Raw genomic sequence first — 48943 nt, 5'->3', positions numbered from 1 at the left:
GTAGGAGGTAAGCGTTCCGCAAGGTTGGCAACGCCATCGCGTATTTGTTCCTCTATGCCGATTTGTGTAGTTTGATTAGCGGCTGTTGTGTCACTACCACTGCTATTCCCACCAATAATATTCCCTTGGGAATCGACAGGCGTTACTCTTGGGTACGGTGTTTCGTCAAGCATATTTTCTGTTGTTTTCTGAGGCGATCCCACTGAGGTTATCTTTAATTAAAGAGTAACTTTAGAATTCCGTAAATGCCCATATTTTCAATTAAATACAGTGATCAACAAATAAGCGATCGCCTATCGCGCATTCTCACCCAAACCGGGAACCTCACCCCAGCGCTGCAAGAAATTGGCGAATATATGCTCTACGCTATCGACCAGCGCTTTGTCACCGAAACTGACCCACAAGGTAAACCCTGGAAACCGTTGACCGCATTTACCCTGCGAGAAAAACAGGCTAAGGGGAGGATATTAAAAATACTTCAAAGTACCGGTTTGATGCGATCGCGCATCAATTACCAAGTTACTGGTAATCAGTGCATTGTTGGCGTAAACGATGAGAAGGCTAGAAAACATCAATTAGGAATAGGCGTACCAAAAAGAGAATTTATAGGTGTTTCTGCTGTTGATAGAGAACAAATTATCAATATCTTAGACGATTACATACGTTCAGCGTCTGACAGTAGTTAGCAAATCCACTAGGGGAATACTCCGGCAATGGGGGCGTAGAAATGAAGGGTTTCTTGTTCTCTGGGCGCAAAATTTGTAATACCAAAAGTGGAGAGAAAGGGATCGAACCGGAATGGGCACAAAGTAACATTGTCAGTCGGTCTGTATTTCTTCTCAACTCTAATATTTTGTGGCAGCTATTTTTTGTTGCCAATACTTCAGGCGTTGTTCCGAAGATTTCCGCGATCGCACTAACTATCGCGTATTCTGTACGTTGTTTCCCTCGCTCCATTTTGGATAGGGTATCGTTGGAAATGCCAAGGTGATCGGCGAGTTCGAGTTGGGTAATGAAGGATTCCTCTCGAAGTATTTTAATATTTTCGCCAAGAACTCTGTAAATATTTAAATTTTGTAATATTGGCAGTCCGGCTAATTGGGGCATCTTTTTTGGTGAAGGAAGGGGGAAGAAGGAAGGGGGAAGAAAGTAAGAGATTTATTCTTTCTTATCCCTTCTTCCCCCTTCCTCCGAACTTCTTCCTTCAAGAATAACCCCATTCGCTGAAACAGCGAAATAACTAAAAAAACTATTATTCAAATCTAGGATTAGCAAATCGTTATTGCGATCGCATCTGTGGCTACTAGATTTGATGCTGGCGAAATTCGGAAACATGAATTCACGAAAGAGGGATACTTTCGTGCAGAAGCTGTGTTTGCCAAAGACGGCATCTTAGAATATCGCACACCAGATGGGCAAGTAAGAAGAGAGTTAAGAACTCCTGAAGCTAACAAGCAAGCCTTGACTGGGTTTGGGCTAAAACCCATATCTCTAGAGCATCCACCCGTTTTAATTGACGCTTTAAACGCTAAAGAATATTCGGTTGGATTAAGCGATTCTACGGTTTTTTATGACGAGGGTGGATTTGTTCGGGGAGTAATTACAGTTCTTGACTCGACAGCAGTTGAAAGTATCGGCAGTGGTAAAACTGTAGAAATTTCTGCTGGATATAAATGCAATATTGACTCCACACCGGGGATATGGAAGGGGGAAAGATACGATGCAATTCAAACAGACTTAGAGATTAATCATATAGCTGTCACTCAAAAAGGGAGAGCAGGCAGCGAAGTAAGAATATGTCTCGACAGTAGCGGAGATGTTGCTTGGGAAGTAGGCGAAAAGCAAGACGGAAGAAGGAAGAAGGAAGGAGGAGAAAAGATGGAATCATTCTCTTCCCTTCTTCCTCCTTCCTCCGAACTTCTTCCTTCCTTCAATAAAATAACTAAAAAAAATACTGGTATTGAGCGGAGTCGAAATATGGCGAGAGTAACTATTGACAGTGTCACTTACGATGACATCCCGGAGAATTTTGCATTTGTAGTTTCGCAGCAAGCTAAAGAACTAGAAACGGCGAAAGCTAGGGCTGATTCTCTGGAGTCTGAGAAACTTAAGGCGATCGCACAAATTACCGAACTTGAAAAAACAACAACAGAACTTGAAGAAGAACGCGATCGCACTTTAGGACGCGCTGACGGCTATGAAGAAATTGCTAATTCGGCAATACCAGTACTTGAAAAGCATGGGTATGTTTGGGACTCAGATGCAGCCGAATTTGTAGCTGACGCGGCTAAGTCTAAATCTAAGTCTAAATCTGAGCCAATGGCGAAAGATGACCCTGACGACGAGGATGGGGAAGATGAAGATGAGGATGATGATGAAGATGAGGACGAGGATGGGGAAGATGAAGATGATGACGAGGATGAAGACGAAGAAATAGCTAAAAAACCCACACCTAAAGAGAAATCAAAAAGTACTAAAAAGCCTGGAACAAAGAAAGATTCAGTAAGTAATATTCTCAGTGCTTGGAAAAAAGCTGAATCTTTAGGCATTACGGAAGACAGATTTGACTCAGAACTAGACGCTGACCAAGTGCGGCGCTTAACTCTATCAGAATTACTGCCAGATGTTGATATTTCTGGTTACTCACCAGCATGGGTGGAAGGGCTTTTTGATGGCATATACCTGGAAGCTTTGTCTGATGAGGAAGAGGAACCACATACGGACAGTTCTATAAATCTGCAAAATATGGTCAAAATTGCCCGAACACCGCGATCGGCTAGTTCACCTCAAGATGAACGCTCTCAAGCACTTTCAGAGGCTTGGAAAAAACCTCTATCCCTCAGTAGGTAAGGAAGGAGTAATGAGTAATGAGTAATGAGTAATGAGTGAAGAATCTTAACTTATTACTTGTTTCACAAATAATCATACTTTTTACTCATTACTCATTACTCATTACTCATTACTCATTACTTAAATAAAAGCCATGACTTTTGCATCTAACAGTCTTGTTTCTGGACAAACGAACTTTAACCGATATATGCCGGTGGGACTCCCCGGCATGATGTCGGGAATGGGGAGCCACCAGACATATCCACATACAAATACAGTTTCAGCCCTTGATGTTGTAACCGTCATCCCACCGGCGACGGTTGATAACAGTGCTTTATATACCTTATCGGTAAATGGCGCAACTGTTAGTTACACAACTGACTCTACTGCCACAACTGCTGAGTTAGGTGCAGGTTTATATGCAGCAATCCAGGCTGATCCAGTTGTCTATGGCTTAGTAGATGCCAGTTTAAATCTCACTAATAGCGTCATTACCCTAACCGCTCGCACTATTGATTTTTCTATATTAGCCACTACCAATGTTGCCGATAGAACTAATGATATTGCGATCGCTAAAACGACAACAAATTCCCACAATCTAATCATTCCTTTCGGTCGATTTGTTGGACGACAGTCGTTTTACCCTCGTGATCCCAGAGAAGGAACTAGCGCGGCCACATTAATAGATTTGGTTTCTGGGTATGAAGTTTTGGGTGTCACGTTATCTTCCCAAGCTACTGAAAAAGTTGGTCGATTTGGCAACGCTAAAGATGGTTACGCCTTTGGCTATGTAATGAACGTGCTGAAAAACTCTGGCACTTACAAAGGTGTTTGGGTAGAAGCTGTTGACCCTGATTTGGTGATTGGTGATTCTCCAAATATTGCTGTGTCTGTAGGGAATCAGGGCAAAATTACCAAAATTGCTAGCGGCAATCTCAGTGTCGCCAACAACGTCAAAATCATCTCTGGAACCGAGCAATCTTTCGGTAGATTTATCGTGCTTTGCGAAGTGAGGTTTTGAAGGAAGTAATGAGTAATGAGTAATGAGTAATGAGTGAAGAATCTTACTTTTTACTTATCGCTTATTCATAAATCTTACTCATTACTTCTTACTCATTACTCATTACTCATTACTTCTTACTCATTACTTGGTAATTATAATGCCTATCTCAGCCAGTATTCGATTAGATGCCCCAACGGTGGGTGCGTTTGAACGGGAATTAGAACTAAAAGAAGCTCTAGTAATGCACCGGATGTTGCCCCCTTATAAGGCAGCAGCAGGTGAGTTATTTCAAATTGAAGAATTGAATGCGCCTTGGGCGGAAACTACTTCTTTCACCATGATTGATGGAGTTGGTAGTTTTGAACTGGATAACGGTCAAACTACCAATTTACCTTCTGTAGATATGGTCGGCGAAGAATTCTCGCAACGTGCTTTTAGGTATCGTTCTGGTTACTACTTTGACGAAACTGAAGTTGAAGCAACTGTACACCGAGGATTGCCAATTGAAGAACAGAAGATTGCTTTGGTACAGCAAGCTTATATTGAAACACTTAACAAATTATTGTTATTTGGCGATCGCAAAACTGGCACTCCTGGTTTTCTTAACCATCCAGCTTGGTTACGTTCCATTGCACCTTTTAAGTTAGATGGTTCTGTTACCAACGCTAATTCAATCTTGGCTACTCTCAATGCTGGGGTGCAGGGAATCAAAAAAGCTACTAATACGGTAGTTAAACCTGATACATTGTTGCTCCCAGAAGACCGCTACGATTACTTGATGTCGCAACTACGATTGAATGATTTTCAAGAAAAAAGTGCATTGACGTTTTTCTTACAGAATAATCCCAGTATCACAAATATTGAGCCACTTCAGGAATTAGAAGATGCAGGCCCGAACGGTGAACACATTGCCATTTTCTATAAACGCGACCCTATGTGTTTTAAAGCTAGAATTACCGATGCTTTTCGTCCGCGTCCTCTGATGCAAGTAAATCCCTTTCAAGTTTACCGTGCCTACGCTTTTAAATTTAGTGGAATAGTTGTTTATGTTCGCTATTCCTGCCACATAATGATTGGAGTGTAAATTGTATGACTCAAGATTCAGATCAACTCATAATTATCAACCAAAACTGGACAAATGAAGATGGCACTCATGCTGGTGGAGTCTCAACTGGTACAGGCTTTACCATCTCATGGCAAAGAGGCCCTCTTAATGAGGCTGGGAGAAATGGCGCTTTTCTAATTGAAGTTTTAGAGTCTTGCTTTAGTCAATTAGAATATTTTCAAAAATCAGGTTATAAAAGCCAAGAAAATATTGATGCTCTTAATTATTTAGACAAATGTATTGAACATTTGAAATCACGAAGAGAACGTAGAGCATCCGAAGGAACTCTTGGAACTCATAAACCAGATCGGTAATTTTGGAGTAAATCACTCATGACTTATTTGGCAATTATTTACAACCCAGAAATGGAAAAGCGCCAACTCGGATTACCTTTCGGGATGAGGGGCGATCGCCTATTCTACTACCAAATTGATCGCCCCAAAACAAAAACACCCGAAAGGGAAAGAGTTGAGCTAGGTTCGGTGATTTTGAGAAAAGGAACAAACTTTGTTGACGCATTTGAGTGGGGTGCAGTCAACGATCACCTGAGCAATAAGCCAGACATTGCAAGGCTGACTAAATTTGGTGCGATCGCTGTTTATCCTCCTGACGATCCAGTCACCGCCGCCAAGGATACAACTGATTTTGCTGATGAATCGATTGTACAAGAGTTAGTCGAGAATATCTCTGATGTTGACTGGTTGAAACTTAGTGTCAACGTTGATAGACGTATTCCAGTGCGGAAGCTAATTGGCGATCGCCTAAAAGATATTGACCAAGCAGCATCAGCTATGCGTCAACGAATCTCTATGCCAATAGGATGAAGAGAGTAAGGAGTAAAGAGTAAAGAGTAAGGAGTTAGAAGGAAAGAATTTTAACTTATTACTTCTTGCACGATAAGCAAATAATTATACTCCGTATTTCTAACTCCTTACTCCTTACTCCTTACTCCTTACTCAACTCCTATGCTACTATCACCCACCACCGATTACTTTCTTGCTCATGGTTACAACCGATTTGCGATCGTCGAACCCTTAACTATCCAATTCTGGTTAGATACCTCTGCCTTATCTTTCGTTCCCGCATCCCTATGGGGCATACATCGAGTTACGGGTATTATGCTTTGTGCGGCTCACTTTATTGAGATGGAATGGTTGCAAACAGCCCAGACATCAGGAAGTGCAACGTCAATTGCGGCTGGTGGTGGAGGTGGAAGTTTAGCAGCCCAACAAGACGATTTTCAGCTAACTACTTGGGGGAGGAGGTTTTCATTTTTACGCAATGGGTTAATAAATGGCAGCATTTCACCACTTGCTGATGAGACGTTTGCAGGTTTACCAACTTTTGGGATTGGGTTTGTGATTTGAGTAATGAGTAAAAAGTAATGAGTAATGAGTGAAGAATTTTACTTTTTACTTATTTCCAGAACAAGCGAATAATCGTATTTCTTCCTTTTTACTCATTACTCATTACTCATTACTCATTACTCATTACTCATTACTCCTTCCTTATGAACTACATCACCCAAATGATTGCATTACGCGACTCATTGCCCTCAGTGGCCGTTGCATTCAACATTAGCAGCCTCAAAAAATTCTATATTCATCGTCGTGAGAATAACGGCACTGTAATCGAAGAAGTTATCCCCACACCAGTTATTCAAGAAGTTAGCTTACAACTCAAAACAGTTGAGGATTTAAATAGCCTCAAAGGGATGTCAAAAGTATTTGAAGTTAAAGGAATTAGCAAAAAATATCAACGAATTCAACTTGAATCTGAACTAATCGATTTTGAAATTGAGGGAGGCATTAAATGTCAGTTAATTGATATCAAAGAAAATATTATTACTTGGGATTTGAGAGTAGAACAAAAATTAGGAGAACAGCAAATCTATGGAGACTAAAGGATTCACAATTGACGATAGCCACCTAACGGGAAATATCTTTGCTGGTGTGTTGAATGAAAACGATAACGAGGCTAAAAACCTACCTAGAAATTCGCAAGGATACCAGCAATCTAAAACCCAAGTGCAGCAACAAATCAAAGCAATGCGGAGGCGCTTGCATTCCCAGAAATCATAAATGTAAGTTAAGTTCGCAGCAATTAAATAAATTTGTCGAACAAGTAGAAAATAAGATTAAAGATTTACCCAATGAAAGAGCGATCGCACTTAACCCAATTACCGGCAGAATCTTAGTTTCCAAAAGAGGTGATTCGACCAGTGTTTATTTATCCCCTAGTGATTTACAACAGATGCAAGGTGCGATCGTCACTCACAATCACCCCAATTTAGGATGGAGTAAAACCGATGCTAGAAGTAAAGGATTAAGCTTTTCATCAAGTGATGTAGAAGTAGCATGCAGAGCAAATATGGGAGAAATTAAAGCCGTATCTAGTGGATACAGGCACTCTCTGAAACCTCCCAGTACTGGATGGAATGGCGAGTATTGGCAACGCCAAGTTCAACCAACTTATAAAAAATACGAAAAACAAGTTTATAAAGAATCTGTAACCAACATCCTTTTAGGGAAAACCAGAATAGACCAAGCGGAAGCTAATTATCATCACGAAGTAATTAAACGAACGGCAAATCAATTAGGAATGACTTACTCAAGGAAGGAAATTCATGGTAACTGAGATTGAAGAAAGAAATAGTGCCATCGCGGATATTTTTGTAGAAGAATTTGACGCACCAGTCCAAGTATTAACAGCAAGTGAAGATAATCACGGAGTAATTCACGGGAACTTGATTAGCGCTGGAAATTTGTATACTTACGCCTTTGATGAAGAAAGTTTGGGTTTTGTCCATCATGAAGAGGAAACTTTACTCTTAAATGACTACGCCCAAGGATTGTTGAATGGATACGGTATAAAAACCGATAGCGTCTCCCCTTACGAATATACCTTTGGATTAATCCGAGTTGATGCCCAAGTTCGTTGTACTAAGGGTGGAACCCCTTGTGGAAAGATTTGTTTACCAAAGGGTGCTATCTGCCGCAAATATGGAGGAGGGGGAGCAACAGGGGGGAAACTTAAAAGTGGTGGTGGCGGCGCACTAGTGGGAGGTATTGTTGGAGGCGCGGCGGCTGTTGGAGGCGCGGCGGCCGTTGGTGGACTTGCTTATCTCAACCGGAAAAATCTGGCAACTGGAGGTAAAGCAGTTGGTGCTCGGCTCAATAGGGCGGCAACTGAAGGGCATGGTGAGATCAAAGCAGGTTTAGGTGCTGCTAAGGAAAGCTTGAAGACGGGTTTTAAGGCGGCTAAAGAAATGGATAAGCACCTTGGCAATGCTGAAACAAGCGTTCCTTCTGGGTCAGGTTATCAATCTAGCGCCCGAATTCAACGGAGAGGAATTGTGGGGGCGACTGCCGGGGCTAGTGTTGGGGCAGCAGTGGGCGCTGCTGCTGGAGGAGCAGAAAATGCCGCAAGGGTAGCTGGGGGTCACTTAAAGGCAGCAGGTGCAGATATAAAGGCAACTGCTAAAAATACTGCTAGTACAACTGCAAGGGCTGTAAAGGAAACGTTCTTTGGCAAGAAAGCACAAACTGCAACCAAGCCAACAAACATCGCAGAAGAAGAAGCTACACGTATTCACCCTAAACCTATTCAAGAGAAAGGAAAATCATCACGTACACCTGTCACCGTAACTCCAGTCCCTCCTGCAAGCTTACCGCCAAGCAAGAAAACCCCCGGTTTTGAGTCTGACCAAACAGTTACAAAACGTAAGAAAAAACCGAAATGAAGTCGGAAGTTGGAGGTCGGAAGTCGGAAGTAAAGAAAGAAATTCTTTTACTTTGCTTTCAGCAAAGTCCACTTCTTTAACTCTGGCGAACGACGAACGGTTAACTTCCTCTCTCTTATACTTCCGGCTTCCTAATTCCGACTTCATTAAGATATGTCATTAACCGCTTATCTAGAGTCTAAAAAATTGACCCTCGACGCTATTAAATGCAAAGAGGGTAAACCCTGTGGTAAAATCTGCATCCCTAAAAAGAGTAAATGTGCTGTTGGCTCTAGTTTAAAATCCCCAGGTGTTCAAGCTAACCACACTGGGCGCATCATTGCTGGGTTAGGAATTGGTGGCGCATTGGGAACAGCAACAGTTGCGGCGGGATTAGGTGTTTTGGGTGCAGCAAAATTACAGGACATTAGAAAAAAATATCAAGAAAATTTTGCTACTTCTGCATTACGCGCTAAAAATGAATCTAAAAATATCAAAGCACCCCATCTAGGGGCAGATACCAAAACAGCAATTTTAACTGTTGGTGGGTTTGGGACAAAAGATGCCTACTCCGAAAGTGAAGTATTGAAAAAGAATATTGAATCTTTAGGAGTAAAAGGACTTTATATTGAACCGCAATCTTATGCAGAGTTTAACGTTCCGACTCGACCAGTAGATAGGGTTACTACAAGACAATCTGCTAACGAAGCGAGAAATTTATTTATCAAAACAGTAGCAAAAACAGGTTATAACCCCACAGCTGTGAAAGTAGCAGCTAAAGTTATTGCTTATAAAAAAGCGAATCCAGATAAAGAATATCACCTAGTTGGACATTCTGGAGGAGGTTTAGTAGTTCAAGAAGCTCATGAAATCTTAGATAAAGCAGGGATTAAAATCAAAACTACTGCCATAGGTAGCCCTGATGTTGGACTAATCCCTGGAACTGGTGATTTAGTTACTACTACAAGTTCGCACGACAAGATTCTTAAATTATCTGGTGGACGGGGAGTAAATGGCAAAAGTTTTAATAATGTTCTCGACCACGGACAAAATAGTTATTTTGCTGATAATGATTTTAGGGATTTTATTAAGAACCGGATTACTCCAGAGGAAGGCAGAAGGTCGAAGGCAGATGGCAGAAGGGAAGATGAAAAAGGCAGAAGGTCGGAGGTAGAAGGCAGGAGGATAGATTCAGATTCTTCACCTTCTGCCTTCACTAAACTTGATAAAGCTATTTGTAAAGTCGGTAAAAATTGTGGAGATATCTGTATTCCGCAAAAATTTATTTGTAAAGCAGAGGGCAAAAGCGGTGGAAAGTTGCAAACAGGAAGTCCTAATCGTTTAGCTGTCACTACTGGGCTGGCAATGGGTGCAGCTATTGTGGGTATCCCTGCGGCTGCTTATGGCGTTCAAAAAGTTAGATTTCAAATGGGATTCCCTAAATCAGCCGAGTTAGCAATGCAGCAAGCTAAGACTTATCAAGCCTTAGATAAACCGTTTGCTGGATTCCGCTCAATTGATGACCAACAACTACCTGGAAGTAAAATTAAATCTGGTGTAGAAAATATTAACCTCAATAAACCAGCAAAACAGATTACCTTTTTTGTTGGAGGGATTGGGGCAATAAATGGGCTTGAAGGCGACCACATGGGACAGCAAATTAGTAAAATGTTGCCCGATCATCATGTTGTAGCTATTGAAGCTCCCGAACAAGATGTTTCTTTTTCTAAAGGTGATGTAGTCACTAGCCCTAGATTTATTAGAAAAACTGTCTCAGCTTTATTAAAAGATAACATTACTAAAGGGCGTAGTGAAATAGCCGTTAGGACTGCTGCCCGTGCTTATGCTTATCACCAAAAAAATCCTCATTTACCCATAAATTTAATTGGGCAGTCCGGCGGTGGAATGCCCATTAGAGAATCAGCAGAAATTTTAAAAAGGATGGGTGTTAAGGATGTTAGGGTTGCTGTAGCTGGAAGTCCCTATTTTGGATTAACTTCGCCAACCGGAATTAGTCTAATTGACCCGCATCATGACCCAACAGAAAAGATATATGGCAAAACAATGCCTAACAAAATACCTGTAGAAGTTACAGGGCATAGTTCATATTTTTCCGAAATTCCATATAAAGTGCCTGAAAATGGCGTTTGGAATCAACAGGTTTCCAAAAGTATTTGGAGTGATGCTGTTCCCAACAAAAGTGTTCAAAAAGTATTAGTAAGTCATTTTGATAGAGAAGGAAAAAGGATAAATTCAGACTCATCACCTCTCCTTCCTTCTAATACTTTACAGCAAATTCAAAGACAGTTTTCAATTCTACTTTCTCGAAGCTACGGAAAAGCGATCGCCAGAATAGGTGGAATTAAAATCTCCCTAGATAATACTGTCACTGGCATGGCTCAAGATAATTTAGGGAAGATATTAAACTTTACATTTAAAGATGGTAAGCTCAGTTATGAACTAAGTAAGAAGACTGCCAAATTAGATAGTTCTGAGTTGGCAAATGGACTAATTGCAAATTATCGCCTAGACAAGAGTTTTGTAAAAAAAAAGTGCGGTAAAGGTTTAGCTTGCGGTGGCAGTTGTGTTGCATCTAACGATGTTTGCCGATTGAAGATTGGACAGATTGCTAGCCCTTCAGAAATATCTAGATTAAATCAATCAATCGTTAAATTTAAACTTGAACAAAATCAAGGTGCTGTGCCAATAACAACTACTCAAACTGTTACTCAAACAACTACAACTGAAGATGTTCCAGTAAAATCTAAATACATTATTAACCCCAAAACCGGAATACCCTACACAATCCGGGAACTCAGGAAACAAGCATCAGAAAAAAGAATTTATGGCTATGGTTCAATGAATATCAAGGAGTTGCAAGGAACATTACAACTCTACGACCAAAAGCCAGAATCCCGTGACAGAATTACCCAAGGTATCACCAGACGCAAAGGATTTAGCACTAGGGCGTTAGCGGCAAGCGGATTGTCGGGAAGAGGTACACCGCTTGAACGTACTACCAAACGCAACCTAAAAAATACTGGCGACACTTGGCGAAAACTAGAAGCTTTAGCCAAGTTTGCAAGTTCCTCCCCTGTAACTTGGGGCGCGGCTGCTGTGGGCGCATTCCTCTTGGGGCAAACCATTAAAAACTATGAAACAGCCAAGCAGAGCTATCGTGAGGGCTTTACAGAGTCAGCCAGAATTGCTGAAGAAAGAGCGAGTAAACTAAACATTCAACATCCAGTGGAAAAAGACGGCGTTGCCACATTGCTCCCCAATGGTAAACCCCGAATGAGTTCCCGAATTAACCAAGATAATATTACTTTTGCCGTGGGATCAGGGGAGGGTTATGGTGCAGAGCAAATGAAAGCGATGCTGCAACAAGAAAAAGACCCCACCAACACCAAAGACTATTGGTTCACTCATAGTAATTACGTTGTCCCTTTTGACCTCAAAGAATTTGGTACACCCCGCCCAATTGGGGGAGGAGAGCCAAATATTGCCAGTACTGTTATCAACGGCGTGGGCGGAATAGTTCGTAACTTTACTCGTAAACGCAACCAAGATGCTGTGGACTTAGCGGCTCAAATCTATGCCCATGCGATCGCAGTTTCCCCGTCGGACGGTAAAACCCTAGTTAACCGCGATAAGAAAATCAACATTGTCGCCCATTGTAACGGCGGGTTAGTAACTAAGGAAGCTCTAGAGATAGTATCCAGGATGGAGTTGAAGGGTAGTCCCACTGGTAAAAAGGTATTAGAGCGGGTAAACACTGTATATTTAGGTACACCACACTTCGGTTTTGCTGAAAACGTCTCACGTCGTCAAAGAACCATTGTCAGTCCCAGAGATCCAATATCAACTTTACCCGTATTTGGAGATGGCGCAAGACAGCAGTGGATTAGTTCAGTCTCTGGAGGAAGTGCTAGTGATTACTTAAAGGATGAACGAGTCCGGGATTCAATAAGAGAAGCATTTGGGTATTACCAAGGTAGTCCAGAAGAAGTTCAACGCAGAGTTAAGAAACGGGGAGACAGTGAAGAAGGCAGAATGTCGGAGGTAAAAAGCAGGAGGATAGATTCAGATTTTCCACCTTCTGCCCTCTGCCCTCTGCCCTCTGCCTTCCTCGTAGAAAAGCAACTAGTCCATTTAGATTTTGCCAAAAGGTGTAAAACTGGAGTTCCCTGTGGTGATATCTGCCTACCACCTGGGCGTAAGTGTCGATTGAGTAAATCTAAATATGATCCTAGAAAAATATCAGCCAGATTAGGCAGAGGAAACATATCTCAAACTGTTGGCGGATTGGGACAGGATTTAGAACGCGCATACTTAAGGTCATCTCGATTAGTTAAAATTGCTCAACGGAAATCCAACAAGAAAGAGTTACCTTTAACTAACAAAGAAAAATTCAAAGAAAGATTAGTACACGAAGGAAAATTAGCTGGCGTACTTTTAGGGCAAGGTACTATTTCTAAAACCATTAAATCAGTTGATGAGAAACTAATTGACTTTTCTGATTTTGTCTCAGAAACTCCTGAAAGAGTCGCAGATGCGATCGCGCACATTAAAGAAAAGTTATCAAACTTGATTAAAAAACCAACACCCGAAACTTGAATTTATGCCAGCATCAAGTAATACAGTTCAAATCATTATTGAAGCAAAAGATGCTGCTAGCGATGTTATAAAAAGCACAGGACTAGCTTTTGAAGGGTTAAATAAATCAAGTACAAACCTTTCCAAAAGTTTATTAAATACAAGCACTTCTTTACAATCTACCGCCAATTATACTGACGCAACTAAAAATAAAATTGCCGAGTTAGTTCCCGTAGTCACTGCTTATGGTGCGGCAATGACAGCAGTACTAGCTAGTGTAGTCACTATCTTTTCAAAAGATACTACAAGCGCTGTTATTGATAAAACAGGGGTTGTCTTTGATGCTTTAGTCCAAAAAAGTAAACAGTTATCTGATGCTTTACTACTTACCGAAAACTCTCTACAATCCACTGGGAACTATGCTGAGATAGCTTCAGCAAAAATTGCTGAAATTGTTCCAATAATTGATAAGTATAAAGATACTATTATTTCTACATTAAGCAGTGTCAATGCTAGTTTCTCTCAAGGACTGAAAAGTGAGCCTATAGCTAATTTAAAGGTAGAGATTAGCAATCTTAGCAATAAAACTATAGAACTTAACCAATCATTATCAATTACGGATAAGTTTTTTGAATCAACTGGTAAATATGCTGATGCTGTCAAAAGTAAGATTGCTGAACTTAGCCCCGTAATTAATGAATATAGTGCGATCGCTAAATCAGCGCTAGCTGAAAGCCTAAAAACTGTCTCGACTCCGAATGAAATCCGTGAGATAGCCAAGTCGGTTAACACAAAAACAATTTCCAAAGGTGATTCAGAGGTAAAGACTGGCAACGTTTCTGGTAGCTTAAGCAAGGAAGCTACCACACTAAATGAAGTATTATCCAATACAAACAAAACTTTTCAATCAACTGTTAAGTATGCAGATGAGGCTAAAAATAAAATTGTTGAGATTGGCCCGTCAGCGATTACTTCTGGTGCGGCCATTGCAGTTACGACGGCTGGAGCAATCGCAGGATTCTATGGGTTAAATTCAGTTATTGGGCAAGTTAAGCAGGTTGTTGGTACTCCCATTGCCGGAAATTTAATTCAAGGGATTGGGCAACAAGCGATCGCAGCTACCAAAGAATTAGCGCCTGTCAAAGATTTAGTTACAGAAATTGGTTCGGTTGCGGGTAGCTTAGGGAGTGGCTTTACCCAAAAGTTATTTAACCTTGATACTCGGAGCATTGGCGAACAACTTAATGCGGGGATAAATTTAGGGGTTAAAAATTTAGCGGATAAAGTTCGCAATCCGTTAAAAGAAGCGTTAGGTACATTTAGTAACTTAGACGAACTTTCTCCTGAGCAATTAAAGCAACGTCGTTTAAATGCCCAGATAGCCAATGTTAGCAAAACTAGCGGATATAGTAACGCTAATGCCCCCGGAGGCGCTAAGGTCTTTGATCAGATAGACAAAACCTTAGCATTAATCTACGCCGATCGCAAAATTGGGGAAAAATTAGGGCAGAATCTTTCTACTGATTTAGTTAAAGGCTTTATTAGTAATACCCCTGCTAAGAATTTACTTTCTGCCCCTATTCAAGAGCTAATTAATGGCTCACTTACCAATGCAATTCTAAAAATTCCCCAACAAAAACTATCTGCTAGCTTTGGCAGTATCCTTGGCACAGCTAGTACAGGTGCAAATGCGATCGCATCAAAAGCTGGGGAAAGTTTAGCAAATAAAGTTTTTGGTGGATTTGAAGCTGAAGCGAAAAAAAGCGCGGGTAAAGACCTTATTGGCAATACTTTTCAAGGGGTTGGTAAAAAGTTTACAGACGAGGTTGGGATTGGCACAAAGACACCATTGCCTCTGCCTATCATTGGTAATCTTCGTGAAAATGCTGCACCACAAGTGGTTGCTGAGGCTGCAAGAGTTGCCGTTAACTTCGTCTTGCCCGAACCCTTAGCACTTGTCAATGAACTTATCGATTATGATGCAGCCGTCGAAAAACTTTTTGACACAGTTGGTATCAAGGGAGAAATACCAGGACTAAAAAAGCTTGATGCTGCTTTGGGGAAAGCGGTTTCTGCTGGATTAGGCAAGGGTATTGATAGTGGAATCTCAAATGTCCTAGCACCACTAATTGATAATGCTCTAGATTATGTTACCAAAGAATTCCGAACTGCGGGGGCAAATGCGATCGCTTCTGCTGCAAGTGCTTTCCTCCCTGAATACTTGAAAAATGTCGTCAAATCCAGTCTACTTCAAAGCGGCACTGCCGGACTGATATTTGATACCTTAATAGATAACCTCAAGCCAGAAAAACTCCTTTCTAATTTTTCCGCGCTAGATGGCGTACTTGAAAATCTTGAAACCAATGTCAACTCAGCTTTAACTCTTGTCAATAGCTTACTTGAAAGGCTTAAAACCAGTATTGCTGGTGGAATCCCTGGTATTGCCAACATAATCCCTAGCTTAAAATCTGGAATTACTGAGATTTTTGACTTTCTGACAAATGGGGTTACGCAAGTTGAATCAGTTATTCAAAAATTATTAATTTCCGTCTTTGATGGCATAGAGTTAATTAAATCTTTAATCCCTAGCTTGATTGGCGGAGTTTCTAATTCAATTGATATCATTCAATCTTCTTTGAGTAAAAGTTTTGTATTTATTGATAACTTTTTAAATGAATTAAAAGCTCCTGGCAACTTTGGGCAAGAATATACTGTACAAATAGAATTTATTCAAAAACAGTTTGTAAGCTTACAGTCTATTGCTGCCACTACTCTTTCTTTTATTCAAGAAAAAGTCCTGGTTTCTACAAATTCATTTGTTGATTTTGGTAATGCTCTCCAAAAAGCAATTGTTTCTATCTCATCATTTACTAGCAGTGTTTCTAATAATATTAAGAATCAAATTGGGCAATCTCTAACATCTGTAATTGCAGATATAGATAGAAATGCTCCCAATCTTGCCGCTACTTTTAATAATTTGATTGATGGGGCAATCGCTGGTGTTGGTGCAAACGGTCAAGGAGGTTTTGGTAAAATATTTAATGGGATGATTGATAATGCAAAAGAAACAATTGCGACTGTTACTCCTATCCTGACTGAGTTCTTTGCTTCGACTGAATCCCGCTTTGTCCAGTTTGTAGGACAAGCTAGGCAAATTCTAGGAAGTATTGCCGGAGTGCTAGCCCAATCCCTCGGTAAAGTAGTTGCATTTCTTTTGGAGGACGAAACTCAAGATTTCTTTAAGGAATTATCGCCAGAGATTAAATCAGCTATCCAAGGTATATTCGGCAATACTTTTTCAGATTTAATTGGATCTGTGGGAGCAAATGCAGCAAAGTCATTCATTGGAGGGTTTATCGGAGCGGGAATTGAAAGAATAGTCCCACTAATAAATACAGTTGATGCAGCATTGCTTACAGTTTTTGATACGTTGTCAAGTTTGCCTAGTAAAATATCCGAACCTTTGAGTCAAGCAGCTAAGATTCCTGCTTTCTTAGGCGAAATTGATCAACCATTAGTTGCGTTTGGTAAAGTTAATTCATTGATCGAGACAGTCACTGGCAGTATTGTTAGTGCTACCCAAAGTCTAGGATTGTTTGGCCAGGGGATTTCGGCATTACAATCTGCTAGCGCTGCCCCATTTGAATTCTTGATTGCCCAAACAGTAGAACTAAGAGAGCAACTACTATCAACCCAAGCATCATTGGTCGCCACATCTAACATTACAAATAATCTTACAGGCAAGCAAGCAACAGATCCAACCACAGCTATTCAGTCTTTAGAGTTACCAATTAAAAATGCGATCGCTGATCTTAGGGCTGGCTCTTTAGGATTAGCAGGTGTAACCTCTGGTGATTTAGTTCCCCTATTCCAGCAAATTGCCGGAGAAATTACAGCTATTGGTGGTAATTTAACCAATGCCAAAGATTTATCTTTAGATTTTGCTGCCGCTCTTGGTACACTAAATATCCCCCTAAGCGAGAGTAGGACCGAAATCGGATCAATACTTAATGGGACTATCAGCGTAGAAACTAAACTAGCTCAAGTATTAAATATTAGTAATGCTCAAGTAGCTAATTGGAAATCACAAGGTCGGTTGGTTACTGAGTTACAAAAAAGACTTGAACCATTCCGCGCGGGTAATGCATTAGCAGCAGATGCATTCAGTGGTGTTACCAGTAACGTAAAGGAAATCTATAAAGAAGTTGGCAGACAGTCAGGCGAAAAGTTACTCGATCCTTTACTCAAACAAATTACAGAAATTTATGACTATCTGAAAGTTAACGAAACAGAAATTATTAGTTATTTCAGCGTAATTACTGACCAAATATTGAGGATGGGGTTAGCGGTTGCTGATGCCGGCAAGATAGTTTTCTCTTCGATTGGAGGTTTTGCGGCTGAAATACCTCTGTATTTATTTACTACTTTGGCAAACGTGGTGGAAGCAGTTGGAGAAGCAATCAAATTTACCTCTGAGGTATTAAGTCCCGCTATCCACTTTATTACAGAGCTAGCCACATTTGTTCGCCCACTAGCCAGTGAATTCTTACAAATGTTTGTCTCGATGACAGTCCTTTCCAGCGCAATTAGCGTATTGGGGAGTGCCTTCGGTAGCGTAACCCGATTAGTACCAGGATTAAACAACGTCATTTATGCATTAGATATTCGCACCAATGGTGTTGCAAATCAATTTATTAATTTAACAAAAGTTTTGGGTACTGGTGGCGGCGGATTCTTAATCTTAGGTAAATACCTAAATTCTATCCCTGGGGCATCTGAAGCAGCTAGTTTAGCTTTAGGCCCATTGGGGGGAACCTTGGTTGGATTTATCCCTACTCTTGCTGATATTGGTATCCAAGTAGCCGGGCTAATCATTTTGTTTCCAGCGCTAGGAGTATTTTTAAGTGGGTTAATTTCTGCATTACCTACATTCATAACTTTTGTAGGTACACTTGCTTCTCAAAATATTTTTCTTGCACCACTTACTCCATTATTTATCAAAGCAGCCGCAGGGGCAGAATTATACGCCGATGCTAGTACACGAGGAGCAGTAATTACCGCACAGTTTTCTGGAATATTAAAAGAAGTAGGTAGGTCAATTGCGGGACAAATCCTCTCTTTTGGCATACTAGCTGGTGGTGCATATTTAGCTTTCTTAGCCTTTGACCATTTTATTCTCCAGAATCAAGCTTTCAAAGAAATTCTGGAATCAGTAGTTCAGGGATTGGGCGTTTTGGGTGAAGGCATCAAAATTGTTTTTGGAAGTATATTGGGCAATGCAATTGTTGTGGCCACAGCATTTGGGATTGCAGTTAGATTAAAACTACTCTTACCAATAACTGAATTAATCGCGTCAACCTTGGCTGGATGGGCTATAGGTGTTGCGGGGGCTATAGGCGGATTAGCAACAACCTTAAGTGCATTAGGGCTTGTAGAAATGGCTGCTTCTGCCTCAACTGCCGCCGTAGGGTTCAAAGCTTTGGGAATAGCAATGACCGAAGGGACTGTGAAAGCTGCTGGATTTCTAGCTACCAATGGAATTGTGGTGACAGAATTATTTGGAGTTACTGCTGCCACGGGTGGAGCAACTGTCGGTGTTGCTACTTTTGCCACAGCGTTATATAGCGCGATCGCACCTTTACTACTTTTACTTGCTCCCCTAGCACTATTTGGCGCACTTCTTGCCGGACTTGCCTTTGCTGCCTATACTGTAAAACTAAATGGTTCAAGGGAAGCAACCGAAATACTAACTGAACAAACCCAACGGTTATCAGAGCGATCACTAAAAGTTGCTAGTGAGCTCAAAAAAGCTGGAGATGTTCAAGCTGAAGCCAACAAACGGGCAGTACGCCTTAGTGATGAGCAATATAAAGCTAATGAAAAATTAGTCAATCAAGCCAAAGGACAGCGTGCTGATTTAGCCCAAGAAGTTGTAGAGTTGCAGAGTCAACTAAAAGATGCGGTAGGCGATGCCGAAAAAGCCAAGAGGGAACAGTTGATTGCTGATATCCAGTCAAAAATCAAACTCCTCGATTCTCTAGTTGGGAACGTCCAAATTAAGCCTGTTGACTTAATACGTTACGGATCTGCTTATGAACAATTAGCAAACCTGGCTACTGCTGCTGAACAGGCCATACTTAAATCCTCTGGCGACCCAGCTGCTTTTAAGCAAAAAGCTGAAGAACTTATTTCCAGTACCCAAAAGCAGTCGGAAGTAGGGGAAATTAGCGCCGAAGAAGCTATCCGCCGTTATAACCTTGTTGCTACCAATGCTAATGCCACCTCAGATATCCAGCAGAAAGCCCAAGAAGCAATTACCGCAACCTTTAAACGCGAATCCGATAACCGAGTTGCCATCGTTCAAGCGGAACAAGCAGCCATCTCTGCCCAATTAGCACTAGGGAGAGTTGAATATGAAAACAATGCTGCTGCGATCGCCGAAGTCCAAAATAGTGCTCTAAAATCTCGACTAGATGCCGAGAAAGACGCGCATGAAGTAAAAATGAAGCAGATTCAAGATGAATTTGATAATCAAGTATTTGTCAATACATCTTTATTGAATCAAAAAGAGGCAGCCGCTAATATAGAAGCACAAAGAACGGCAGATAGAGAAGCTTTTTTACAGGGATTTACTAAGGCTGAATTAGGAAGGGTAAAAGCTGCGATCGCGGCAAATCAAAGTAGTGACCCCAATAGCCGCAATGCCTTCCAAGAACTTGCCTTCATTGAAAAACAAAATGACTTAAAAGAACAGCAGAAACAACTTGAGTTGGAAATTGAGGCTTCAAAAGTTCGCCAAGCTGAAAATCAAAAAACAGCTAAAGATAAACCATTAGATGTAGATTTAGAAGCTCGTAAAACCTTAAAAGAAAAGATAGTCCAAATCGAGAAAGATAAAACTGCCGCTCTGACTTCTGAACAAGTTAGAAATGCTAGAATCACGTCAGAATTAACAAATCAAGTTGCAAAAAATGAAACTGATGCAGCTAAATTAGCAGCTGACTTAAGAATCAAGGTAAAATCCGGGGCAATTTCTCAAGAATTAGCAGCAGAACGACAATTAACTTTTGCTAAAAAAATAGAGCTAGAAACCCAGTTAAGAAATGTTAATGATACTTACGCTGAAAGTAAGAAAGAGATTGTACGGAGTTATGCTGATACTACCAAAAATTTAGAAGATGATAATGTTAAAAAACAGAAAATAATTAGCACATCCCCTAAAGATTCTGATGCCTTTAAATCCGCTACCGCCGACCTCACTTTAAATAATACTAAAATAGTCAATGCAAATAAAGCGAAAAACAAAGAGCTAGCTCTTTTAGAACAGAAGCATGGAGTTGAGGTAAGTAAAATCAACTCAGATACTCTCAAAAATCAAGCCGAATCAGAGGAAAAAGAAAGTTCAATCCCACTTAAGATTCTAGAACGCAATCAGAAGAAAGCCCTTGATGCCGTACAAGCAGCCCAAGATGCACGGTTGGGTCAAGTTCAGCAACTTGAAAATAAAGGGCTGCTTACTCATACACAAGCAGAAGAAGAAAAAACCAAAGCTACTAGAATCAATACTGCTGCCCAATTAAATGAAGAACGCCTACGACTCAAAGCTCTACAGGCACTTCCCAGACCTAAAAATCAAGAGAAAGCAGCAGACTTTGATGCCACAATCAGAGCATCACAATTAAAGGTTCAAGGTTTAGTTAAATCTTCACTTGATGCTGAGTTAAACCTTTATCACCAACATATTGCCACCATCCTTGAGAATGTTAAGGATGAAGATACGATTCGAGAAACTCAGTTAGAAAATCAATCGCGGCGAGGGCTAGTAAGTCAGAATCAAGTTGCTGAAGAATTAGCAAGGCGTAAAATAGTTAGCCTAGAAAAAGACTATGCTTTAGAAACTAAAGATGCTTCCAAACGTAAAGATTTAGCTTTGCAAATTGAGAAAGCGAAAACGGATTTACAAAATAAGCATATTGCAACTGTTATTGGTGACATCAAAGATGAGGATACTGTACGAGAAGCACAACTTGAAAGTCAAGCGCGTCGAGGGTTAATTGTTCAGTCGCAAGTTAACGAGGAATTGGCTAGGCGAAAAGTAGCTACTTTAGAGAAAGAGCTTGCGCTTGAAACCAGTAATCTTTCTAAACGTAAAGATTTAGCTTTGCAGATTGAGAAAGCAAAAACAGCACTACTTGATGCAGAAATAAAAACTCGTCAGGAGAAACTGGAACTTCAAAATCAGAAGCTAAAAAATCAGATTGATGAGCAGAATCAGGGTTTAAAACGTCAGGGAGATTTATATGCAATTCTTGTTAAGGCGTTAGAGCAACGTAATAAATTACAGGAAATTGCCAAAGATTTAAACAAAACCGGTACTGATTATGTTGTGGGTGAACTAGATGTATTATCAAGTATTGAAACAAGTGAATATCGTAAAAAAGAACTGGCAGAAATTACAGCTAGTATTAAGTTGCGATCGCTCACTCTCCAACAAAAATTTGAAAGGGAAAGTTTAGCTAACCAATTTAAACTTCAGGAATTAGCCTTGGAGCAGGAAGCTATCCAAAATCGCATTGCCCAAGGTAATAAGGTATCAGATATTGCCGGGACAAAAGCTGATATTGCGATCGCCGAGGCTGACCCCAGAAATAAATCAGAAGCCGGTCAAGCTAAAATTAAAGCTTTGCAGCTTAAATTGAATTCTGAATATGACGTACTTGGTAACTTGCAAGATGAAGCTGGTTTGATTGGGCAAAAAGCTGTCGTACAGCATGCGTCGGAAAAGGCTCAGTTGGCACAACTGGGCATGAAGCAGAGTTTGGAAGAGATAAAGGCGGAGGGTGATTATGCCAATACTCTGCCGCCAGGGAAGAAACAACAAGCAGGGAGAGCCATTGAACAAAAAGTTGCCCAACTTTTTGGACAAAAGAATATTCAAGATTTGCTCAATGCTGGAATCGCTGACTCTCGTAAACTCGCTAACAATGTATTTGGCACACCAAACAGTCCTGACATTTTGGGAGCTATAAATCCACAACTGGGTGGGATTTTGGATGAGGTTGGTGCCAACAGCCAAGCGGGAAGGGCTGCGATCGCTGACACCCAGCAAACTTTTAATAAGCAGTATGGGAATACACAAAATATTACTGGGGCGTTTACTACTGGCATTGCCAAGACTCCTTTCCAGCTTCCATTAGAGGTGCAGCGATCGCAGGCATTGAGTAACCAAATTTTAAAGCAGGCAAATCAACCTGATGGGACTGACCCTCGCAATAAATCTATATTGGAACGAAACTCACAAGCAGAAACAAGTTTTCAAGCACGGATGGATAAATTTCTTGGATTGCAACCAGAAGATAAACTAAAAACGGGAAATTTACCTGACTCATCTCTCAAACTGCCATCTCCTACTGAGAGAGGATCTTTACTATCACTAGAGAACTCTGGGAAGCTTTTCGGGGAAGCTATAGACAAGCTGCTTACGTACCTCAAAGATCAATCTTCCACTAGCAAGAAAGGTGGTACTAGCTACAACATCAAGGTTGAGGGTGGGCAAAAGACTGCCACTGCGACAGGCAGTGGAAGCGATTCAAGCCTAGAAAACGTGTTGCTTTTTGCTAAACAAATGGCTAGCGCTTAGTATTTACGTAAGTATGAAATATTTTTAGGTAAATTTGCTACAGCCATTTTCTCTAAGAAAAGCTACAAAAAGAGAGGTGGTAGTTATTCAGTATAAAAATGCACTATTTTAAGGGCTTTGTCGCACTGATAATTTCAATACTAATGTTTGGTGATGCTGCGTTGGCGCAGCCCACCGTAGGCATCGCTCAAAATACAGAAAAGTATCTTGATCTAGGTTCCGACAACAGTGGTGATCCTTTTTTGCTTGACACCACGACTATGGGGAAGGTAGAGCCTGGTTTCGGCAGCGTCTTGTTCGTTTATCAAATTAAGAATGGTTCAATGAACGAAATTCTTATTAAATCTTCATGCTTAGAAAATCGCTTATGGGTTCTGGGCGTAAGAAGTTTTGATCAGAATGGAATCGAGGTAGCTGAGAACAAAGAGCCAATGGAAGTAAAAATTGGAAGCGCTAGCCCAGCGCGTAGATCCATGCAGTACTATTGCCATGTGATCGGTGCTACTGGATGGTAAAAGGCGATCGCTCCGAAGCCAGTTAAACCTCAATAAAAACACCACAAAGTATGTTACTTACAGTTTTAGCCTTTTATGCTTAAAAATTTAGTTTTGTCAGTGATGTCTGCGGCGGGCTGCGCCTACGCAGTTTTCGGCATATCTTCATTTTCATTACCTACAGTGCTAGCACAGAGTACCGGTTGCAATAGCTACTGGGTGAATCCATCAACCGAGGAAGAGGAATGCCTAGATTGGCTTATATCGTCGCATGCATCACAAGTGGCTGAAAAGCAGCAAAAAGAACTCAGCGGCTCTGTAAAGGTGTTTGAGGGACGAAATGGAGATAAAGCTTATATTCCGTTAAATTCTATTAGAAAATTTAATCGGTATGGACAAAACAGAGTACATTTTTCACTCACTACTTTTTTCGAGCATATGAAAGTTGGTGGAGCAGTGAAAGACAATGTTATATTTGATGCTGATTGCAATAGCTACAGCATGAGGGTAGATAGCCATTACACTTATGATCCCAACAATGGAATTGTAGATGGCATGACTTACGGTACTACGTGGAACAGCCAGTATCAAACTACAGCGCCGTCACCATTACTTACAGTCCAGCCTGGAACTAAAGGCTATGCAGCTTGGGAATATGTTTGCGAGCCAAAAAGTAATATCTAGTTCTACTTGCGATCGCGCTCTCGCTCAAATTATTTAACCACCGAAAACCCTCGAAATTGCGATTTTGAGGGTTTTCGGTGGCGTAGCAAGATGGGGCAGGCATTGCCCAATGCCCTGTTTGGCCAATGCCCTGTTTGGCCAATGCTCCCATTCAACATAGTCTATTCTTATGTTGAATGCTGATCAATCAAATCTCGCTTGACTGCCTCACAAATGACTCGCCGCAGGTATTTCACTCTTTCTTCTTGTGGAAGTGCGTGCAGGGCATCATGAATACTTTGCGGTAACTTCAAGCCCGTTACCTTCTTTGACAATGGCTCTGTCAATTCTTCGTCGTAGACTTTAAATTGCTGCTTTTTAAAACCTTCTGACTGTACTGGCGTGGGATTGGTCATTGCTGGTTAACTAGTGATAGCCACCATAATAATCCCTAAAAATAATTAAGTCAATCGTCGGCATTCCCGGTTAACCGGGTTATAATAATAGTATGAGGGAAAAAGTTCACCCCCTCAAATAAGGAGGTAGATTGACAGATCCAAGTTACAAGGGCAATGGAGGAGGTGAGGGCGAAATGCCTGCCTTCCGAATCTTTCAATTCGAGGACAACAAATGGGTTGAAGAAGATCCAGTCACCGGAGAGAAAGAAGAGATCGATAGAGAGGACATCATAGATGACCTAGACATCGACGAAGAGGAAGGCAACAGCTAATTCTTGCCCTGATAGCCCCCAACTAGTCCTTGGGGGCTATTTTTAAGTTTACCTTGCGGAGGTTTGGATGGAAAGCATAATTCACCCTATTAGATATCGAGTTATTGAGCGCAAAATTACCCCGGACTCGTCTTACTGGCATTTTAGAAAAGGTAAAACTTTTTACAACCCATTAAATTTACCAGATGGCGATATTGAATTCATGTTTGGCACTACTAAGAAAAAAGTTGTTGTTGAACTGTTCCGTCTTAATTGTGGAAAGCCCGGATACTATCTGGCAGACTTGCGCTCAAAAAAATACTATTACTGTGGGCAGAACTGGGATGACATAAAAGTACAGTTGCGATCGCTCGGTATTGGGCGTGATGATCCAATACAATAAGCCCTTTTGGTACGTGTCCCGGTACGTACCGAGACACTTGACACAGTACCTTTATATCTGTATTCTGGTACGCATCCCGACACGTACCAGAACGTATGCAACAGATTGATAGAGTAGCGATCGCACCACTCAAAGAACGCTACGGACACCGCAAGTTTTATGAAGAATACCTTCCTACTCTGGGTATTCAAACAATAAAGGAGGGGAAAAATGCTTATATTACCCAATATGAAGCGGAGTTATTGGAAAAATACCATGAGGCAAGAGGAAGGGGGAAAGATGCGATCGCGCAATTCCTGTCAACCTTGGAACACGTACCAAATTTAGATGACCAAGCTGTTTTGGAACACGTACCGATACGTACCGAAACGTATTCCACCCTTGCAGACGACATATCGCGCATAGAACTTTTGCGGATGGCTGGCACACTGCAAGATATGAACCCTGTGGCTAGATGGCTAGCAACTAACTGGGTATTGCAAACAGTAGCAACACAGCAGATTGTAATTATTCGTTCTGTGTTGCTTGTATTATTAGATATAGACAAACTGCCACGTTTGAAACGCTTCATGGCAAGGGGGTTTGAATTCCGGCGACTGAATGATAAAAGTAATCAGGAATGGTTGGCATTGCATAATGAAATATGCTAAAAGCCTTTTATACGGCATCATCGTAAACGCATCTAACTGCGATTATCACGATTACGCAAATTGGCAATTAAGATGTCCCAAGTGTGGAGAGCCAGTCTATTTAATTGGAGCATCTAAAAGACAAGAACACGCTAGACTTGCTCCAAAATCAAAGCAGATAGTAATAGTAAGAAGCGCCGAAGTAACCGCGTCATTTGCTCATTTTAAAGGGCTAGCTGATGATGTTTGTGAAAACTTTAATTCTCAAATCAGCAAAAGTTATATTGAGAAAGTTGAGCGGATTAACAGAGAACAAAGGTTAAAAATATATAACAAAAAGTTTCTGGAAATCGTTGGTTACAACAGAACAATACGTGGTTGCTTTTTCAACGCATTCAAAAAAGTTAATCGGGTTGATAATAAAACAATTAAGTCAATTGAAAAAGACGCTATAGAAGATTTTCTTTACGTAGTTGTAAATATTGCCCAATTGCAAATTGGAGCCAAGAAGCTTCTAGAGGAGCTTAAGTCAGAAATCAACCCATTGATTCGTTTTGATACAAGCAAAGCCAAAAAATCAGAAATGAAGCAGTTTGCAAATTGGGCAAAGGCACTTGATGTTGACAGACAAATGATTTTAGTATCTGAAGCCGCGGACTTCCTAAAAACTTGCGCAGCTAAAGCGATCACGCTACAGTTATTTGAATTATCTTTTTCGCGTCTAATATTTTATCGTACAGATATACTTGATTTAATTAAAGTTACAGATAAAAATATTGAAGTGCAAGATGTCCAGTATAGGACGTTGATTGAATTTTGCGTTACAGAATTAGCACAGATATTTGCACTTACCGATTGGGCGGGGGCAATTCAATGAATTATCTCTTTATTATCACTTTCAGTTTTGCATTTTGTGCAATGGTTCACCTGTCAAGAAGAATAGAAAAACAGTTGCATGAATTGAGAAAAGAAATTATGCCCAATATAGAGATAGATTCGACAAAATACGGACAGATAGCCTATGAACACTTTTGTCTTGGTAATAACATTCCTCCCAACTGGAACGGGCTTGAAATTGAGCAGCAAGAATCGTGGATAGAGATGGCTGATGCCGTTATTTTAGAATATAACGGAATACGGCGCTGTGCGCCTGTTCCTCCGGGGCTTTCAGACTCCCGTTAAATTCTTGTAAAATCCCAACAAAGTAGCTTATGATTACTTTGCAAAGAATCATGGATTGATGATAAATGGCTTCATGCCACAAAACCGGGGAAGTTCCGGGCGGGTTCGATTCCCGACTTTGCACTTTTAGATAATTTGCTCAACAACGCCGGAATCTCAAATGTTTTGAAACAGGATTATTAGGTACGTTAATTATCCCCTGCGCCTCAATTACAGGGTAGTTGTTCGATGTTAAGTCGGTCATCGTGCTACCTATTTGTCTTTTGATACCATTGACATCATACAAGAATCCGCCATGTTGTTCAAGTTTTCGCCGCCAGAAAACATCAATTGAACAGTAGCGCAAAGATTTATAAATATATCTTTTTTCGTGCAATTCGGATATCTCCTCACCCTGCGATCGCCGATAAGCCAAAATCCAAGCAGCGCGTAAGAGGCGATCGCGCTTTTCATCTTCAACAGCAGTATCAATAAGAGGATAGTTAAGTTCTGTTAACGGTAGATATTTTATCAATAGTTCCCCAGCTTCCGGTGGATAAGGTAGGGGATTTGGGGGATAGGAGCAGTGATTTTCTGGGTGATCAGCACGATTACCGCAATTAACGTTACTGTTATATTTGCATTTGCTGTTAAGTATTTTTAACGATATTTTGCAGGTGTTGCCACAATCACACTGCAATTTCCAAGTTGGTTGATTGTACAAATCTTTTTTACCCGTTAGGGCGATCGCTACTAAATCGCCAAATCTAACTCTTTTGATATCAATAGGACGGCGACTATCAACCAATATTTGTTTGCCTCTGCAACCGCAGGAGATTTGGCGACCACTATCAAGATTTGTTCTAGTTGATTCAACGATGTTGCCACAATCGCACAGCACTTTCCATAAACGCCCATGCTTGGGGTGGCTGCTACCTAACCCAAGTACAAGTAACATTCCAAATCTTTGCCCAGTGCAGTCAGGTTTTGCTCGTTGTTGATTGCGCTGTATTTGTCTTAATCGTTTTTGGCATCCGCAAGAAAGGTTCTTGTGTGTTGCAAAATTACTGCGGGGTCTTTCAATAATTTTGCCGCAGTCGCACTGCAATCGCCATAATTGTCTATTGTCTTTGGAGCGTTTCTCGGCAATACCCAGCACCGTTAATAATCCAAATCGCTGCCCTGTGCAATCAGGCTTCTTTACCGTCATCTTCAAAATAAGTAAGGAGTAATAAGTAAGGAGTAATAAGTAAGAAAGATGGAGTATGATTATTTGCTTGTGGAAGAAGCGATAAGTTAAAATTCTTTCTTTCTAACTCCTTACTCATTACTCATTACTCCTTACTCCCCTTCTTTACGGTCATTTTGATTCTTGCTGTTTCAAATACCTTCGTGCGATCGCCTCTTCCTCGTCACTCAAAGGTTCATCAACAACTTGAGATTCTACAAGAATTGATTCAGCGTCCGTATTCTGTTCTGTAACAGTGACTTGCCCAACAAGCAGCTTCACCTGTTCAGAAGTTAACCCTTTATCGATACTCAGCAAACTTTTATTTAATTCTTGAATTTTCTTTCTAACTGCTGCTTTATCTGCATCAGACTGAACTTTTGACTTTTGTAAAATCGCAATATTTAACGAGAGCATGAATACCGCAATTTCCATGCTGTCAAGAGACATCGTAAATTCATTGGGTGGCTTATAGCTAGCAATGTCACTTGGAATGGATGGACAAGCGACAGAAACGGCATAGGCAACCCGCGCATCATCCTCCCAATCAGCCATGCCATTTTTCATTGATACCGCTATTTTGGTCAGAATTGTGTCGCTACTGTTGGCGATCGCATATTCCACACCGCGTAATTTATAATTCATTTTTTTTAATAAGGAAGGGAGAAAGATGGAGTAATGAGTAATGAGTAAGGAGTAATGAGTTAGAAAAATCTTACTCCTTACTCATTACTCATTACTCTCTTTAAGGTGTCGTAACACCAAATGCTACAGGCGTTGCAGGTGTTGCAGATGTTGAATCAGGAGTGGTTGTCGCCGCTACAGGAGACGTTGAATCAGGAGTTGCGGGAGGAGCTACTTGAGTCGTTGAATTAGAAGTTGTGGAATTGCCTAACCTTGCGATTATTGCAGCTACCTTAGCCGTGGAATCTGCGATCGCTTGTTTTTCAGCAGACAATTCTGCTGGGTCTACAGATGCTCCAGATGCGGCAATCAGTGTGTTGTATTTATCTTCAAGTGCTGTGTAAGCATCCTTCTCGGTCTGAGCAGCTGTTTCATACTCGGTTACAACCTCAGAGATGCGATCGTCTAATGTTTGAAGTTCTGCATCTTCCGCTTGAATGCCAGTAAGAATTTCTGAAGCCATTTTCTTGATCTCCTTTATATCTTGAAATAATGGATTGAGTATTTCGTGAATTGCGGTTGCAATAAAACCAAGTGCAGTCTGCATTGGAGTCAATGTTTTCTATCAAACACAAATTAACTCATTTTAACTATATTGACAAGCTATTTAATTACGTGCTGTCCGTTGATGTCAACATAAATTGCAATATTTGCGATCGCACCACACACAACATCAACAATATAGTTGTTTGGTGATTTCAACGCCTGCCGCTTCACAGTGGTAATTTGCTCGTCAGTTTTGAGGTCATAAATTAGACTTTCTCTAAGAAATTGTTTTAACGCTGGAATACCGTGGTGCAAATCTAGAGCCGCCGCCAATGCCAACCCTTCGGAAGAAATGCGATCGCTTGCTCCCAGTGTCATTAAAATTTCCATTTTCACCAACAAAAATTCAAAACCCTGCCTCACCTCAGTCCCAGATGTTTTACTCGGATCTGGGTCGAGTGAGCGAATTGTAATTACTCCAAAGCGATCGCCTGGAGCGATGCCCTCGTTTCTATATGTCTGCTCTAGTTCAAAGTAGTTAGTAAAGTAATTGTTAAGGTCGATAAAGAAATCTGAGCATAATTGGGAGTACGGACTTAACATCAACTGATACCTATGCAATATAGCTTTGAGGCGGAATTTGAGGTTGCAAAAGTGGTAGCGATCGCCCTGTCTTACGGGTTAATTTTCCGTCGTTATCTAGGAAATGGGCTGCCAACTTTTGATATTTTAGACGAATATTTAGATGGTATAGGTTTTAAAGTTGCGACGGCTCAATGGACGGGTGAATCTTGGGCTTGCATCGGACAAGCTGATTGCCCTGATAGTTCATATTCTGTTATTGAAAAAGTTTTTGGATTAACTGATAGCAGATATTTTTGGGAAATATCGAAATAGCAAATGATACTTAGTGCGTTCAAAACCTAATATCATATCTCCTGCTAAAAGTCAAAGAACCACGGTTCCTTTAAGGGTGTTTGCAATAAAACTTTATCCGCTAACGTTGTAGGGTGGGGAGGATGTCAATCTTGCAGCCTTGGATTTGCACAATCGTCATGCACTGCTCCAACTATTCTGCCATCGCATCTTGTAGCCCACCACGACCAGCCTTTTAATTTGAAATTGAAGATGATCGCGCGATCGCAGATTAAACAGATATTTTTGGGCGGTCGGTTAGACATTAGCTTTTTGTGCAAGGCTACGCTTAGTTTGCCCAATTCAAGTAGTTAAATCATATTTTGCGGATAATTCTGTTACTATCTCTTTACTATTTTTGTTGGTCATCAACTCCAAAAACTTAATTGGATCGCCATGTTTCTGACATCCAAAACAATAAAAAATACCGAACTTTGGTGTGATCGTAAAGGTACTAGCGATCGTCACCAATAAATGGTACGTCGTAAACTATATTTGCTTGATTTAATTGATTTTCATTAAATTTCAATAATAGCTCTATAGACTGATCCATATTTAGACTTCCGCGAAATTACCCTAAATTGGTGACATCACTATAGCAATTCAAAATCCGTCTGGTGGAGTAACACCGATCGCACCTAACGCAAAAACTATTTCTTCCTTCCTCTCCAAAAACATTTCATCATCAACCACTTCAGCTTTCTTCCCCCAACCCTTCCCATCATCAGCGTCGTCGGGATCTTTCATCCGTTCGTTAGCCTGTTTGCATAACAACGCGCATTCTTCAAGTGAATGAACCTCCCAAAGTTTCGGTGCATGACGCTTAAAAATCAAATACAAATCAGTCTTCACATCCAGCACATAATCGCCAGTAGTCGGCGCTACCCTCCCATCGTCAACTACAACTGGTGTTTTTTCCAGTGAATACCCCATTAATTGCTCAACGTGCGATAACCCAGGGCGCACCGATTCATCTTCTCCCACTGGTGCAGTGCAAACTAAGAGGAGATGGCGGGATTCATCGGTCAAGCGATCGCACTTTACACCCAACAATTCGGCAACCTTTTGATAATGTAGGGGAAAGTTATTATATAGAACAAGAGCGACTTCATCCGGCGGCCAGACAGGCATTCCCGACAACTCTTGCAGCAACTCTAAATGATAGCTGCGGATTTTTTGATGCTTGATGGCTGGAATATCGGACTTAAATAAAAGTTGAAAATCATTATCAGTAAAATCTAATCTAACCCATTCCATTAGAGTTTAAAGGGATCATTTACAGACAAAAAACTCTTAATAGCAAGCAATAAATTATCAGGTAGGACTTTTGATTTTAAGAAGGCGATCACGTCTTCTCTGGTAGCAAAAGTTTCTTCGGCTAACCAAAATTTTGGGTTGTAACCAGATTCGTCAAACCATTGCAACTCACAAATTGCAATCTCTTGTCCGTTAAACTTAATTCGGTAGTAAATTTCATTACCGCTATTCTCTTCTTTTTCAATCACTGCCAACCCTCACCCTGGTAATTAAGCCATTCCCAGCGCCTTTTCACAGTCTTTGCACCCAATAGTGCATTGTGATTTCCATCTACTTCAAGTGAAGGTGGTAACTCACTAGACTCAATTCCTCTTTCAACTTCAGCTAATTGAATAATATCATTGCACCGCATTGGGAAACCTTTGGGTAAATGCACCATTTCGCCAAAAAGCCAGCAGAAACCCACCTAGTCATAAGCGCACCACTCACCCCAGAATTCTGGTTTTTCATCCATTGGCAAATTGCAAAGCGATCCAAATGTATGATGATATAGTTCAGATTCCGGCTCTTGTTTTATAAATGCCACTACTTCAAATGCAATCATGTCCCTGGTTTTCCATGCAGGGTCATTTTTTACAGGCAAACTAGGGATAACATTTTCTTGAACCCAATAATTTGCTTTGCTAAAATTGCACTCCTCGTTGACCGCATAAAACTCTCTGCCATCTTGGGCAACAATTCCAATACTAATCAAATCTATTGTTTTGGCGTTTTCAATAAATTCTAGGTCTATGAAATATCGCATAAAGTCTCTATTTCTACTTCTCCAAGATCAATTTTAACGGTTCGCATCTGATTCTTAGGCGAAATCACCCCACCCGTTTGAATTTCTCCCTTCACCCCAACATACTTAATTGACCCGTCCCCCCATAAACAGACGAGGTGCGATCGCACCTCCACCAACAATTCAGGCAACACCACAACCACCCTTGGATAAACTACCGTAGTGCGAACCTTGACTACCTTATCCTTGACATTACCGGAAACATAAATTCTCCCCTCTGAATTAATCGCAATCTGGTCATCTTCAGTCACATCATCTCGCTGGGGCATGACTTCCAAACCCACACCCTCCCCAGCTTTCTCATGAGAATCAGTCAAGTAATAAGCGATCGCATCACTCAACCCCTCTTCAACTATTTGAAAATCCGTCTCCCCCTGAGAATTCTTTAGCCGCCCATACCGAGACTTGGGTTTTGCCTCCAGCATCTCAATTGAGGATGAATCGTAGTCAATGCGAAAATCCTTGCCCAGTGCGATCGCGTTCAGTTCACCACATTTTTCGTTTAATTTAAACCTTAGATGCACTTCCTCATCGGGAACTTTAACCAAATTAGGGATAGCGTAAGCAGAAATAGATTCCCCTTTAACTTCTATCCATGCCCTGTAAATTTTTTTAATATCCAACTTCTTTGAGTAATGAGTAATGAGTAATGAGTAATGAGTAAATACCCATCACTCATAGAGTAAAAAGAATTATCAAAGCTTACTCTGAGCTAAATAAAAAGCCTTTTGACAATGCGGGTAAAATTCTATCTAAGCAATTCTTGAGAAGTGGAACATCAATTGGGGCAAATTGTTCAGAGGCTAAGTATGCACAATCAAACAGAGACTTTGTAAGTAAGTACTCTATAGCTTTAAAAGAAGCTAACGAAACTTTGTACTGGATAAGAATAATGATAAGGTCAGAGCTAGTCCCAACGTCAAAGTTTCAGAGCTTAATTGAAGAGAATGAGCGAATTATCAAAATACTAACATCTTCAATTAACAAACTAAAAGAAAAACAATAGCTAACTCATTACTCATTACTCATTACTCATTACTCCCTCACGTAATTGGTCGATTAACACCCTGCGCTGTCTGAATAGCATCAATCGTACTATTCCCAGTCCCAACAAGTGGCCCAAAACTTTGTTTCAACACAGGCACAAGTCCACCGTCATACCAGTTCCCAGAAACGTTGACAGATGGAAACCCAGCCGGATTTGCAGTAAAAGTAAGGGTGGCATCAGCAATTTTCCGATGCAAGACTGTCCCTGAATTGGGTGTTGTAGTGGCAAATACTACATTTCCAACTGTCGTAGAGTCGGCATTTGATAATACAAATGCTTGGGCTGGAATTAAAGATGTAATTGTAATTATATTGCCGCTAGATTGAGCCTGGACATTGGCGTTGGTATTAATTAAGGTAGCCAGAAAAGCAGCGATTGAAGTAGCTGTTTCCGAAGCTATCTGCTTATGTCGATAAGTGTGAACATCAGTGCCTACAGTTACTTGAATCGCATAAAAATCAGCCGTCGTTCCTGCCGTGATGGTGACGGTAGAAACTTGGGCAACGTTATTTGGGTCAAGGGTCAAAAACCACTCTGTTTTAATTGCGTTCGCGGTTGTCGTAGTAACCCGGAATTCTGCCTCTAGCTCAGTCGGAGTGGTTGCGAGGTTCTTGGGGCGATCGTAATCAATAACACCAATGGGCATAGCAATATTGTGAAGTTAGTAGGAAGAAGGAAGGAGGAAGTTGTGTTGAGGAAGGAACAGTTCCCTTTGACAGCCTCGGGTCTTTCGCTGCCATCTACTTTACGCGATCGCAGTTAATTTTTTTATAAATTCGCTGTTTCAGCGAACGCCATTATGTGAAACAGCGAAATCCAGTCTGGGAAAGGAGTAATGAGTAATGAGTAAGGAGTAATGAGTTAGAAAAATCTTACTTATTACTCATTACTCCTTACTCATTACTTTCTTCGCTATGCCCGAAAACCCTTTTGTCGAAGAAACTGAAGAGACTCGGCTCGATGCCACCTTGATAAATGCTATTACCCAGATGGGGACAGGGGGCGATCGCTCTGAGTATACTTTTATTGGCAGAAGCAAACGAATCCCTAAGGAGAAGTTAGAGGAATTATACCGTGTACCCATTTGTCGGCGGGTAGTCCGGGCAAAGGCAGATAGTGCGGTATTGAAGGGATGGAATCTAATTTTAGGGAATGATTCTGACCAAAAAATAATTGGCACGTTTACCAAATACCACGATCGCCTGAAAACGAAAGAAAAGTTGAATGAAGCCCAAATTCAGGCAAATATTTACGGTGGGGCGGTAATCATCATCATTGCCGATGACGGGAAGAACCCAGATGAACCACTTGATAAAACTAAAATTAAAACTATTGTTTCCTTAGAAGTAATTGACTGCAACAAAATTATCCCTGAAATCCAGCTTGGGATTAACCCCGCCGACCCAGAATTCTATCGGTTAGTTTTACCAGAATTTTTACTCCGTAAATTTAACGAGCTATTCGCAAATAAAGAAGAGACAAACTTTCTAATCCACTCATCACGGATTATCAGATTCGACGGTTATGCTTACACCCCCGATATGTTGTACGAAAGTCAGGGTTGGGGTGGCAGCATCCTGGAATCGCTGTGGGAAGATTACCGCGATTGGAAAACGTCCTTAAAGGCGATCGGGGCAATGGTGCAAGATTGCAGTATCTTTGTCTACAAGCTGAAAGGTTTGGCGGCAATGGTGAAAACCAACGATGAGTTACTGCTAAAATCTAGGCTGCACCTGATGAGGATGATGACCTCAGTCTTTGGTGGTTTCGCTGCTGATGCTGATGGTGAAAGCGTCGAATTCCCTTCACGGAACTTTAGTGGGGTGGGGGAGATAGCGACTCAACTGCGCGATGCTTTTATTGGAGCATCTGGGATTCCCCACGATCGCCTATTTGGGGAATCACCAAGCGGATTGGGAGCCACTGGTGAAAGCGAGGAGAAGAACTGGAGTTCTGATGTTGCCGCATTTCAACAAATTGAGTGGCTACCAAAGTTAAAAGTTATTGGGCAATTGATTTTCCTTGCCAAAGATGGGCCAAGTAAAGGAGTTGAACCAGATGACTGGGGTTTTGATTTTCCTTCCCTACTCCAGGAATCAGAGACAGATATTGTTAGCAGTCGTTCCACTCAGTCCACAACCGATAATACTTATCTGAGTGCTGGGGTTTTGTTACCCGAAGAAGTTCGGGCTTCTCGCTTTGGCGGATCTAAATATAGTGTGGAAACTACTTTAGATGAAAAATTATACGCCAAGAAGCAAAAGGAAGCTGAAGACCAACAAGCACAGCAACAGCAGCAGTTTGGTGGCGATGATGGCAGTGAAGATGATGGGACCGACACGACAAATCAAGACTCACTTAATGAAGTCGGAAGTGTGAGGTCGGAAGTCGGAAGTAAGAAATCCAATACTTCCGACTTCCGACTTCCGACTTCCGACTTCCGAAAAGATGGTGCTGACCCAGTGAAAAAAATCGTGAACTGGAACGGCATCTCAATTGGCGTGACTCATGAACCAAAAGATAGTAGATTTCCGTTGTCTCGACCGATGAAATCATCCTATGGCCATATCCGCCGCAGTTATGGAGATGCCCCCGATGGTAAAGCGCTAGACGTTTATTTGGGCGATCGCCTAGAATCCGAGCAAGCTTACAAGGTGCGACAACTCGACCCAACAACGGGGATGCCTGATGAAGATAAATATTTTATTGGGTTTCAAGACTCCTTATCTGCACGGGATTGCTTTAATTATCATGCTGGGCGCGATCGCTTTGGAGGAATTGAAAATGTTGACCCAACGGAGTTGCAAGTATATAGGCAAGATAACTGTAGTTTGGGTGAACCTCGCCTAAGTTCAGGGGTACAAACCTTTGACAATAAGTTATTCGCTGGCGGTGCGCCAACTAGTAGTGATGTGTTGCAAATTGTTCAATCTACCTACCCGGAAGAGGTATTGAAGTTAGGGGATTGGAAATACCTCGCTGATGGTACAGCCGATGGTGAATTTTATACTCCCATTGGTGTTTATGGGTTTGGGATTAAGGATAAATATTGTGGGTATGCTTGGAAACGGGAGCTAAGGACTGATTCTACTACTCGTAAAAGGAAAGATTCTGATCCAGTGCGATCAGGTGCTAAAAAAAAAGACCAATATGAAGTTCTTGACTCAAACTCCAACAAAGAAGACATAGTAGATTTAATCGTTAAACAGTACGCGAAAAAGCTTCCTATCAACAATTGGATTCAGGCAATTAGCGGGAATTTAAAGGACTTCTCAAGTTTGGAAGATTTACGCGATCGCATCCCCGACCTTTACTCAAAAATCAACCCAAAAATCTTCATTCAAGTCATTGAACAATCCCGAATGCTTGCACAGTTAGCAGGGATGGCAGATGTCGGGGATGAGCTTGACGAAGAGATGAGCGATCCAACTAGAACTGATGCTAAGGCTCCCGCTTGGCTTTCGCAGCCGTTCAAACAGGCGATCGCATATTTCCGAAAGAAAGTTATCATCCCCACCCAACGTTGGGATGAGTTCACGGCTCAAAATCATGACTTTGCTTTTACTGTTTCTGGTTTAACTAGAGGAGATTTGCTTTCCGATGTGCGGTGGTTGGTTGATCAAGCGATTAGTAAAGGTAACGACCTCGAAACTTTCACTAGTCAGTTTAAACGGCTGGTTGGAAGAAAAGGCTGGAAGCCCAGTGACAAAAGGATCTACACTATTCTTGATACAAATTCTCGCCGCGCTTATGCTGCCGGACGCTATGAGCAAGCGACCTCACCGGATATGCTGGAAAGACGACCTTATTGGGTATGGAAGCATAGAGATTCAGTAATTCCTCGCCCTAATCATTTGGCTTTGGATAATAAGGCTATTCCAGCTAATCACCCTTTCTGGAAAGTGGCATTTCCCAGCTGCGCTTTTGGCTGTCGTTGTTCAGCTTTTACTGCTAATGAACGAATGCTAAGGCGGATTGGCGCACAAATTCTTGATAATCCCCCAGACCCAAAGACAATCGCAGAGACGGGTTTTCAACGCGCACCAGGATTAGCGCCAGACGAAGATAGGGAAGATGTCTTGCAGCAGGGCTTGCAACGTTTATCACCTGATATCGCTCAAAAAGCTAGAAATGATGTCGAAAATATTTAATATCATAATTAGTGGGAAAAGTCAAAGAACCACGGTTCCTTTAGGGGCTTTTGCAACAAATATTTACAAATGGCGGGATAAATTATGCTGTTAATTGCAGAATACAGAAGCGACGAGATTGAACGTGATTTAATATATTAAAAATCGCGCTATATCAACCGCCAATCCCCATTTTGCCCACCACAGGCGATCGCGCCATTTGTCAAGAGCCGCTTCCGGTAGTGGTGCAAATTGATTTAGGGCGGATTTTAAATAATTTGCGTGGTTAAGTTCATCGCCAGTAATTTGTAGAGCGATCGCTCTAATTGCGTCATCATCTGTTGATTCAGTTATTACTTGGCATAAGATGGCTGTCTCTTCTTCTAAAAGGTGGAAAAAAGCTAGTTTATCCTCCCAAGAAAAGTCGAATGCGGCGCGTCCCCCGAACATGATTTGCCCCGTCAAATACCGTTTTGAAATGCCATCAAAATTTTTGAATAACCCCACTAACTGCTCTCCGGGAAACTTAACAGAATCCCAAACAATAGTTTTAGTTACACCATTATTTAGAGTAGGCTTGGCGATGTTTTCACCCGATGGGCGAACCATCTCAATCCATTGCCCATTATCGGATAAATGGATGCGGCTACTACCATCAGCTAAAGATGCCCACATTTTTCCATGTTTTTTTTCTTGCTTGCCGTGATCTTCGAGAAGTCTAGCAAGGTTAGGCAGATTTTCAGATATAGCTTGGCGCTGTAACTTTTCGCAAAAAATAGCTACGCCATATTCAATTTCTGCCAAGAATCTGAATAGTTTTGGTTTATCGCGCAACCCTAAATAAATAATAAATCTAACGAGCGATCGCCACATATTTTTAAAACGTTTGAGGCACAAACAATTTTGAATCAGGAATAAATTTAGTGCAGACACAATCAAAACTGCCAGTACTATTCTTTTTGAAAAGCGATATACATGATTTATTTGGCGCAGGTTGAAAGGAAAAAGATCCGCCACCAGCAGGAATATCCGCTAGCCAAAAACGGGTACTAAAATTAGGGGATGAAGTAGGCACTGCCGACCAATAATGCACTTGAACCACCCCAGTACTACCAGACGGACTACTGCTTCTATCTACATGGAACCGCACAGGAAAAGCTGGGAACTCCAAGAACTGTACGTACTTGACAAATCCATCCGCACATTGAGTACAATTCCCCAGCAACGGGACTGGGCTAGCTTGTCTATATAGCGACTCTCTCCACATCTTAACTCTTAGTGATTTGTAGCTTTAAATTTATCCTGGCCGCTGACAATACACGCTGACTGGCAGCATTTAATACCAGAATGCCAGTTAATGTATTGAGTGTTAATTCAGTTGTGTATTTTAAATTCAACGTGGAGGTACTGAACAGCGATCGCCCTGACGTTAATACTGCATTTGCAAAAGTCAACGAGCCAATATAGCTGTCAGCTTCGGTATCAGTCAACGTCAATACACCTGAATCCGTACCATCAATATTAGTAGCTGCGGGTAATATGGAGAATAGCAACAAAGATAAGGTATCCGTTGCTAAAATCTGATTATTTATGTGCAGTGATGCTCCTGCGATCGCACCTGACCAACCAATATTCCCGGCAACTAAATTAAAGTTAAAATAACTCCCAATGATATTCCCATTCAGATAAGTACCAGATATACCCGTTTGCAGTGAATTAATCACGTTGTCATCAAAGCGTACCAACGGGTAATTGATTCCAGAGGCATCTTGTACCACTCCCGATTTTTGAGCAACTCCATTAGTATCTGGATACGAGATGTAGGTGGGTGTTGGCATAATTATTATAAATAAATTGCTGATTGGATTTGTGCGGGTATCACAGGATAAATGCCCAATTTCTCAGCAGTAGAAAGACTAGTGATTTGTGGCTGATAACTAGGGTCTAGCTGGGTTTGAGCTAACAATGCCGTGATCGCATCTTTTGATTGTTGCGATAACAAGCTAGAAACGATTGCTAAATATGCTTGTAAAGCTGCTTTATTTTTAGTTTCCGCCGCAGTTCGGATATCAGCGACTAATCCAGGGAGTTTGTATATCTCAATTGCCTCTGCGGGTGCGATCGCTCCAAATAATTCCAATATCGTTGGTATCTTATCAACCGTTGCTTGGGGGACGGGGTTAGGAATCAAGGGGCGATTATTTAAATTATCGGCTATCCCTTGATAGTCTTTTGCTTTCACCAAATCTGTATAGTCAGTTTTTGCTAATTCAGTTTTAATTATGTTAAGTCCAGCCATGATGGTAGTCCTTTCTTTACGATTTTTCCGCAACGGATAAAGAGATATGAGCAATCGCACTTGGGGGAAGTGGCTGCAATGGATCAAAGTAGCAAGGTGTTCCGAATATCCCCGTACCCCTAACTTTTTTAATTGTAGTCGCTTGAATGAATACCTTTTGCCCACTTAGTAAAACTAGTTTCTCTAGTGGTGGAGAGTAAACATCTGGATTAGTTGCAAGTATCTGCTTCCCAGGAATTAAGGTAATAAAAGTATTGTCGATTTCTTGTTTAGTCAAAAATATCTGAATGTTTTGTGCTACTACAGATGCGATCGCTACTTTTAAGATGACCGATGCTACACCGCTTGGGACTTGATATATTTGGGATGGGGTGTTATTGGCGATCGCCGAAATGTTGTTTAAATTTGTTGGCATAACCTGGGGCGAAACAATACTGACTATCTAATTGTTGGTAAAATCGCCAAAACTGGCGGATGATTTAACGTAACCGCTTCTCTAGAATAGCTTTTCTTAAACTTTGCCAAGTTGGTTTTATTTCTCCTGAAATTTGTGCTTTCATCTAAACCTCAACCAAATATTAATGCATTGATGAAACTATCTTCTTGCGACTTAATGTAAGCATTCCGATCAAAGAAAAACTCCACTATGCACGGCGGAGATGCGTGAGAAATCGATGTAACTGTCCCACTATAGACATAAGCGATCGCAACTTGATACTCCCCAGCCGCAAAAATACTCGTACCACTCACAGCCAATACTGTAAATGCACCCGGCGTAAATAGCCCAAAATCACCATCTACCGAAGGTATTTCAGTATCCGTAGATGTTGCCAATGAGCCAGCAAAAATAGACTCTGGGGAAATCCCGGTAATTGGAGTATCAAAAATTAATATTGTTCCATTACTAACGGAACGCACGTATACCCGAACTTGGGTTGCATTCAACTGGTCACTCATTCCAGCAATTACGTCTGGGTAATCAGTCCGAATTGTACTGGGATGTGCCAAGTTTAACTGTAGCAGTAAGGAATTAGAAAGGGCGATTGCACTACTCCACCCACTAGCAGTCCCCACCCCATCTATAGTCCCAATCATTGCCCGAAGTGCAGCAGTGTTGGGAATAGTGTTGGTGACAAAACAAGTACCGTTATTGGTAATGACTACCATTTGATTAGCAGTATTCGACAGGGCACCCGGAACCATCTGCTGTCCTAATGTGCGAAAACGATAGTAAGCAACAACACCACTACCTACTCCTGCAACTAAATCTAACCCAGTTCCATTGGCTAAAATTCGCCGCTTATCTTCCGCATCAATGTCAACGATGTAATCAAAATCGGCATTGGGGTCATATTCTGAGAAATTAGCCGCAATTCGCGGATAGATTTTTAGAATTGCCCCCTGTGCCACACTGTTCCCCACATCAGCGTCGTCAAACGCCAGTTGCACTTGCAAAATATAACCATAATTGGGTGACAGAGGTTTGGGGAGTAATAAATTTGTTACCATGTCCCCCTGATAAGTAAATGTTCCCCCCACTGTCATTTGTGTGGTATCAATTACCCCGGTTAGGGTGTTCACATACCCTAAAAAGGTCAATTGCAGTAATCCCTTAAAGTCATCTGCCCCAGCATCTGCATCATCGGTGGCAGCACTAATCCGAATCCGTTTCCCTTGGGGAATGTCATAGTTTGTATCGTTGACAATCCAAAATATTACTGGCTGTGATAAATCCCCACTGGAATCGTAATCAGGGAAAATAATCGCACTAGTATCGGTAATAAAAGATAAATCAACGTCTGCCCCACCCTCAGATAGGGTACTAGCAATGTAAGGATTGAAAGTTTGAGGGAGGCAGGGAACCCATGACGATGCGCGACTACTCCACTGCACAATTTGATTGGTGGATTCAACCAACCGCCGCATCCCTAATTGCTGATTGCTACTGGGTAACGCTGATGGGGTAAGGACGACTGCGCGAATTTGAAAATGGTCATCGGTAAAAAGTGCGATCGCAGTTGGCAGTGCTGTTATAGTTTTCCCATCCGCTTCATACCCCAAATACGTCGCCACCACACACCCGTTATCTGGGATAATATCGTTCGACATTACTACCCCAATTTCCCGAATATCACTACCAGTTTGGCGAATCGCTGAGGGGAGGGTAATTTGTAAACCTTGATTGGGTGCGATCGCTATATCGGTTCTAGGGGAAAAAAGTGTTACCCCAGCGCGATTGCGGCAGTATATCCAAATGCTCTTTGTGCCAGCACTAGCCAATGTTGTGGAACCAACAGTAAGGATGATAGTGGGTGCGGGTGGGGTTATGGTTGAGGCATATTGTGAGCGCATATCAAAAAATAACTACCCCAGAATTAGTACAAGCTTGAGATAAATTATAAATATCTTGATTTATCGGTACATTTATTCTATTTATGTTAGGAGGAGAAGGCACTGGATTATAGTTAGGATCTATTCTTCCTGAACCAGAAACCATAATAGTTTTCTTTTTTAAAAATAATTCATTATCTGGTGAAAATGAGAAGGTTTTCCCACCCGTAAAAATAGAGGGGACAGTAATAGCGCTTAATCCCTTGTTTATAGCAAATGTTTCTATAACCTCATTTACCAAAGGAAAGTTTGCCGACTTGCTGTAAGTAAAAATTTTTGCTCCTATACCTTTTTGCACCAAACGCATATAAATCTGGTTTTTATTGTCAAGTAAGAAATCAATAGCGTTGCATCCGCCCCCAGCTAATTGAAAGTACAATCCATAATCATTAGACCAAAAATATTCTGTTTCAAAGGTAGAAATCGTCGTTTTCTTGACCCCATTAGTAACAATAGCTGGCATTGAAAATCGCAAAAGTATAATTGCCGCTACATCTCTTATAGCATCATACTCAGAATTGCTAATAGAGTCAGTAAAAGATACATTCCAAGTAACATCTAAAACCTTGTCTACACTATCTATATCAACACAATTAATAATTGGTGTCCGACAAATGCCATCTATCTTTTCTGGAATATCGCCATATTGTAAACCATTAAATTCTCCCTGATAACTACCTCCCGGATAGTTGATTGTAAATTGTGAATTCTTGTCTCCAGCAAGAGGAGGACTAGAGCTATATTGAATAAACATTATCCTAATGTTAGTCCAATACCTTCCTAGCGAAAAAGTCAGATGACGGCTACTTCGAGTGGATACATCTACTATCTTTTGTGGCGACTCTTTATCATTGATTAATAAAAATACTGGTGCAAGTATGTCTGATTTCTTCTTGCTCCGCCGATTAATAGCGATCGCCTCTTTCTCCACTTTTCGCACCGATGTAGAAAAGGCGTAATATTCCCCTTCCACCTGAAATACAGCACAGTCACCACTCCCAGTGATGTTTGCTGCGATCGCATTTACAGAAGTTCCATTTTCCCGTTTTACATTCACCGTCCCGTCGTTATTTACAATGCCGCAGCTACTAGTGAAAAAAACGGGGTTGGATGCGATCGCATCTAAGATGTATTGGGCTAACTTTGTGTTCTTATCCATCTATGTAAAAAGCCCAGGATTCTCCTGATTTAATCCATCCCCATAGTTCCATTGAGGTTAGTTCAGATTTTGACATTTGATTATGAATAAGCTCATAATTTCCCACATAAATAAACCCGTTATCAGTCGAAATATGAGCGTCTATTTCAAAACGCCTAATAGCCTCTACTCCCAACAAAAATTTAGTTAACTCAGTCAAGAACTCAGGCATTGCTTTAACGCGAAATTGCTGTACTTTGATTAATTACATTACTGGGAAACATCTGCAATTCAAAGGTATCTCCATTGCTGTTTTTCCCAGTCAACTTTGAGCCTTGAACTGTGAATGTGGGTTGCTGCGATCGGATAATGTTAACCAGTAGCTCTGCTAATTCTCTCTCTGTTTTTTTTACCATAAAATTAACCTTTAATTAAATAATCTAAAAGCTTCATTCTAATTCCTTTGTGAGTTTTGATAACATTTGACGCTAACTCTTCCGTCCAAGTATTTTTAAGAAAAAATAGCGTCAATTCTTCCTGCCACTTCTCCTCAGAAAAACCAAATATTTTAATAGTCGCTATTTGTTCTCCTAAACAACCTATTTTAGTTAACGTGGTTCCCATTATGGGTGTTGCTTGAGCCAGCTTTTGATAATTGACAAAGGCATTATTTAGTACACTATCAACGCTGCCTTGGTGAAGTTCAACTAATATTAATCCCAGATTGCAATATAGAATTAATGCTGGAATAGAAGAAAAATCAAGCTTTGGGGCTTCTTTATTAGCTTTCTTTGTTTTCTTTACTTGCGACTGCTTTATAGCGACTTCCGATTTCATCAATACCTCCGACGATTTGGTGAATTAGCCAATACCTTCCCAATTGTCTGTGTGGTACCCCCCGTTACTGACATCTTTGGATCAGAGGCAGTTTTATCATCTGTTGGCGTTGCGGCATCTTGCTTATATGTCGTCACGTTCCTTTTCCTTATCAAGCCCAATGAAATGGAAGTTGGTTCGCATTGACAAATAGGATGCAACCCATACTTATCACTAATCCCCCTAAATGTTAATTTAAATGAAGCATTAGCAATCCGCCAATCACCCATATTACTAAATCTATTGTATGGCGTAACAACCCGATCGCCACTTCGCAGATTCGGATAAAATGGAAACAGCGATCGCGCTATTGTATCTTTCCCCATCCCTTCAATTTGCAATTCCGTAACTGCCGCCAATACCGCCTGATTCAAGGTTGTAGCAGTTGGGTAATTCTTAGTCCTTCCAAGGGGGATAAGAGTTGAATCGTCAGAATCCATGAAATAGTGTTGAATATGAGTTGCATTGGATAAATCTGTCAGCGTTCCATCAGTTTTATCCCAATCAGATTTTCGTGTAGTCGCCTCCGGTAACTTCCCCAAAACATTTCTAAAAACTACTTTTTCGATTAAATCAGAAAAGCCAGAACTTTGACTGTTAAACTCGCTCACCTTTTCTTTATATTGATTATCATTTACAAAGGTGCGATCAGTTCTATTAAATGTTTCTTCCCCTGTGATATAAGGTGCTAAAGGATAATCTGATGTAGACTCAGGATTAGGGGTAAAAGCAAAAGAAGAACTTTGATGGCTTTCTACCAAGATAGCCATTGGTTCTACAAAATTCGGGTCAGGGTAAAGAATACCGACTTTTCCCGCACTTGATATCTGCTGTCCATGAGTATCTATTAGTTCTTTAATTCGCGGTTCTAGTTCATCATAAAGCTTCCATTCCACACTAAATGGTAAATTTGGATCAGTTTTATATAGAGTGCGGCTATTAATTAAGGAGTAGGCGGTAATAGAAGTTGAGGGGAGGGATTGAAATTTGGCTAGTGGATAGTCAGGATCATCTTTGTCAAAAGTAATTAACTTATCATCTGACTCTTGCACAAACCGCGCTCTGGTCCATCCTTGAGTATTACTTTCGGTTAAATATTTAGCATTACTTTGAAACGTGCCACTTTGACCAGAAAACGTGGCAAAGTCTGTATAATCTGGATGAATAATTAAGTTGACAAACCCGCTCAAATCTGTATCTGCATATTGCGGGTCTGGGTCTTTCGCTTTAATATTTAAACTTAACCCATCAATAGTTTCATATTTATGTGTAGTTTTTTGGTATTCAATAAGTTTCCAAAACTTTTCGGGTGTGCTACTAAAAGGCAACCCATTTGGTAAGCAGATATCCTCTGCGGTATATTCAAATCCCCAAATCCATGTCTCTTCGGTATCAGTGCTACCATTGATAGAAACGGTTGTATGTTTGGTTTTTTTCTCGGCAGTATTATCACTTATGTTTTTGATAACTAAAGTCCCTGCGGGTGGCTTCTCTAAATCTTCATCAACTTCTGTTAGAGTTTGAATTAATGGTTCTTTTTTGGAATAAGTACTTTCTGGAGTTGCAGCCACATTATTTTTGTTAGCCCCAGTACCCCAAGTTAATTCTGTATTCCGATATCCTACACCGTCAGAAAGGGCATTCTTCCCATCGGTAACAATCTCTTCTGAAGTGAATGACCAACTCCCACCCCCAGAGTTTAAATCCCGCAAAGTCACGCCTTCGTTATAATCAACATAGCAACCATAGATTATGGAGTATGCTTTGACGACAGAATCAATTGTGACACTATAATCCTTGTCGGAATTTGTGGGGATGACAACATCAAATCGAGTTCCAGAATAGGGAACATTGACCGAACTGCAAAGGGTAGAAATACTAACACTACTACTCCCCAATGGAACTAATTTAAATACCTTAATCTCTTGACTTACTAATTCTTCCCATTTCGAGTGTAACTCAATGGACACTGAGTAAACATTTATTAAAACTGTATCTTTCCAAACGGCAGCTTTGCGATCGTACCCGTAAGAGGTAATCACAAAATCTATCCCACATATTTTCAAATAGATTTTTTCCTGTTGCCCTTTCCGATAATTGTAAGCAGCTTCAAATGATGGCAAGTCAGATTCAGCAATATTTGTATATTCAAAACTTCCGGTAGGAAACCCTTGAAAAGTTAGACTCCAATTGATATCCCCCGAATACATAGGGATTGGTAGAATGGGGGGATTTTTGACGATATTGCTTTTTAGGTATTTGACTCTTGAATAAGCTGGCATGGGAGAAGTAAGGGGTAAGGAGTAAGGAGTAAGGAGTAAGGAGTAAGAAGTAAGAGTGAATTACTTCAAACTACGCAACAAGCTAATGGATGTGTCTGATAGAGTAGAAAGACTTTCTTCTTTCGCTTTTTTATAGGATATAAACGCCTCGTCTGTGCGGCGGATGTCTCGAAAATATTTCTCAACTTTGTTTTGTAAAATCTTATGTTTTATTTCAGTTAATTCTACTAATTTACTTACGCTAATTGCTCTGTTAATTTTATGTAACTGATGAAATGGCAATGACAATCTAACGGGAGTTGCATTATCTTTTATGCGTAAAAAATCGATCAGTTCCGCAATGGTATCTATACCTCTATTCCGTAAACGGAAGTATGTATCAGGAGGTAGTCCCAACTCTTCCAGCAGAATACCTGTTTTTTTAGCTTCTCTCTCATGCCAGTGTCTGCATCTCCAATTTGTAATCACAGCCATAATTGTTTGCTTACCTATTAAAATCAACTACTCCCGAACTATTTAAAATATAATCCACATGGGATTCAGTCCAATAGGGCATTGAAGTTGATGGTAAGAATAAATTAGCTACCTTTCTTTCCACATCCCAAGTAAACTCCCATATTTGTGGGGATAGGGCATCACGCGCTGGGCTAAAACTTTTACCTACCCAATCGATGCGATCACAATAAACAGTATCCGGCAAATAGAAAGAGGCAATTGCGCTAATCGCCTCTAAAAAAATAGGTATCACGTCCCCTATTACCACCAATTCTTGTCCTAATATTAAGGAATAAGCAGCATCTCCATAAATCGTAACAATCTGCCCATTTTGGCTAAAGTTACCAATACCAGTACCGTTGGTGAAAGTTAGCCCACCGCTAGTAATACTGCTAACTGCTATTGATGTGGAGAAGATGTAATTATTCGCTACTGCGGGTGGGGCAGAGACTGAACTCGTAACGACTGCATTCGCAGGGAGAGTTGAACCTTGGTACAGGGATAGAGATGTGGCTGACTGCCAGAAAGTATTGGGGGAAGATGCGATCGCATTTTCAACACCTACATATTGGGCGATTTGTTGAATTACTGGGGTAAATGGTGTGACGTAGTATTTCCCCGTGGCGAAGGGTTTCCCTAGAGGAACAGCATCTAATTCCCACCCTGGATTTTCGATCCAATTCCCATAGAAATTCACCCGCAATACCAGGCCAGTCCCCCGATTCTCCCCACTCCAAATCGTGAAACTAGGTGCTGGTCTTGGTTGCGTAGCAACCAAAGGTAAGTTTGTGCTGGTTAGTCGAAACATGATTGAGTAAGGAGTAATGAGTAATGAGTAAGGAGTAAGAGTGGAGAATTTTATCTCTTACTCATTACTCATTACTCATTACTCATTACTCAACTATAAACTTGGCTTTCAAAAAGCAATTCAATTTTGTCAAAGATATTGAAACCATTGACATTAATAGGTGCCGTAGGTGTGACTTTAGTTAAAACGGCTGATCGAACGATATACCCCAAAATATCTATATCCTCACCAGTCACGCTACCGTTGATTAGCCCAGCAATATTGTTATCTCGTTCGTTTTGTAAAGATACAAGATCCGTATCAGTCGCGCCAACTAAACTAAAAGTTGCAGTTTTTTTGGTAATTGGAATTTTGGTAATTGTTCCACTACGGTTGATATCGACATCAATACTTTCCCCGTCACCAAAGGAAATGGCATCTTGTTTGAATGCATATCCTCTCAATTGGAAAAAACTTACATTTAATCCCATAACAAATACCGATAAAGCTTGTGTTCCAAAGCTAGTCCGGTTAAATGCCTGTTTTAGAGAATTCGCTGTTTCAGCGAATGCCATTATTAATGTTGAAGGAAGAAGGAAGAAGGAAAGAAGAAGGAAGAAGTTTGAGAATTTTCTTGCCTTCTTCCTACTTCCTACTTCCCTCTTCCTTCTTTGTAAAAATACTTAAAACCAAAGATTTCCTTAGTTTAACCTTTTCCGTGGCAATGCTCAGGCATCAATGCGATCGCCTGATTACTATTGAATCCAGGACTTAAATTTATGTTGCAGGAAGTAAGATTTAACAGTGTTACTAAAAAGCAACTTTCACCCACTTTTATACAGAAATGCTAACAATTAAAGATATTGCTGCCGATCCAAAGTTAGCGATTCAAGCTCAACAATTACTAATTAATCTAAAGCTCCTCTCTGGGGTAGCTGACGGTAAGGTTGGAGTGCAAACTACATCTGCATATTCCCAACTCCTCCAAATTACCAAAAGTGCCGAGTTAACACCAGAGCTACTGCAACTCAAATCTTTACCACAACCAGAATTAGATTTTTACCGGGGTAACTTTGCTTTCCGTATTGCTTTCGGGCAATATAAGGCGTGGTCAGTAGGTTGGCACAAAA

Annotated in this window: 52 protein-coding genes; 23 read left to right on the top strand and 29 right to left on the bottom strand. The window is 40.9% G+C overall.

Going from position 1 to position 48943, the window contains the following annotated elements; genetic code table 11:
- Window positions 1-203 (bottom strand): hypothetical protein (locus tag HWQ38_RS08390; RefSeq protein ID WP_292792200.1); only part of this gene is annotated, 203 nt, incomplete at its 3' end.
- A gap of 42 nt (window positions 204-245) precedes the next feature.
- On the opposite strand from HWQ38_RS08390, the gene HWQ38_RS08385 reads away from it, so the two are divergent.
- Window positions 246-686 (top strand): phage virion morphogenesis protein, encoded by a 441-nt coding sequence (locus HWQ38_RS08385; protein WP_292792198.1) that lies wholly within the window; start codon window positions 246-248, stop codon window positions 684-686.
- Here HWQ38_RS08385 and HWQ38_RS08380 read toward each other — a convergent pair.
- Window positions 640-1107 carry a helix-turn-helix transcriptional regulator gene (locus HWQ38_RS08380; RefSeq protein WP_292792196.1) on the bottom strand — a complete coding sequence of 156 codons (468 nt, stop codon included), beginning with the start codon at window positions 1105-1107 and terminating at the stop codon, window positions 640-642. The genes HWQ38_RS08385 and HWQ38_RS08380 overlap by 47 nt on opposite strands.
- 189 nt (window positions 1108-1296) lie before the next feature.
- Here HWQ38_RS08380 and HWQ38_RS08375 point away from each other — a divergent pair, with 189 nt between their 5' ends.
- The 13 genes from HWQ38_RS08375 to HWQ38_RS08315 all read left to right on the top strand — a co-directional run bounded on the left by HWQ38_RS08375 (window position 1297) and on the right by HWQ38_RS08315 (window position 24072).
- On the top strand, window positions 1297-2850 hold the full coding sequence (locus tag HWQ38_RS08375; RefSeq protein WP_292792194.1) for a DUF2213 domain-containing protein: 1554 nt from the start codon (window positions 1297-1299) through the stop codon (window positions 2848-2850).
- 133 nt (window positions 2851-2983) lie between these two features.
- Window positions 2984-3850, top strand: a complete 867-nt coding sequence (locus HWQ38_RS08370; protein ID WP_292792192.1) for a hypothetical protein — start codon at window positions 2984-2986, stop codon at window positions 3848-3850.
- Between the two features lie 139 nt (window positions 3851-3989).
- Window positions 3990-4916, top strand: a complete 927-nt coding sequence (locus HWQ38_RS08365) for a major capsid family protein (RefSeq protein WP_292792190.1) — start codon at window positions 3990-3992, stop codon at window positions 4914-4916.
- Window positions 4917-4921: 5 nt separating this feature from the next.
- Window positions 4922-5251, top strand: a complete 330-nt coding sequence (locus HWQ38_RS08360) for a hypothetical protein (RefSeq protein ID WP_292792188.1) — start codon at window positions 4922-4924, stop codon at window positions 5249-5251.
- Between the two features lie 18 nt (window positions 5252-5269).
- Window positions 5270-5761: a hypothetical protein gene (locus HWQ38_RS08355; RefSeq protein WP_292792186.1), complete on the top strand. Its 492-nt coding sequence runs from the start codon at window positions 5270-5272 to the stop codon at window positions 5759-5761.
- Window positions 5762-5902: 141 nt separating this feature from the next.
- Entirely contained in the window at window positions 5903-6304 is a 402-nt protein-coding gene (locus tag HWQ38_RS08350) for a DUF4054 domain-containing protein (RefSeq protein ID WP_292792184.1), read from the top strand.
- A gap of 143 nt (window positions 6305-6447) precedes the next feature.
- Window positions 6448-6840 (top strand): hypothetical protein, encoded by a 393-nt coding sequence (locus HWQ38_RS08345; protein ID WP_292792182.1) that lies wholly within the window; start codon window positions 6448-6450, stop codon window positions 6838-6840.
- 56 nt (window positions 6841-6896) lie between these two features.
- Complete coding sequence (locus HWQ38_RS08340) at window positions 6897-7574, top strand: hypothetical protein (protein WP_292792180.1); 678 nt, start codon at window positions 6897-6899, stop codon at window positions 7572-7574.
- Window positions 7564-8679 (top strand): hypothetical protein, encoded by a 1116-nt coding sequence (locus HWQ38_RS08335; RefSeq protein ID WP_292792178.1) that lies wholly within the window; start codon window positions 7564-7566, stop codon window positions 8677-8679. Before HWQ38_RS08340 ends, HWQ38_RS08335 begins: the two co-directional genes overlap by 11 nt.
- Window positions 8680-8832: 153 nt before the next feature.
- The gene (locus tag HWQ38_RS08330; protein WP_292792176.1) at window positions 8833-13275 is read left to right on the top strand and encodes a hypothetical protein; all 4443 of its coding nucleotides are present in this window, start codon (window positions 8833-8835) and stop codon (window positions 13273-13275) included.
- 4 nt (window positions 13276-13279) lie between these two features.
- A complete protein-coding gene (locus HWQ38_RS08325; RefSeq protein WP_292792174.1) occupies window positions 13280-22894 on the top strand; it encodes a hypothetical protein in 9615 nt (3204 codons plus the stop codon).
- Between the two features lie 98 nt (window positions 22895-22992).
- Window positions 22993-23409, top strand: coding sequence for a hypothetical protein (locus HWQ38_RS08320; RefSeq protein WP_292792173.1), 417 nt, complete (start codon window positions 22993-22995; stop codon window positions 23407-23409).
- Between the two features lie 75 nt (window positions 23410-23484).
- Entirely contained in the window at window positions 23485-24072 is a 588-nt protein-coding gene (locus HWQ38_RS08315; protein ID WP_292792171.1) for a hypothetical protein, read from the top strand.
- Between the two features lie 167 nt (window positions 24073-24239).
- On the opposite strand, the gene HWQ38_RS08310 is transcribed toward HWQ38_RS08315, so the two are convergent.
- Window positions 24240-24467, bottom strand: coding sequence for a hypothetical protein (locus HWQ38_RS08310; RefSeq protein WP_292792169.1), 228 nt, complete (start codon window positions 24465-24467; stop codon window positions 24240-24242).
- Window positions 24468-24598: 131 nt separating this feature from the next.
- On the opposite strand from HWQ38_RS08310, the gene HWQ38_RS08305 reads away from it, so the two are divergent.
- The 5 genes from HWQ38_RS08305 to HWQ38_RS08285 all read left to right on the top strand — a co-directional run bounded on the left by HWQ38_RS08305 (window position 24599) and on the right by HWQ38_RS08285 (window position 26974).
- Entirely contained in the window at window positions 24599-24781 is a 183-nt protein-coding gene (locus HWQ38_RS08305; protein ID WP_292792167.1) for a hypothetical protein, read from the top strand.
- A gap of 67 nt (window positions 24782-24848) precedes the next feature.
- Window positions 24849-25163 carry a hypothetical protein gene (locus HWQ38_RS08300; RefSeq protein ID WP_292792165.1) on the top strand — a complete coding sequence of 105 codons (315 nt, stop codon included), beginning with the start codon at window positions 24849-24851 and terminating at the stop codon, window positions 25161-25163.
- 95 nt (window positions 25164-25258) lie between these two features.
- The gene (locus HWQ38_RS08295; RefSeq protein ID WP_292792163.1) at window positions 25259-25813 is read left to right on the top strand and encodes a hypothetical protein; all 555 of its coding nucleotides are present in this window, start codon (window positions 25259-25261) and stop codon (window positions 25811-25813) included.
- Window positions 25800-26669, top strand: coding sequence for a hypothetical protein (locus HWQ38_RS08290; protein WP_292792161.1), 870 nt, complete (start codon window positions 25800-25802; stop codon window positions 26667-26669). The genes HWQ38_RS08295 and HWQ38_RS08290 overlap by 14 nt, the downstream gene beginning before the upstream one ends.
- 41 nt (window positions 26670-26710) lie before the next feature.
- Window positions 26711-26974 carry a hypothetical protein gene (locus HWQ38_RS08285; RefSeq protein WP_292792159.1) on the top strand — a complete coding sequence of 88 codons (264 nt, stop codon included), beginning with the start codon at window positions 26711-26713 and terminating at the stop codon, window positions 26972-26974.
- Window positions 26975-27113: 139 nt separating this feature from the next.
- Here HWQ38_RS08285 and HWQ38_RS08280 read toward each other — a convergent pair whose 3' ends face one another.
- The 5 genes from HWQ38_RS08280 to HWQ38_RS08260 form a co-directional block, all read right to left on the bottom strand.
- Window positions 27114-28163, bottom strand: a complete 1050-nt coding sequence (locus HWQ38_RS08280) for a hypothetical protein (protein ID WP_292792157.1) — start codon at window positions 28161-28163, stop codon at window positions 27114-27116.
- Entirely contained in the window at window positions 28144-28281 is a 138-nt protein-coding gene (locus HWQ38_RS08275; protein WP_292792155.1) for a hypothetical protein, read from the bottom strand. Before HWQ38_RS08275 ends, HWQ38_RS08280 begins: the two co-directional genes overlap by 20 nt.
- Before the next feature lie 32 nt (window positions 28282-28313).
- Entirely contained in the window at window positions 28314-28826 is a 513-nt protein-coding gene (locus tag HWQ38_RS08270; protein ID WP_292792153.1) for a hypothetical protein, read from the bottom strand.
- Between the two features lie 100 nt (window positions 28827-28926).
- Window positions 28927-29328 carry a hypothetical protein gene (locus HWQ38_RS08265; protein ID WP_292792151.1) on the bottom strand — a complete coding sequence of 134 codons (402 nt, stop codon included), beginning with the start codon at window positions 29326-29328 and terminating at the stop codon, window positions 28927-28929.
- 140 nt (window positions 29329-29468) lie between these two features.
- Window positions 29469-29954, bottom strand: coding sequence for a hypothetical protein (locus HWQ38_RS08260; protein ID WP_292792150.1), 486 nt, complete (start codon window positions 29952-29954; stop codon window positions 29469-29471).
- A gap of 12 nt (window positions 29955-29966) precedes the next feature.
- Here HWQ38_RS08260 and HWQ38_RS08255 point away from each other — a divergent pair, with 12 nt between their 5' ends.
- Window positions 29967-30248 (top strand): hypothetical protein, encoded by a 282-nt coding sequence (locus HWQ38_RS08255; protein ID WP_292792148.1) that lies wholly within the window; start codon window positions 29967-29969, stop codon window positions 30246-30248.
- Between the two features lie 125 nt (window positions 30249-30373).
- Here HWQ38_RS08255 and HWQ38_RS08250 read toward each other — a convergent pair whose 3' ends face one another.
- The 7 genes from HWQ38_RS08250 to HWQ38_RS08225 form a co-directional block, all read right to left on the bottom strand.
- Entirely contained in the window at window positions 30374-30532 is a 159-nt protein-coding gene (locus HWQ38_RS08250) for a hypothetical protein (protein WP_292792146.1), read from the bottom strand.
- Between the two features lie 37 nt (window positions 30533-30569).
- Entirely contained in the window at window positions 30570-30734 is a 165-nt protein-coding gene (locus HWQ38_RS40390; RefSeq protein ID WP_366933256.1) for a CHC2 zinc finger domain-containing protein, read from the bottom strand.
- A 135-nt stretch (window positions 30735-30869) separates the two neighbouring features.
- Window positions 30870-31523: a hypothetical protein gene (locus tag HWQ38_RS08245; RefSeq protein WP_292792144.1), complete on the bottom strand. Its 654-nt coding sequence runs from the start codon at window positions 31521-31523 to the stop codon at window positions 30870-30872.
- Window positions 31523-31771, bottom strand: coding sequence for a hypothetical protein (locus HWQ38_RS08240; RefSeq protein WP_292792142.1), 249 nt, complete (start codon window positions 31769-31771; stop codon window positions 31523-31525). The genes HWQ38_RS08245 and HWQ38_RS08240 overlap by 1 nt, the downstream gene beginning before the upstream one ends.
- Complete coding sequence (locus tag HWQ38_RS08235) at window positions 31768-31935, bottom strand: hypothetical protein (RefSeq protein WP_292792140.1); 168 nt, start codon at window positions 31933-31935, stop codon at window positions 31768-31770. Before HWQ38_RS08235 ends, HWQ38_RS08240 begins: the two co-directional genes overlap by 4 nt.
- Window positions 31936-31989: 54 nt before the next feature.
- Window positions 31990-32328, bottom strand: a complete 339-nt coding sequence (locus HWQ38_RS08230; RefSeq protein WP_292792138.1) for a 3'-5' exoribonuclease — start codon at window positions 32326-32328, stop codon at window positions 31990-31992.
- Window positions 32313-32990 (bottom strand): hypothetical protein, encoded by a 678-nt coding sequence (locus HWQ38_RS08225; RefSeq protein ID WP_292792136.1) that lies wholly within the window; start codon window positions 32988-32990, stop codon window positions 32313-32315. Before HWQ38_RS08225 ends, HWQ38_RS08230 begins: the two co-directional genes overlap by 16 nt.
- A 41-nt stretch (window positions 32991-33031) precedes the next feature.
- On the opposite strand from HWQ38_RS08225, the gene HWQ38_RS08220 reads away from it, so the two are divergent.
- Complete coding sequence (locus HWQ38_RS08220; RefSeq protein ID WP_366933257.1) at window positions 33032-33373, top strand: four helix bundle protein; 342 nt, start codon at window positions 33032-33034, stop codon at window positions 33371-33373.
- Window positions 33374-33410: 37 nt separating this feature from the next.
- Here HWQ38_RS08220 and HWQ38_RS08215 read toward each other — a convergent pair whose 3' ends face one another.
- Window positions 33411-34061 (bottom strand): hypothetical protein, encoded by a 651-nt coding sequence (locus HWQ38_RS08215; protein ID WP_292792134.1) that lies wholly within the window; start codon window positions 34059-34061, stop codon window positions 33411-33413.
- A gap of 268 nt (window positions 34062-34329) precedes the next feature.
- Here HWQ38_RS08215 and HWQ38_RS08210 point away from each other — a divergent pair, with 268 nt between their 5' ends.
- On the top strand, window positions 34330-37566 hold the full coding sequence (locus HWQ38_RS08210) for a phage portal protein (RefSeq protein WP_292792132.1): 3237 nt from the start codon (window positions 34330-34332) through the stop codon (window positions 37564-37566).
- Window positions 37567-37695: 129 nt separating this feature from the next.
- Here HWQ38_RS08210 and HWQ38_RS08205 read toward each other — a convergent pair whose 3' ends face one another.
- The 13 genes from HWQ38_RS08205 to HWQ38_RS08145 form a co-directional block, all read right to left on the bottom strand.
- Window positions 37696-38478 carry a hypothetical protein gene (locus HWQ38_RS08205; RefSeq protein ID WP_292792130.1) on the bottom strand — a complete coding sequence of 261 codons (783 nt, stop codon included), beginning with the start codon at window positions 38476-38478 and terminating at the stop codon, window positions 37696-37698.
- Window positions 38479-38813: 335 nt separating this feature from the next.
- Complete coding sequence (locus tag HWQ38_RS08200) at window positions 38814-39383, bottom strand: hypothetical protein (protein ID WP_292792128.1); 570 nt, start codon at window positions 39381-39383, stop codon at window positions 38814-38816.
- Between the two features lie 5 nt (window positions 39384-39388).
- A complete protein-coding gene (locus HWQ38_RS08195) occupies window positions 39389-39844 on the bottom strand; it encodes a hypothetical protein (protein WP_292792127.1) in 456 nt (151 codons plus the stop codon).
- Window positions 39845-39860: 16 nt separating this feature from the next.
- On the bottom strand, window positions 39861-40259 hold the full coding sequence (locus tag HWQ38_RS08190; protein ID WP_292792125.1) for a hypothetical protein: 399 nt from the start codon (window positions 40257-40259) through the stop codon (window positions 39861-39863).
- Between the two features lie 152 nt (window positions 40260-40411).
- Complete coding sequence (locus HWQ38_RS08185; RefSeq protein WP_292792123.1) at window positions 40412-42196, bottom strand: hypothetical protein; 1785 nt, start codon at window positions 42194-42196, stop codon at window positions 40412-40414.
- 1 nt (window position 42197) lies between these two features.
- Window positions 42198-43394: a hypothetical protein gene (locus tag HWQ38_RS08180; RefSeq protein ID WP_292792122.1), complete on the bottom strand. Its 1197-nt coding sequence runs from the start codon at window positions 43392-43394 to the stop codon at window positions 42198-42200.
- Window positions 43387-43605 carry a hypothetical protein gene (locus HWQ38_RS08175; protein WP_292792120.1) on the bottom strand — a complete coding sequence of 73 codons (219 nt, stop codon included), beginning with the start codon at window positions 43603-43605 and terminating at the stop codon, window positions 43387-43389. The genes HWQ38_RS08180 and HWQ38_RS08175 overlap by 8 nt, the downstream gene beginning before the upstream one ends.
- Window positions 43606-43609: 4 nt before the next feature.
- Window positions 43610-43789, bottom strand: a complete 180-nt coding sequence (locus HWQ38_RS08170; RefSeq protein WP_292792118.1) for a hypothetical protein — start codon at window positions 43787-43789, stop codon at window positions 43610-43612.
- 4 nt (window positions 43790-43793) lie between these two features.
- A complete protein-coding gene (locus HWQ38_RS08165; RefSeq protein WP_292792116.1) occupies window positions 43794-44210 on the bottom strand; it encodes a hypothetical protein in 417 nt (138 codons plus the stop codon).
- Window positions 44210-46459 (bottom strand): hypothetical protein, encoded by a 2250-nt coding sequence (locus HWQ38_RS08160; RefSeq protein ID WP_292792114.1) that lies wholly within the window; start codon window positions 46457-46459, stop codon window positions 44210-44212. Before HWQ38_RS08160 ends, HWQ38_RS08165 begins: the two co-directional genes overlap by 1 nt.
- A gap of 132 nt (window positions 46460-46591) precedes the next feature.
- Window positions 46592-47005, bottom strand: coding sequence for a hypothetical protein (locus HWQ38_RS08155; RefSeq protein WP_292792112.1), 414 nt, complete (start codon window positions 47003-47005; stop codon window positions 46592-46594).
- A gap of 10 nt (window positions 47006-47015) precedes the next feature.
- Window positions 47016-47834 carry a hypothetical protein gene (locus tag HWQ38_RS08150; protein ID WP_292792110.1) on the bottom strand — a complete coding sequence of 273 codons (819 nt, stop codon included), beginning with the start codon at window positions 47832-47834 and terminating at the stop codon, window positions 47016-47018.
- Window positions 47835-47923: 89 nt separating this feature from the next.
- Window positions 47924-48388, bottom strand: coding sequence for a hypothetical protein (locus tag HWQ38_RS08145; protein WP_292792108.1), 465 nt, complete (start codon window positions 48386-48388; stop codon window positions 47924-47926).
- Between the two features lie 269 nt (window positions 48389-48657).
- Here HWQ38_RS08145 and HWQ38_RS08140 point away from each other — a divergent pair.
- The coding region (locus tag HWQ38_RS08140; RefSeq protein WP_292792106.1) for a hypothetical protein at window positions 48658-48943 on the top strand (286 nt) is incomplete at its 3' end.

Origin of the sequence: Nostoc sp. NMS7, assembly GCF_017115085.1 — a bacterium.
Classification (GTDB): domain Bacteria; phylum Cyanobacteriota; class Cyanobacteriia; order Cyanobacteriales; family Nostocaceae; genus Nostoc.
This window is presented reverse-complemented; position numbering and strand designations above follow the sequence as displayed.

Coding starts and splice junctions, on each gene's coding strand:
- HWQ38_RS08385 (WP_292792198.1), top strand. CDS start 246: ATGCCCATATTTTCAATTAAATACAGTGATCAACAAATAAGCGATCGC.
- HWQ38_RS08380 (WP_292792196.1), bottom strand. CDS start 1,107: ATGCCCCAATTAGCCGGACTGCCAATATTACAAAATTTAAATATTTAC.
- HWQ38_RS08370 (WP_292792192.1), top strand. CDS start 2,984: ATGACTTTTGCATCTAACAGTCTTGTTTCTGGACAAACGAACTTTAAC.
- HWQ38_RS08365 (WP_292792190.1), top strand. CDS start 3,990: ATGCCTATCTCAGCCAGTATTCGATTAGATGCCCCAACGGTGGGTGCG.
- HWQ38_RS08360 (WP_292792188.1), top strand. CDS start 4,922: ATGACTCAAGATTCAGATCAACTCATAATTATCAACCAAAACTGGACA.
- HWQ38_RS08355 (WP_292792186.1), top strand. CDS start 5,270: ATGACTTATTTGGCAATTATTTACAACCCAGAAATGGAAAAGCGCCAA.
- HWQ38_RS08350 (WP_292792184.1), top strand. CDS start 5,903: ATGCTACTATCACCCACCACCGATTACTTTCTTGCTCATGGTTACAAC.
- HWQ38_RS08345 (WP_292792182.1), top strand. CDS start 6,448: ATGAACTACATCACCCAAATGATTGCATTACGCGACTCATTGCCCTCA.
- HWQ38_RS08340 (WP_292792180.1), top strand. CDS start 6,897: ATGAAAACGATAACGAGGCTAAAAACCTACCTAGAAATTCGCAAGGAT.
- HWQ38_RS08335 (WP_292792178.1), top strand. CDS start 7,564: ATGGTAACTGAGATTGAAGAAAGAAATAGTGCCATCGCGGATATTTTT.
- HWQ38_RS08330 (WP_292792176.1), top strand. CDS start 8,833: ATGTCATTAACCGCTTATCTAGAGTCTAAAAAATTGACCCTCGACGCT.
- HWQ38_RS08325 (WP_292792174.1), top strand. CDS start 13,280: ATGCCAGCATCAAGTAATACAGTTCAAATCATTATTGAAGCAAAAGAT.
- HWQ38_RS08320 (WP_292792173.1), top strand. CDS start 22,993: ATGCACTATTTTAAGGGCTTTGTCGCACTGATAATTTCAATACTAATG.
- HWQ38_RS08315 (WP_292792171.1), top strand. CDS start 23,485: ATGCTTAAAAATTTAGTTTTGTCAGTGATGTCTGCGGCGGGCTGCGCC.
- HWQ38_RS08310 (WP_292792169.1), bottom strand. CDS start 24,467: ATGACCAATCCCACGCCAGTACAGTCAGAAGGTTTTAAAAAGCAGCAA.
- HWQ38_RS08300 (WP_292792165.1), top strand. CDS start 24,849: ATGGAAAGCATAATTCACCCTATTAGATATCGAGTTATTGAGCGCAAA.
- HWQ38_RS08295 (WP_292792163.1), top strand. CDS start 25,259: ATGCAACAGATTGATAGAGTAGCGATCGCACCACTCAAAGAACGCTAC.
- HWQ38_RS08290 (WP_292792161.1), top strand. CDS start 25,800: ATGAAATATGCTAAAAGCCTTTTATACGGCATCATCGTAAACGCATCT.
- HWQ38_RS08285 (WP_292792159.1), top strand. CDS start 26,711: ATGGTTCACCTGTCAAGAAGAATAGAAAAACAGTTGCATGAATTGAGA.
- HWQ38_RS08280 (WP_292792157.1), bottom strand. CDS start 28,163: ATGACGGTAAAGAAGCCTGATTGCACAGGGCAGCGATTTGGATTATTA.
- HWQ38_RS08275 (WP_292792155.1), bottom strand. CDS start 28,281: ATGAGTAAGGAGTTAGAAAGAAAGAATTTTAACTTATCGCTTCTTCCA.
- HWQ38_RS08270 (WP_292792153.1), bottom strand. CDS start 28,826: ATGAATTATAAATTACGCGGTGTGGAATATGCGATCGCCAACAGTAGC.
- HWQ38_RS08265 (WP_292792151.1), bottom strand. CDS start 29,328: ATGGCTTCAGAAATTCTTACTGGCATTCAAGCGGAAGATGCAGAACTT.
- HWQ38_RS08260 (WP_292792150.1), bottom strand. CDS start 29,954: ATGTTAAGTCCGTACTCCCAATTATGCTCAGATTTCTTTATCGACCTT.
- HWQ38_RS08255 (WP_292792148.1), top strand. CDS start 29,967: ATGCAATATAGCTTTGAGGCGGAATTTGAGGTTGCAAAAGTGGTAGCG.
- HWQ38_RS08250 (WP_292792146.1), bottom strand. CDS start 30,532: ATGTCTAACCGACCGCCCAAAAATATCTGTTTAATCTGCGATCGCGCG.
- HWQ38_RS08245 (WP_292792144.1), bottom strand. CDS start 31,523: ATGGAATGGGTTAGATTAGATTTTACTGATAATGATTTTCAACTTTTA.
- HWQ38_RS08235 (WP_292792140.1), bottom strand. CDS start 31,935: ATGCGGTGCAATGATATTATTCAATTAGCTGAAGTTGAAAGAGGAATT.
- HWQ38_RS08230 (WP_292792138.1), bottom strand. CDS start 32,328: ATGCGATATTTCATAGACCTAGAATTTATTGAAAACGCCAAAACAATA.
- HWQ38_RS08215 (WP_292792134.1), bottom strand. CDS start 34,061: ATGCCCATTGGTGTTATTGATTACGATCGCCCCAAGAACCTCGCAACC.
- HWQ38_RS08210 (WP_292792132.1), top strand. CDS start 34,330: ATGCCCGAAAACCCTTTTGTCGAAGAAACTGAAGAGACTCGGCTCGAT.
- HWQ38_RS08200 (WP_292792128.1), bottom strand. CDS start 39,383: ATGCCAACACCCACCTACATCTCGTATCCAGATACTAATGGAGTTGCT.
- HWQ38_RS08195 (WP_292792127.1), bottom strand. CDS start 39,844: ATGGCTGGACTTAACATAATTAAAACTGAATTAGCAAAAACTGACTAT.
- HWQ38_RS08190 (WP_292792125.1), bottom strand. CDS start 40,259: ATGCCAACAAATTTAAACAACATTTCGGCGATCGCCAATAACACCCCA.
- HWQ38_RS08185 (WP_292792123.1), bottom strand. CDS start 42,196: ATGCGCTCACAATATGCCTCAACCATAACCCCACCCGCACCCACTATC.
- HWQ38_RS08180 (WP_292792122.1), bottom strand. CDS start 43,394: ATGGATAAGAACACAAAGTTAGCCCAATACATCTTAGATGCGATCGCA.
- HWQ38_RS08175 (WP_292792120.1), bottom strand. CDS start 43,605: ATGCCTGAGTTCTTGACTGAGTTAACTAAATTTTTGTTGGGAGTAGAG.
- HWQ38_RS08170 (WP_292792118.1), bottom strand. CDS start 43,789: ATGGTAAAAAAAACAGAGAGAGAATTAGCAGAGCTACTGGTTAACATT.
- HWQ38_RS08165 (WP_292792116.1), bottom strand. CDS start 44,210: ATGAAATCGGAAGTCGCTATAAAGCAGTCGCAAGTAAAGAAAACAAAG.
- HWQ38_RS08160 (WP_292792114.1), bottom strand. CDS start 46,459: ATGTATTCGGGGGATATCAATTGGAGTCTAACTTTTCAAGGGTTTCCT.
- HWQ38_RS08155 (WP_292792112.1), bottom strand. CDS start 47,005: ATGGCTGTGATTACAAATTGGAGATGCAGACACTGGCATGAGAGAGAA.
- HWQ38_RS08150 (WP_292792110.1), bottom strand. CDS start 47,834: ATGTTTCGACTAACCAGCACAAACTTACCTTTGGTTGCTACGCAACCA.
- HWQ38_RS08145 (WP_292792108.1), bottom strand. CDS start 48,388: ATGGCATTCGCTGAAACAGCGAATTCTCTAAAACAGGCATTTAACCGG.